The organism is Duffyella gerundensis, from assembly GCF_001517405.1.
Classification (GTDB): domain Bacteria; phylum Pseudomonadota; class Gammaproteobacteria; order Enterobacterales; family Enterobacteriaceae; genus Duffyella; species Duffyella gerundensis.
Map to the genome: position 1 here is coordinate 115344 of NZ_LN907827.1, position 57671 is coordinate 173014.

Sequence of the window (57671 nt, forward strand, 5' to 3'; positions counted from 1 at the left end):
GAGTGATGGCATGGGGAGAGTATCCCACCGCCACCACCGCCTGTTCTACTTTCTGTCGTGTTGCTGCGGATACTTTTTCCGGGCTCATCAACGCGCGCGATACGGTCGCGGTTGAAACGCCCGCGTTTTCTGCCACATCCTTCATGGTGGCCGCCGCCGGTGGGTGTTTCTGCTCCAACGCTTTTCTCCTCACGCCAGCAACGCTGACCTGACCAACTGGAAATCTTGTTTTGTGGGGCTGTCATGACCGTTGCCGGTTCAGCGATCTCTTATTAACAGATTGGTATAGCAAGCCGTTACTTAATTTGCATAAAAATTGTGACTTGTGCGGCTTTTTTAGATCCCTCTCGCATAACCTCAGCGCTTAACTTTCGGTGGGATCGACATCCAGCGTCCATTTCACTTTTCGCGCGGCGGGCAGGGTGGTAATCAGCGGCAGCGTGCTTTTTAGCAGGCGCTGCAACACCGCGCGAGAAGGGTGCTGCAACAGCAGCTGCCAGCGATAACGCCCGCTGCGTTTAGCCAGCAGCGCCGGCACCGGGCCCATTACCCACAGAGAAACATCGTTTAACGGGCAGGCTTCCAGCAGATTACGCAACTGCTGTAAAAAGGCACTGGCCTGTTGGTTGTCATTGTCTTCGGCGCGAAACAGCGCATGGCTGGTGAACGGCGGCAGAAAAACCGCTTTACGCTCCAGCAGAGTCTGCTGCGCCCAACTGCCATAGCCGTGCTGCAGCAGCGTCTGCAGCAGCGGATGATCGGGATGATGCGTTTGCAGCAGCACCTCGCCCTGTTTACCTGCACGGCCGGCGCGGCCTGCGACCTGAGTATAAAGCTGTGCAAATCGCTCCGCTGAACGAAAGTCAGCGGAGAACAGCGCGCCGTCGACATCAAGCAACGAGACCAGCGTGACATCAGGAAAGTGATGGCCTTTTGCCAGCATCTGCGTGCCAATGAGAATGCGGGCGCCGCCGCGATGTACATCGGCCAGATGCTGCTCCAGCGCCCCTTTGCGGCTGGTGGTATCGCGATCGATGCGCGACAGCGGCACATCGGGAAATAGCTGACTGAGGTTCTGCTCAAGCTGCTCGGTTCCCAGGCCAACCGGCACCAGATGCGTTGATCCACATTGCGGACATTGCCAGGGCAAAGGACGCTGGCTGTCGCAATGGTGGCAGCGCAGCTGACGATGCTGTTGATGCAGCGTGTAATAGTGATCGCAGCGCTGGCACTCGGCAATCCAGCCGCAGTCGTGGCACATCAGTGCCGGTGAGAAGCCGCGCCGGTTAAGAAACAGCAGCACCTGATTATTCGCATTAAGATGCTGGCGCATTTTAGCGATCAGCGCGGGAGAAAGGCCGCCCACTACTTTGACGCCTTTGAGATCGATCAGCTGCTGCAGCGCGGTGCTGGCGTTGCCGGCTCGTTTGTTCAGCATCAGCATGCGGTATTTTCCGCTCTGTGCGTTATGCAGCGTTTCCAGTGCGGGCGTGGCCGAACCCATAATAATGGGGATGTTCTCTTCGCGCGCGCGAAACACCGCCAGGTCACGGGCGTGATAACGCCAGCCTTCCTGCTGTTTATAAGAGCTGTCGTGCTCTTCGTCGATGATGATCACGCCGGGGCGCGCCAGCGGCGTAAAGAGCGCCGAACGCGTGCCAATCACAATCGCCGTTTCGCCCTGCCTGGCACGCAGCCAAACCGCCAGACGTTCGCCTTCATTCAGGCCAGAGTGCAGAACGTCGATCGGCACTGCAAAACGCTCGCGAAAGCGCGCAATAGTCTGCGGCGTCAGGCCAATTTCCGGCACCAGCACCAGCGCCTGACGGCCGCTTTCCAGCACGTTTTCCAGCACGCTTAAATAGACTTCCGTTTTACCCGAGCCGGTAATGCCGTTTAACAGCCAGGCGGAAAAGTGTGCATCTTCCGCTCTGATGGCGCCCACGGCCATCGCCTGCTCGGTATTCAGGCGCAGCCTTTCACCGTTGACGCGAAAGTCTGTGCGCCAGTCGTGCTGCGCGCGCGCATGTTCCTGCAACTCACACAGTCCTTTGGCCCGCAGCGTCTGCAGGATTTTGTCGGTGAGATCGAACTCGCTCACCTCATGACGATAGATCGGACGCTGACGCAGCATGGCCAGCGCCTGCTGTTGCTTGCGCGCATTTTTCAGGCTTTCTGGCGCGGTTTCCTTGCCTTGTTCGCTGATCACCCACTGCCACAACGGTGCGCTTTGTGCCGGTTTTCCCTGACGAATCAGCACCGGCAGCGCGTGAAACAGCACTTCACCCAGCGGGAAATGGTAATAGTCGGCGGCCCACTGCAGGATGCGCCACAGTGAAGGAGGAAACAGCGAGGCGTGGTCGATCACCTCAACAACCTGCTTGAGCTGCGCTTCCGGAAAATCACTCTGCTCGCTGAATCCCACCACGATCCCCACCATTTTGCGGTTACCGAACGGCACGCTCACGCGACCGCCTACCGCAGGCGTCAGCGTCGCGGGCAGCAGGTAATCAAATTTGCGGGCGAGAGGAACGGGAAGCACAACCTGTACAACGGGCATGTCATTATCCGGGTGAAAAAAATGGCCAGTTAGTGTACACTGGGTTGTCGGAAAAATGCTTATCTGATTGCAGTGAACATTCTTCTTCTGTATAGTTTGCCGCCTTTGATATTGCTATTCCGTATCGAAAGACACCTAACTTATTAATCCGCGTGTGGTGTCGTGCAGGATTGACCTGGCACGAAGAGCGACACGGCCTTCACAGAGGTTTTCCATGAAAAAAGGTATTCACCCAAAATACGAAGCAGTGACCATTACCTGTACCTGCGGTAACGTGATCAAAACCCATTCAACCATGGGTCACGATCTGAACCTGGACGTTTGTGGTCAGTGCCACCCGTTCTACACTGGTAAGCAGCGTGAAGTTGCTACCGGTGGCCGTGTTGACCGCTTTAACAAGCGCTTCAGCATCCCGGGCAGCAAATAAGATCCGGCGCCGACAGGTTGTCGGCGGCAAGAAAAAACCCAGCTTCGGCTGGGTTTTTTTATGTCTGCGTTTCAGTATTCCCAGGTATCGGGATCGACACCCATTTCACGCATAATCTTTTTCGCTTCTTCCGGGATCTCGTCATTACGCTCTTTGCGCAAATCGACATCGTCCGGCAGCGGCTGCCCGGTAAAAGCATGCAAAAACGCTTCGCATAACAGTTCGCTGTTGGTGGCATGCCGTAAATTGTTTACCTGACGGCGCGTGCGCTCATCGGTTAAAATTTTCAAAACTTTCAGAGGGATGGAAACGGTAATTTTTTTACCTGCTCACTCTTTTTACCGTGCTCAGCGTATGGGCTGATATATTCGCCATTCCATTCAGCCATGGGGTACCTTAATCATTAAACGTTATATTGCTGAAAATCAGCCAATTATGCCCGATTTTACCGCGCCTCACTAATACCGCTGAATCAAAGGCTCAGATTTTCTGGTGGATGCGCGATTTTTTTGACAGGCGATGACGCATAATCTTAACGGTTATTGCGACGTTGCTCAATCTATACGCAAAGACATTTAGATGTCCAGATGTATTGACGTCTATTATTGGAATGTTATCCTGTGAGCTCTTTTTTGTGGCCTTCAGGAACAGTAAGCACCATGACGCGTAAACAGGCAACCATCGCAGTCCGCAGCGGTTTGAATGATGACGAGCAATATGGCTGCGTTGTCCCACCGATTCATCTCTCCAGCACCTATAACTTCACTGACTTCAACGAGCCGCGTGCCCATGACTATTCGCGTCGCGGTAATCCGACGCGCGATGTTGTACAGCGCGCGCTGGCCGAGCTGGAAGGCGGTGCCGGTGCGGTGATGACCAATACCGGCATGTCGGCAATTCATCTGGTGTGCACTCTGTTCCTGAAGCCGGGCGATTTACTGGTGGCGCCGCACGACTGTTATGGCGGCAGCTATCGGCTGTTTGACAGCCAGAGCAAGCGCGGTGCCTACCGTGTGAAATTCGTCGACCAAAATGATGCCGCAGCGCTGCAGGCAGCGCTGAGCGAAAAGCCTAAGCTGGTGCTGGTGGAAAGCCCCAGTAATCCGCTGCTGCGTGTGGTCGACATTACCGCCATTTGTCAGGCAGCCCGCGACGCAGGTGCCATCAGCGTGGTCGATAACACCTTCCTCAGCCCGGCACTGCAAAACCCGCTGGCGCTGGGTGCCGATTTAGTGATCCACTCCTGCACCAAATATCTTAATGGCCACTCCGATGTGGTTGCCGGTGCGGTGGTCGCAAAAGAAGCCGCGCACGCCACTGAGCTCGCCTGGTGGGCCAACAACATTGGCGTTACCGGTTCTGCGTTTGACAGTTATCTGTTGCTACGCGGCATGCGCACGCTGGGACCGCGCATGGCAGCGGCACAGCGAAATGCGCTGGCGATTGTGGACTATCTGCAGCAACAACCGCTGGTGAAAAAGCTCTATCATCCGTCGCTGCCGGAAAACGCGGGCCATGAATATGCGGTGCGTCAACAGCGCGGTTTCGGCGCCATGTTAAGTTTTGAACTGGATGGCGATGAGCAGCGGCTGCGCCGTTTTCTCAAGGCGCTGGAGCTGTTTACTCTGGCCGAATCACTGGGCGGCGTGGAGAGTCTGATTTCACATACCGCGACCATGACGCATGCCGGCATGTCAGCAGAAGCGCGCGCGGCGGCGGGCATCTCCGACACGCTGCTCAGGATCTCAGTCGGCATAGAAGATCATGAAGATTTAATCGCGGATCTGGATAATGCATTCCGGATCGCAGCCGAGAGGTAATAATGACAATTTCAGCAGCAGCAAGGACGCCAGTGACAAGACAGCTTCATAAATTTGGTGGCAGCAGCCTGGCGGACAGCCGGTGTTATCAGCGCGTGGCGGATATTATCGCCAGCTATAGCCAGCCAGGCGACATCATCGTGGTTTCTGCCGCTGGCAGCACCACCAATCAGCTGATCAGCTGGTTAAAGCTGAGCCACAGCGATCGCCTTTCTGCGCATCAGGTACAACAGGCGCTGCGCCGTTTTCAGACCGAATTAATGAGCAGCCTGTTGCCTGCTGATATTGCCGGCCCAATGATTGCCACCTTTATTCAGGATCTGGAAAAGCTGGCGGCGCTGCTTGATGGCCCGTCGTCAGAAGCGGTTTACGCAGAAGTGGTCGGCCACGGCGAGATCTGGTCTGCCCGCTTAATGGCGGCGGTGCTCAGCCAGCGCGATCTGGCCGCCAGCTGGCTCGATGCCCGCCTTTTCCTGCGCGCCGAGCGCGCCGCGCAGCCGCAGGTTGATGAAGGCAAATCCTGGCCGCTGCTGCAAACGCTGCTGGCGCAGCATCCTCATCAACGGCTGGTCGTCACCGGATTTATCAGCGGCAACGAGGCAGGTGAAACCGTGCTGCTGGGCCGTAACGGTTCCGACTATTCCGCCACGCAGATTGGTGCGCTGGCTGGCGTTCATCGTGTCACCATCTGGAGTGATGTCGCCGGTGTATACAGTGCCGATCCGCGCAAAGTCTCAGATGCCTGTCTGCTGCCCCTGCTGCGGCTCGATGAAGCGAGCGAGCTGGCTCGCCTGGCGGCACCGGTGCTGCATACACGTACCTTGCAGCCGGTTTCCGGCAGCGATATCGATTTGCAACTGCGCTGCAGCTATCAGCCTGAGCAGGGTTCAACGCGTATTGAACGCGTGCTCGCGTCCGGCACTGGTGCACGCATCGTCACCAGCCACGATGACGTCTGCCTGATTGAATTCGTCGCGCCGTCGCATCATGACTTCAGGCTGCTGCAAAAAGATATCGACGCGCTGCTGAAACGCGCGCAGCTGCGTCCGCTGGCGGTGGGTGTGCACAGCGATCGCCGTCTGTTGCAGCTCTGCTACACCTCCGAGGTGGTCAACAGCGCTTTCATTCTGTTACAGGAAGCGAACCTGCCGGGCCATCTGCAACTGCGCGAAGGGCTGGCGTTAGTGGCGTTGGTTGGCGCAGGTGTCAGCCGCAACCCGCTGCACAGCCACCGTTTCTGGCAGGAGATCAAAGATCAGCCAGTTGAATTTGTCTGGCAGTCGGAAGAGGGCATTAGCCTGGTTGCGGTGCTGCGCGTAGGCCCGACACAACACCTGATTCAGGGGCTACATCAGTCGCTGTTCCGTGCTGAAAAGCGTATCGGCCTGATGCTGTTTGGCAAAGGCAACATCGGTTCACGCTGGCTGGAGTTGTTTGCCCGCGATCGCGAGACGTTATCCGCGAGAACTGGCTTTGAGTTTGTGCTGGCTGGCGTGGTAGACAGCCGTCGCAGCCTGCTGGATGCCGAAGGTCTGGATGCCAGCCGGGCGCTGGCCTTTTTTGATGATGAAGCAACTGAGCGCGATGAAGAATCGCTGTTTCTTTGGATGCGATCTCACCCCTATGACGATCTCGTGGTGCTGGACGTCACCGCCAGCGCCTCGCTGGCCGACCAGTATCTCGATTTTGCCAGCCACGGTTTTCACGTCATCAGCGCCAATAAAGTGGCGGGCGGTTCAGACAGCCGCACCTGGCGCCAAATTCGCGATGCGTTTGCCAAAACTCGTCGCCACTGGCTTTATAACGCCACCGTGGGCGCAGGCCTGCCGGTAAACCATACGGTGCGCGATCTGCGTGAAAGTGGCGATACCATTCTGTCGATCAGCGGCATTTTTTCCGGCACGCTGTCGTGGCTGTTTTTGCAGTTTGACGGCACGGTGCCGTTCAGCGAACTGGTCGATCAGGCATGGCAGCAGGGTTTAACCGAGCCGGATCCGCGCGTTGATCTGTCGGGTCAGGATGTCATGCGCAAGCTGGTGATCCTGGCACGCGAAGCGGGCTATGACATCGAACCGGATCAGGTGCGGGTCGAGTCGCTGGTGCCCGCCGGCTGTGAAGGCGGCTCCATCGATAACTTTTTCGAGAATGCCGACGCGCTGAATGAACATATGCTGCAACGGCTGGAAGCGGCGCAGGAGATGGGGCTGCTGCTGCGCTATGTGGCACGTTTTGATGCACACGGCAAAGCGCGCGTGGGTGTTGAAGCGGTGCGGCCGGAACATCCGCTGGCTGCGCTGTTGCCGTGCGATAACGTGTTTGCGATTGAAAGCCGCTGGTATCGTGATAATCCTCTGGTGATCCGCGGTCCAGGTGCCGGTCGTGATGTCACCGCTGGCGCTATTCAGTCTGATATCAATCGTCTGGCGCAGTTGCTGTAACGCTTTGGCTGGCGCCATCCGCGCGCCAGCGTAATATCCTTTCCTTCAATTCATCCGGCAACATGAACGATGTTCATGTTGTATGAATATTTGTCACCCTTTGATGATCAATTACCTGTTGACGATGTAGCCAAAATCCGTCATTTTGAATGTCTGGACGTCTAAACGTATAGATGTGCAGTGGGGGTTTTCACCGCAGCGATTGATGAGGTAACGGGCTATGAGTTTCTTTCACGCCAACCAGCGCGAAGCATTAAACCAAAGTTTGGCAGAGCTGAACGGGCAAATTAATGTCTCCTTTGAGTTTTTTCCGCCGCGCACCAGTGAAATGGAACAGACCTTGTGGAGCTCCATCGATCGCCTCAGCAGCCTGAAACCCAAATTTGTCTCTGTTACTTACGGCGCCAACTCCGGTGAGCGCGACCGTACGCACAGCATTATTAAAGGCATCAAAGATCGTACCGGTCTGGAAGCCGCGCCGCACCTGACCTGCATCGACGCCAGCCGTGATGAGTTGCGGGCGATTGCGCAGGATTACTGGGATAACGGCATTCGCCATATTGTGGCACTGCGCGGTGATTTGCCGCCTGACAGCGGTAAACCGGCGATGTACGCAACCGATCTGGTCGGCCTGCTGAAAGAGGTCGGCGATTTTGACATCTCCGTTGCGGCCTATCCGGAAGTCCACCCGGAAGCCAAAAGCGCGCAGTCAGACCTGATTAACCTGAAGCGTAAAATCGATGCGGGCGCCAACCGCGCCATCACGCAGTTCTTTTTTGATGTGGAAAGCTATCTGCGATTCCGCGACCGCTGTGTGGCAACCGGCATTGATGTTGAAATCGTGCCGGGCATTTTGCCAGTGTCTAATTTCAAACAGCTGCAACGCTTCGCGGCGATGACCAACGTTCGCGTTCCGCACTGGATGACCGCGATGTTTGCAGGGCTGGATAACGATCCGGAAACGCGCAAAATGGTGGGCGCCAATGTGGCGATGGATATGGTAAAAATTCTCAGCCGCGAAGGCGTGAAAGATTTCCATTTCTATACGCTGAACCGCGCGGAGATGAGCTACGCCATTTGTCATACGCTTGGCGTACGTCCTGCATCGGCGCTCAGTGCGGTGTGAGCCTCGCCAAAAAAAGAAAAACCAGCCGATGGCTGGTTTTTTTATGTCTGCCGACGCCAGAACGTCGGCATCAACGTGTGCTTTAGCCGGTGTTGCGCATACCGGCAGCTACGCCAGCAATGGTTACCATCAGCGCTTGCTCAACCCGCGGATCCGGTTCGCCGCCCTGGCTTTCCTGCTCGCGTGAACGGTGCAGCAGTTCAGCCTGAAGCACGTTCAACGGATCGGTATAGACGTTGCGCAGCGCAATCGACTCGGCAATCCACGGCTGATCGGCCATTAAGTGGGCATCGTTAGCGATAGTCAGCACCGCGTTGATATCCGCTTCCAGCTGATCGCGCAGCTGTTTGCCCAGTGGCCATAGCGCTTTATCCACCAGACGATGATCGTAATATTCTGCCAGCCAGAGGTCGGCCTTGGAGAACACCATCTCCAGCATGCCAAGGCGCGTGGAGAAGAATGGCCAGTCGCGGCACATGGTTTCCAGCTGATCGCGATCGCCAGCATCCATCGCTTTTTGCAGTGCCGCGCCGGCACCCAGCCATGCTGGCAGCATGAGACGGTTCTGCGTCCAGGCGAAAATCCACGGAATGGCACGCAGGGATTCAACGCCGCCGGTAGGACGACGTTTAGCCGGACGCGAGCCGAGCGGCAGTTTGCCTAACTCCTGCTCCGGCGTTGCCGAGCGGAAGTAGGGAACAAAGTCCGGATTTTCACGCACGTAGCCGCGATACATTTCGCAGGAATCCGCAGACAGCTTATCCATAATGTCGCGCCACTCTTTTTTCGGCTCCGGCGGCGGCAGCAGGTTTGCTTCCAGAATTGCCCCGGTGTAAAGCGACAGGCTGGCGATGGTGACTTCCGGCAGGCCATATTTGAAGCGGATCATTTCACCCTGTTCGGTTACACGCAGGCCGCCTTTCAGGCTGCCCGGCGGCTGTGACAGCAATGCCGCATGCGCAGGCGCGCCGCCGCGACCGATGGTGCCGCCGCGTCCGTGGAACAGCGTCAGGGCAATGCCCGCTTTTTCGCAGGTTTTAATCAGTGCATCCTGCGCGTGATATTGCGCCCAGCTGGCAGCCATCACACCCGCGTCTTTCGCCGAGTCAGAATAGCCAATCATCACCATCTGTTTGCCCTGAATAAAGCCGCGATACCAGTCGATACTCAGCAGCTGATTCATCACATCGTTAGCGTTGTTCAGATCGTCAAGCGTTTCAAACAGCGGCGCTACCGGCATGGCGAAAGTGATGCCCGCTTCTTTTAACAGTAAATGTACCGCCAGCACGTCGGAAGGCTTCTTCGCCATCGAAATAACATAGGCGGCGATAGAACCCTGCGGTGCTTCCGCCGCAACCCGACAGGTTTCCAGCACTTCGCGCGTGTCGTCGCTCGGTTCCCACTGACGCGGCAACAGCGGGCGCTTGGAATTCAACTCGCGGATCAGAAACGCCTGCTTGTCCGCTTCTGACCAGCTTTCGTAGTCGCCAAGGCCAAGGTAACGCGTCACTTCAGCGATGGCATCGGTGTGGCGCGTGCTCTCCTGACGAATGTCGATGCGCACCAGCGGCACGCCAAAGCATTTCACGCGGCGCAGCGTGTCCAGCAGATGACCGTTGGCAATAATGCCCATGCCGCAGGCTTGCAGCGACTGATAGCAGGCATACAGCGGTTCCCACAGCTGATCGTTGGAGACCAGCAGATCCGCCGGGCGCGGCAGCCGCTCGCCTTTCAGACGGTGCTCAAGATAGGTTTGCGTAGTAAACAGCTGCGTGCGCAGCCGCTTCAGGATGACGCGGTAAGGTTCAAGTGCTTCCGGATCGCCACACAGTTCGCGTACCTGCTCGCTGCATTCTGACATGGAGAGTTCTGACACCAGCACGCCAATGTCACGCAGGAACAGATCGGCCGCTTTCCACCGGCTGAGCTGCATCACGTGGCGCGTAATCGGCGCGGTTACGTTGGGGTTGCCGTCGCGATCGCCGCCCATCCACGAGGTAAAGCGCACCGGCACAAAATCCACTGGCAATGAATAGCCAAACGTCTCTTCGACCTGTTCATTCAGTTCACGCAGAAAATGCGGCACGCCTTCCCACAGGCTGTTTTCCACCACCGCAAAACCCCATTTTGCTTCATCTACCGGCGAAGGACGGTGTTTGCGGATCTCATCGGTGTGCCATGCCTGCGCCACCAGCTGGCGTAAACGTCGCATAATCTGGTTGCGTTCGTAATCAGAAATATCGTTGTGATCGAGCTGCTTCAGGCAAGTGTTCACTTCCACCAGCTTATGGATCAGGGTACGGCGCGTAATTTCGGTTGGATGCGCCGTGAGTACCAGCTCCAGGGAGAGCGATTCAATCGCATCCCGGATCGCTGCCTCATTCAGATCCGGCTGCTGTTTCAGGCGGTCAAAGGTTTTCTTCAGCAGTTCCGGATGATTAGCGCCTTCGCTGGTATGCGAAATGGTTTGAAACTGTTCAGCCACGTTGGTGAGATTCAGGAACTGACTGAAAGCGCGTGCAACCGGTAAAAGTTCATCATTAGAGAGATTTTGCAGCGTGGTCAGCAATTCCTGGCGGTGGGCGTCATTTCCGGCACGTGATGATTTTGACAGCTTGCGGATGGTTTCCACCCGTTCAAGGATGTTCTCTCCCAGCGCTTCTTTAATCGTGTCGCCAAGCAGTTTGCCGAGCATACTGACATTACTTCGCATTGCGGAATATTGTTCGTTCATGTGACCCTGACACCCTTATCGAATTTGAACTATGCACCAACGTGGGCATAACATCGTCTTTTATCTAGCCATGTAACGAACCGTTCGTCAATTGCGTTAAACAGGCGGTAATGTGCCGCTAACTGTCAGTTATTTATGTGATTTAACAGAGCAGAAGCGCGATAAGTTATTCTTATCGCCAAAGACGGCATAAAGCAGGGGCAATTGACTGAAACCGCAGTGAATTGCCCCTTTTGTTATTTAATGATGACAGAAATGGTGCACAACCTGAGTAATCAGCTCGCGTGTCGGCTTAATGAATGCGGTATCAATAAATTCATCGGGTTGATGCGCCTGATTGATTGAGCCAGGACCCAGCACCAGCGTTGGACACAGGGTCTGGATAAACGGTGCCTCGGTGCAGTAATTCACTACTTCAGTGGGGACGCCGAGCAGCTTTTCCACCACGGCGACCAGTTCATGATTAGGGGGACATTCATACCCAGGAATCGGCGGATGCAGCTCGGCAACCGTAACCCGGCCCGGCCAGCGTGCGCTGACGGGTGCCAGCGCCTCATTCAGCAAACCATCCAGCTCGCTCAGCGTCAGGCCCGGTAAAGGACGTATATCCATATGCAGTTCACAGCAGGCGCAAATGCGGTTGGCCGCATCGCCGCCGTGAATATGGCCGAAGTTCATTGTGGGATAGGGAATGGCAAAGCCATCATGGTTGTAGCGGGTTTTCAGGGTATTACGCAGCGTCATTAAATGGCCGATGGCGCTGTGCATCAGTTCAATGGCGTTAATGCCGCGATCGGGATCGCTGGAGTGCCCTGATTGTCCTTCAATACGAATCACGTTGGAGAGATGGCCTTTATGTGCGCGCACCGGCTTCAGTGAGGTTGGCTCACCGATGATCGCGCAGTCGGGGCGCAGGCTGGTGGTCTCAGAAAAATACTTTGCGCCCGCCATGGTGGTCTCTTCGTCAGCGGTAGCGAGAATATAGAGCGGTTTTTTCAGCGTGGTTAAATCGACGTCACGTAGCGTATCAAGGATAAACGCGAAAAAGCCTTTCATGTCGGCGGTGCCCAGCCCGTAAAGCTTATTTTCATGCTCGGTAAGCACAAAGGGATCGCGCGTCCAGCGTCCATCATCAAAAGGGACCGTATCGGTATGACCGGCCAATAACAGTCCGCCTGCGCCGCTGCCGGTTTTTGCCAGCATGTTGAATTTATTGCGTGTGCCTGGCACCGCCTGGACTTCAACGCTGAAGCCCAGATCGCGGAACCAGCCAGCCATCAAACTGATTAAAGTTTCATTACTCTGATCCAGCGCGCTGTCGGTGGCGCTGATTGATGGTGTGGCGATCAACTGGCGGTATAGTTCGATAAAAGGCGGTAATTTTGTCTTCACTGTTGACGGTCCTTGAGTTAGGATGTATCAATATTCATGCATTAATAGTGAATAAAAATACATTAACCGGTGATGGATGCAAACCGTAATTTCTCGCTCCGCACCCCGTTGGTTATCGTGGGTCTGATGCAGCGCTGCTGCGGCCCGAAATGTTGACTGTAACAAGGGATACAGCCTGATGTTGAATACGTTAATAGTCGGTGCCAGTGGTTATGCTGGTGTGGAACTGGCGACTTATTTAAATCGCCACCCGCATATGACCATAACCGCTTTAGCGGTTTCAGCGCAAAGCCCGGACGCCGGAAAGTTACTTTCGGATCTGCATCCGCAGCTAAAAGGTGTTGTTGACCTGCCCTTACAACCGCTTAGCGACCCAGCCGAGTTTGCTGACAAGGTCGACGTGGTGTTTCTGGCCACTGCGCATGAAGTGAGTCACGATCTGGCTCCGGCGTTTTTGGCAGCGGGCTGCGTGGTGTTCGATCTCTCCGGTGCATTCCGCGTCAATGATGCCGATTTTTATACGCAATATTATGGTTTTACTCATCAGCATCAGGCGTGGCTCGATAAAGCCGTTTACGGGCTTGCCGAATGGCAGCGTGATGGCATTAAAGAGGCGCAGCTCATTGCAGTGCCGGGTTGCTATCCTACCGCTGCCCAGCTGTCACTTAAGCCGTTAATCGAAGCGGGTTTGCTTAACGATGCACAATGGCCGGTGATCAACGCCACCAGCGGCGTCAGCGGCGCCGGACGCAAAGCCACGATGAACAACAGCTTCTGCGAAGTCAGCCTGCACGCTTACGGTATCTTCCACCATCGCCATCATCCTGAAATTGTTGCTCATCTGGGTACGCCGGTGATTTTCACGCCGCACCTGGGGAGTTTCCCGCGCGGCATTCTTGCCACCACCACCTGCCGCCTCAAACCGGGCGTGACTCAGGATGACGTCGCGGCGGCGTTCAAAGCAGCCTATGACGACAAACCGCTGGTCCGTTTGTATGAAAAAGGCATGCCCGCGCTGAAATCTGTAGTTGGCTTGCCGTTCTGTGACATTGGCTTTGCGGTACAGGGTGAGCACATCATCGTGGTAGCGGTAGAAGATAATCTGCTGAAGGGCGCCTCATCGCAGGCCGTTCAGTGCTTAAACATTCGTTTCGGTTTCCCTGAAACAGAGTCTCTTATCTAACGGGCAAACAGGTTATGACCAATCCATTAATTATTAAACTGGGCGGCGTGCTGTTAGACAGCGAAGAAGCGCTGACGCGCCTGTTTGACGCCCTGGTCAGCTGGCGGCAGTCGCATCAGCGCCCGCTGTTAATCGTCCATGGCGGCGGTTATCTGGTTGATGAACTAATGAAAAAGCTGGCGCTGCCGGTGCAGAAGAAAAATGGTCTGCGCGTAACGCCCGCCGATCAGATTGACATTATTACCGGCGCGCTGGCGGGTACCGCCAACAAAACGCTGCTGGCGTGGGCCACTAAATATGGTCTCGACAGCGTGGGTCTTTGCCTCGGCGATGGCGGCAGCGTCAACGTTGAGCAGTTCGACGAAGAGCTTGGCCATGTGGGGCTGGCGACGCCAGGTTCACCACGATTGTTGAATACGTTGCTGGACGGCGGTTTTATCCCGGTGATCAGCTCTATCGGCATTACCAAAGCCGGTGCGCTGATGAACGTTAACGCCGATCAGGCTGCCACCGCGCTGGCAGCCACGCTGGGCGCCGACCTGATTCTGCTGTCGGATGTCAGCGGCATTCTGGATGGCAAAGGCCAGCGCATCGCCGAAATGACGGCGGCCTATGCGGACCAGTTGATTGAAGAAGGCATTATTACCGACGGCATGATTGTCAAAGTTAACGCCGCGCTGGATGCCGCCCGCACGCTGGGCCGTCCGGTGGATATTGCCAGCTGGCGCAGCGCCGAACAGCTGCCCGCTCTGTTTAACGGTGTGTCGATTGGCACCCGGATTCTCGCTTAACGCACATTTGTTCAAGGATTTTGAAATGCAAAACAAAGACATCAAAAAAATCGTTCTGGCTTACTCCGGCGGCCTCGACACATCAGCCATCATTCCATGGCTGAAAGAGAACTATGGCGGCTGTGAAGTGATCGCCTTTGTTGCGGATATCGGCCAGGAGCGTGGCGATCTGGAAGGCGTTGAGCAGAAAGCGCTGCAGTCCGGTGCGTCTGAATGTCATGTGGTTGACCTGCGTGAAGAATTTATCCGTGATTACGTTTATCCGGTGCTGCAAACCGGCGCGCTGTATGAAGGTACGTACCTACTTGGCACCTCGATGGCCCGTCCTATCATTGCTAAAGCGCAGGTTGAGCTGGCATTAAAAGTGGGCGCCGATGCGCTGTGCCACGGCGCTACCGGTAAAGGCAACGATCAGGTTCGTTTCGAAACCACCTATACCGCGCTCGCACCACAGCTGAAAGTGGTGGCACCGTGGCGTGAATGGGATTTACGGTCCCGTGAAGCGCTGCTCGATTATCTGAAGGCGCGTAACATTCCAACCACCGCTTCGCTGGAAAAAATTTACAGCCGTGACGAAAATGCCTGGCACATCTCCACCGAAGGCGGCGTGCTGGAAAGCCCATGGAATGCACCGAACAAAGATTGCTGGGTATGGACAGTGGATCCGCAGGATGCGCCGGATCAGCCTGAACAGGTCACTATCACCGTGGAAAAAGGCAACGTGGTTGCCGTCAATGGCGAAGCGTTGACGCCGTTCCAGTGCCTGGAAAAACTCAACGTGATCGGTGCGAAGCACGGCATTGGCCGCATCGATATCGTGGAAAACCGTCTGGTCGGCATCAAATCACGTGGCTGCTACGAAACCCCTGGCGGCACCATTATGGTCAATGCGTTGCGAGCGATTGAGCAGCTGGTGTTGGATCGGGACAGCTTTAAATGGCGTGAGCAGTTAGGCCTGGAAATGTCTTACGTGGTGTATGACGGTCGCTGGTTTGCGCCGTTACGTAAATCGCTGCAGGCTTCAGCTGAAGCGCTGGCGCAGGATGTGAATGGTGAAGTGGTACTGCAACTCTATAAAGGCCAGGTGACGGCAACGCAGAAAAAATCTGCCAACAGCCTTTACTCGGAAGAGTTTGCTACCTTTGGCGAAGATGAAGTGTACGACCATCGTCATGCGGGCGGTTTTATCCGTCTTTTCTCACTGTCTTCACGTATCCGTGCGTTGAACGAGAAAAAGTAAGCAAGCGGGCTTGATGCCCCCTGACAATGAATTCAAGGGGCGGCTCACGGGCCGCCTTTTTTACAGAATAAGGAAGCATAGCTATGGCACTTTGGGGCGGACGTTTCACACAGGCAGCCGATCAACGTTTTAAACTGTTCAATGATTCGCTGCGGTTTGATTATCGCCTGGCGGAGCAGGACATTACCGGCTCCGTTGCCTGGTCAAAGGCGCTGGTTACCGTGAATGTGCTGACGCAGGACGAGCAGCAGCAGCTGGAATCAGCGCTGGGTGTGCTGCTGGAAGAGGTGCGGGCTAATCCACAGCAAATCCTTGAGAGCGATGCGGAAGATATTCATAGCTGGGTTGAAGGCCGTTTGATCGAGAAAGTGGGCGCGCTGGGTAAAAAACTGCACACCGGCCGTAGCCGTAACGATCAGGTTGCTACCGATCTGAAACTCTGGTGCAAAGTGCAGGTTCAGTATCTGCTGGATGCCACTCGTCAGCTGCAGCAGGCGCTGGTCAGTACCGCCGAAGCCAATCAGGATGCAGTGATGCCGGGCTATACCCATTTACAGCGCGCGCAGCCGGTGACGTTTGCGCACTGGTGTTTGGCCTACGTTGAAATGCTTGCCCGCGATGAGAGCCGCCTGCAGGATACGCTGAAGCGCCTTGATGTCAGCCCGCTCGGCTGCGGTGCACTGGCGGGTACCGCCTATGAAATCGACCGTCAGCAGCTGGCCGATTGGCTGGGTTTTACGTCGGCCACGCGTAACAGCCTGGATACCGTTTCCGATCGCGATCATGTGCTGGAACTGCTGTCCGACGCCTCGATCGGCATGATCCACCTGTCACGTTTTGCAGAAGATCTGATCTTCTTTAATACCGGTGAAGCGGGATTTGTTGAGCTTTCCGATCGCGTCACCTCGGGCTCCTCATTGATGCCGCAGAAAAAGAACCCCGATGCGCTGGAGCTGATTCGTGGCAAGTGTGGTCGTGTGCAGGGTGCGCTTACCGCCATGAGCATGACGCTGAAAGGCCTGCCGTTGGCTTACAACAAAGATATGCAGGAAGATAAAGAAGGGCTGTTTGACGCGCTGGATACCTGGCTGGATTGCCTGCAGATGGCAGAACTGGTGTTGGATGGTATTCAGGTGAAGCGGCCACGTTGCCAGGAAGCGGCGGAACAGGGTTACGCTAACTCAACCGAACTGGCGGATTATCTGGTTGCTAAAGGCGTGCCGTTCCGCGAAGCACATCATATCGTGGGTGAAGTGGTGGTAGCAGCGATGGGCCAGGGCGTGGCGCTGGAAGCGATGACGCTGGAGACGTTGCAGTCGTTCAGCAGCGTTATCGGTGACGATGTTTACCCGATTCTGGCTCTGCAATCCTGCCTGGATAAACGTAATGCGCAGGGTGGCGTTTCTCCGCATCAGGTTTCTGTTGCCATTTCCGACGCGAAACAGCGGCTGAAACAGGGCGCTTCCTGAGATAAAAAAAGCGGGCAGAGTATGCCCGCTAACCTCTAACTTAGGAATTAATCATAATTATTAGGCACATCATCAAACGACCGGACATCCTGCCCGGTATATTGATTCTTAAGCGGGCATCAGGAACTGTTCTAAATCGTCACTGCCACCGATGTGGCGACCGCCGATAAAGACCTGAGGAACCGTCGCACGACCGGTCACAGCACGCAGACTCACCGTCGTAGCATCCTGACCCAGCACAATCTCTTCATATTGCATGCCGCGATCGATCAGCAGCTGTTTTGCTTTGGTGCAGAATGGGCAGCCTGGTTTGGTAAACAGAGAAACCGACTCCTGCACCTTAAATTCTGGTGCCAGATAACGCAGCATAGTGTCGGCATCTGAAACTTCAAACGGGTCGCCCGGCTTGTTTGGCTCGACAAACATTTTTTCTACCACGCCATCGCGTACCAGCATGGAGTAACGCCATGAGCGCGGGCCGAAGCCCAGATCCGCTTTCTCAACCAGCATTTCCATACCGCGGGTGAATTCACCGTTGCCGTCTGGAATAAAAGTGATGTTGTTAGCGTGCTGATCGGCTTTCCAGGCGTTCATCACAAAGGTATCGTTAACCGATACGCAGACGATGCTGTCAACGCCGTGCTGAGCGAATACGCTCGCCAGCTCGTTGTAGCGCGGCAGATGGCTGGAAGAACAGGTTGGGGTAAATGCCCCGGGCAAAGAGAACAGAATGACCGTTTTGTTTTTAAACAGTTCGTCGGTAGTGATATCAACCCATTTGTCACCCTGACGCGTATGGAAAGTAACTTGAGGAACGGTCTTTCCTTCCTGACTTGCAAACATGCATAACCTCTCAGCGTGAACAAAAGTGTGATGTGAATCTTAATGCGGCCATTATTGGTATCTTTGCTTGATAGGGCTAATCGTTGATTGCTATCCTATCTATCGCCGTGAACTATCATGGTGAGGAGAGATAAATGAACATTCGTGATCTGGAATATCTGGTTTCCCTGGCGGAACATCGCCATTTTCGCCGTGCAGCCGATGCCTGCCACGTCAGCCAGCCAACGCTGAGCGGGCAAATTCGCAAGCTGGAAGATGAGCTGGGCGTAATGCTGCTCGAACGCACCAGCCGCAAAGTGCTGTTCACCCAGGCGGGTCTGCTGCTGGTGGATCAGGCACGTACAATACTACGTGAAGTGAAAGTGCTGAAAGAGATGGCCAGCCAGCAGGGCGAAGCGATGTCCGGCCCGCTGCATATCGGTCTGATTCCTACCACCGGCCCGTATCTGCTACCGCAAATTATTCCTATGCTGCATCAGACCTTTCCTAAGCTGGAAATGTATCTGCATGAAGCACAGACGCAGCAGCTGCTGGCGCAGCTTGACAGTGGCAAGCTCGACTGCGCGATTCTGGCGCTGGTAAAAGAGAGCGAAGCGTTTATTGAAGTGCCGCTGTTTGACGAACCGATGAAGCTGGCGGTTTATGCCGATCATCCGTGGCACGACCGCGATCGTGTGCCGATGTCCGATCTGGCCGGTGAGAAATTGCTGATGCTGGAAGACGGACACTGCCTGCGCGATCAGGCGCTGGGTTTCTGTTTTCAGGCCGGAGCGGATGAAGACACGCATTTTCGCGCCACCAGTCTGGAAACGCTGCGCAATATGGTTGCTGCCGGAAGCGGCATTACGCTGCTGCCTGCGCTGGCGGTACCGCACGAGCGCGTGCGTGATGGCGTCTGTTATTTGCCGTGTTATAAGCCGGTGCCGCAGCGTACCATCGCGCTGGTTTATCGCCCAGGCTCACCCCTGCGCAGCCGCTATGAGCAGCTGGCAGAGGCGATCCGCACGCACATGCAAAACCATTTTGACAGCCGGTTAAAACAGGCGGTTTAAACCGTTCAGCGCGGCCACGCGATAGGCTTCGGCCATCGTGGGATAGTTGAAGGTGGTATTCACAAAATACTCAATGGTGTTGCCACCGTTCTTCTGTTCCATGATCGCCTGGCCGATATGAATAATCTCTGCCGCTCGCTCGCCAAAGCAGTGAATACCCAGAATTTCTTTGGTTTCGCGGTGGAACAGGATTTTCAAGCTGCCAACGTTCATGCCGACAATCTGTGCTCTCGCCAGATGCTTAAACTGCGCACGACCCACTTCGTAAGGCACTTTCATCGCTGTGAGCTGCTGTTCGGTTTTGCCCACGGAGCTGATCTCAGGAATGGTATAAATACCGGTAGGAATATCCTCAATCAGATGAGCAGTCGCTTCGCCCTTAATGATCGCCTGCGCGGCAATGCGCCCCTGATCGTAGGCGGCAGAAGCCAGGCTTGGGTAACCAATGACATCACCCACCGCGTAAATATGCGGCTGTGCCGTTTGGTACATGCTGTTCACTTTCAACAGGCCGCGCCCGTCCGCTTCCAGACCGATATTTTGCAGCGATAGCGAATCGGTATTCCCGGTACGTCCGTTAGCGTAGAGCAGGCAATCCGCTTTCACTTTTTTGCCAGATTTCAGGTGCACAATGACGCCATCGCTGACGCCTTCAATTTTCTCAAACTCTTCGTTGTGACGAATCACCACGCCACTGTTCCAGAAATGGTAGGAGAGTGAATCGGACATCTCCTGATCGAGAAACGCCAGCAGACGATCGCGGGTGTTAATCAGGTCAACTTTGACATTCAGACCACGAAAGATCGACGCGTATTCACAACCGATAACCCCTGCGCCATAGATAATGACGTGGCTCGGTTCATGATGCAGATTCAGGATGGAATCGGAATCGTAGATGCGCGGGTGAGTAAAATCGACGTCGGCTGGCTGATAAGGGCGTGAGCCGCAGGCGATAACAAACTTCTCTGCGGTGAATTTTTCCGCGGTACCGTCGGGATAAACCACTTCGATGGTGTGTTCATCGACAAAGCGCGCATCGCCCTGATAAAGCTGGCAATGGTTGCGCTCGTAAAAGCCCTGACGCATGCGCGTCTGTTGGCTGATAACATTTTCCGTGTGATTAAGAATGTCAGCAAACGAGGAGCGGAGTAAACGTGTGTGATCGCTGTACAACGGATTCTGGTTGAACTCAATCGTACGGCTAACTGCATGACGTAGCGCTTTTGATGGAATGGTTCCCCAGTGTGTACAACCGCCTCCGATGTTATGGTAGCGTTCGATCACCGCAATTCGCGCTCCCTGCTTTACCAGTCCCATAGCTGCGCCTTCACCGCCGGGACCTGAGCCAATCACAATGGCGTCGTAATCGTAAGACTTTTGCATACCAATACGTCCTATGTTTCTATACATTTTTACAACGAGATTCTAACATCTCCCCGCCGACATCCCAATTCTAACCGCAAAAACAGACACTATTTGCCAAAATGAAACGTTAACAGACGTTCACAAACTTTGCGGATCTGTACGCTGAAAATTTTGTTATAGTGCCCCCCTGGCAGGCTAAAAGGCAGATACAATGGGCGTCCGGGCGCAGCAAAAAGAACGTACACGTCGTTCACTAATCGAAGCGGCATTTAGTCAGTTAAGTGCTGAACGCAGTTTTGCCAGCCTCAGCCTGCGCGAGGTTTCCCGGGAAGCGGGCATCGCGCCTACGTCGTTTTATCGTCATTTTCGTGATGTTGATGAACTCGGCCTGACCATGGTCGACGAAAGCGGTTTGATGTTGCGTCAGCTTATGCGTCAGGCGCGGCAGCGCATCGCCAAAGGCGGCAGCGTGATTAAGACCTCGGTATCGACATTTATGGAGTTTATTGGGAACAATCCCAATGCATTTCGTTTGTTATTGCGCGAGCGTTCAGGAACCTCTGCGGCCTTCCGTGCCGCGGTGGCGCGCGAAATCCAGCACTTCATTGCTGAGCTGGCGGATTATCTGGAAGTTGAAAACCGGATGCCGCGCAGCTTCACGGAGGCACAGGCCGAAGCGATGGTTATCATCGTATTTAACGCGGGTGCAGAAGCGCTGGATATTGATATTGAGCAACGTCCGCGACTGGAAGAGCGTCTGGTTCTGCAACTGCGGATGATCTCAAAGGGCGCGTATTATTGGTATCGCCGTGAGCAGGATAAGCTTTCGGTGACGCTGGAAAGTGATGATTGAGCGAATAAGGATAATGAAATGATAAGCAAGTATCCGCGCGATAAAGGCACGCTGGTGTTGGCTTTTATCACCGGTCTTTCAATAAACGGATCGTTTTCCGTGTTATTTAGCAGCTTTGTGCCTTTTTCTATTTTTCCGTTGATTGCTCTGGCGCTGGCTGCCTGGTGTTTGCATCAGCGTTATCTCAACCGTGCGATGCCTGACGGCATGCCGTCGATTGCCGCTGCATTTTTCCTGCTCGGTATTCTGGTTTACAGCGCGCTGGTGCGGGCGGAATATCCCGATATGGGCTCCAACTTTGTCCCGACCATTCTGATGGTGGCGCTGGTCTTCTGGATTGGTTATCGCCTCAAGCGGCACAAAGAACAGTAAGCCTGAATCAATAAAGAGAACCGGGGAATATCCCCGGTTTTTTTATGCCTTGCGGGTTAGCAGAACGCCGCATTCCATATGATGGGTATAAGGGAACTGATCAAACAGCGCCAGACGGGAAACTTCATGGGTTTGCGCTAACACTGCCAGATTGTCACGCAGCGTCTCCGGATTGCAGGAGATATAGAGAATGCGCGGATAGGCCTGCACCATTTTTACCGTTTCATCATCCAGCCCGCTGCGCGGCGGATCGACAAAAATTGTCTCACAGTCGTAATCCTGCAGATCGATACCTTGCAGACGATTAAAGGTGCGTACACCGGTCATTGCCTGGGTGAACTCTTCTGCCGCCATACGAATGATCTGCACATTCTCAATCTGGTTGGCGGCAATATTGTATTGCGCCGACGCTACCGACGGCTTGGCAATTTCGGTGGCCAGCACGCGACGGAAGTTGCGCGCCAGCGCCAGCGAGAAATTGCCGTTGCCGCAATAGAGTTCCAGCAGATCGCCCTGTGAATCCTGAGTAACATCCAGCGCCCATTCCAGCATTTGAATGTTCATCGCCGCGTTGGGCTGAGTAAAACTGTTTTCCACCTGACGGTAAATCATGTCACGCCCCGCCACCGGCAGACGTTCATCGACATAATCGCGATCGAGGCAAATTTTCGTTTTTGTTGCGCGGCCAATGATTTGTATATCAAACCCTTCTGTCCGCAGCGCATCGCGCAGGGCGCTGGCGGCCAGCTGCCATTCGTCGGTGAGTTTACGATGATAAAGCAGGGAGACCACAACCTGCTGGCTTAGGGTGGAGAGGTAATCGATCTGAAACAGCTTATGACGTAGCACGCGATTGTCCCGGATCGCCTCGATCATTTTGGGCATCAGCTGGTTGATCAGTTCGCTGGCTGCCGGAAATTGATCCACCCGGATACGATCACGCGTCTGCTGATCAAAGATGATGTGATACAGATCGTCGCCATCGTGCCAGACGCGGAATTCGGCCCGCATACGATAGTGGCGCACAGGCGACCGAAACACTTCTGCATCCGGGGCAGCAAAAGGCTGCATGATAGCGTGCAGGCGGCTAACTTTTTCTGCCAGTTGGGCATCGTACTGCTCGGTCGGTAAGTGTTCGGGCGTCATGATAGATCCTGATTGGTAGCTGACTTGCCGGGCGATTGTAGGCATTCAACTCGCGATGTCCAGTGTTGTCATGTGGCAGGCTGGAATTCTGTTAGCCTTGGCCGTAGACTGCCAGCGCCGGCCTTTTAACGAGTTAAAAGGGAATCCAGTGTGAATCTGGAGCTGACGCGCAGCGGTAAGGAATGTCATGACAATCGCGTATGCAGACACTGTCCGCCTGGATGGGAAGTCTTTGTCATTATAACGATTCCAAGTCCGAAGACCTGCCGGCGTAACGTCGCATTTCATACGATCATCGCGTGCTATCGATTGTATGCCTGCGGCATCCTGCCCGATCTTTTGGATGCTTGTATAAAATGATAAAAACAAAAGCGTCGCTGTTAGCCTTTGGGGCAACGGCGATTTCTCTCTGGGCGCAGCATAGCCTCGCGCAGGGGAATAATGATGATACGCAAATTGTTACCGCCAACCGTTTCGCCCAGCCTGTTTCCTCGGTGCTGGCCTCCACAACCGTCGTCACGCGTGAAGAGATCGATCGCTGGCAGTCGAAGAACCTGGTTGAAATTATGCGTCGTTTACCCGGTGTGGATATCGCGCAGAGTGGTGGAATTGGCCAAAACGCGTCTATGTATGTTCGGGGTTCCGAAGCACGTCATACGCTGGTGCTGATTGATGGGGTGCCAATGGCTAAGCCGGGGGTGACCGGTGTGGCTGATTTCAACCAGATACCTGTTTCAATCATTCAGCGCATTGAGTTTATCCGTGGGCCGCGCTCTGCTGTTTATGGCGCAGATGCCATTGGCGGCGTGATCAATGTCATTACTCAGGATAATGAAAATAACAATAACCTCACCGTCGGTGCTGGCTCAAAAGGCTATCAGGAGTATAGCGGTGCGATTAATCAAAATATCAGCGACGCTACGCGCGTAACGGTAGCCGGTGCCTATCAAGCCACCAATGGTTTCAATGTTCAACCAGACTCAAGTTACAGCCTTGATAGCGATCGGGATGGCTGGCGCAATAAATCGTTTTGGGCAGGCGTTGAACATCAATTCGACGATACCCTCTCCGGCTTCTTCCGTGGTTACGGCTATTCAGCCAATGCAGATTATGACTCCGGCTATGCATCGGGATCTGACGAGCAGCAAATTTATAACCATACCTATGATACCGGGCTTCGCTACAGTAAAGACGACTTTGCTTCGCAACTTGTTGCCAGCTATCAAAAGTATAAGGTTTTTAACTATGCCAGCACGGAAGGGCGTTACGATGCTGCAACCAGCAGCCTGGATGATATGGAACAACGCAACCTGCAATGGGGCAATACGTTACGTGTAGGTCAGGGCATGGTGAGCGCAGGTCTTGACTGGAAGCAGCAGAAACTCACGTCAGCCGGCACAAGCTTCTCCACTGCACAGCGTGAAAGCAATGATTATAAGCAGGATAACACCGGCGCCTATGTAACGGCGCAGCAGCAGATTGGTACTGTTACGATGGAGGGCGCAGTTCGCGGCGATGATACGGATGATTTTGGCCGTCATGGCACCTGGCAAACGGCCATCGGTTGGGAATTTGTGCCTGATTACAGAGCGACACTTTCTTATGGCACGGCCTTTCAGGCACCGACACTGGGCCAGCTATATGGACAAAAGCGTTTAGATATCGCCTCTAATCCCGATCTCAGGCCAGAAAAATCGAAGCAGTGGGAAGCAGGTCTTGAAGGATTAACAGGGCCCGTTAACTGGCGCGTAACGGCTTATCATAACCAAATCGATAACCTTATTGATTACGCCACTGACAGCAACACGTTCGAAGGCGGCTATTACAATGTGAAAGCCGCGACATTAAAAGGTGTTGAGCTCAATGGCGAATTTGATACAGGAAGGGTACATCATCAAATAACGCTTGGTTATCTTGATGCACGCCGGGATGCGGATGATGAAGTTTTAGCTCGCCGCGCTAAACAGCAGGCTAAGTATCAGGTAGGTGTCAACGTGCACGATGTCGACGTAGATGTGATCTATCAATACTTCGGCAAACGTTATGACAATAATACCAGTGAGTACTTTGCTACCCAGCGACGCTTACCAGCCTATAGCACGGTGGATTTCGCAGTATCATATCCGGTCACATCGCATCTCACCGTTCGTGGTAGAATTGCCAACCTGTTCGATAAAGATTACGAGACAGCGTATGGCTATCAAACTCCAGGGCGAGAGTATTATCTCAACGGCAGCTACAACTTCTAAACGACGGCCTACCGTGCTGGTATTCGATTCCGGCGTCGGTGGGCTTTCTGTCTATGATGAGATTCGACAGTTGCTGCCGGATCTTCATTATCTCTACGTGTTCGATAATGTCGCGTTTCCCTATGGTGAAAAAAGCGAAGCCTTTATCGTGGAGCGCGTGCTCGACATTGTCACTGCCGCAGCCAGCCGATATCCGCTGGCGCTGGTCGTGATCGCCTGCAATACCGCCAGCACCGTTTCATTGCCTGCGTTGCGAGAACGTTTTACCTTTCCGGTTGTTGGCGTTGTTCCAGCAATCAAGCCAGCCGCGCGTCTGACACGGAATGGCGTGGTTGGTCTCCTTGCGACGCGTGCGACAGTTAAACGTCCTTATACACATGAGCTGGTGGCACGCTTTGCCAGTGAATGCAGAATTGAGATGTTGGGTTCAGCAGAGCTGGTGGAGTTGGCGGAAGAGAAGCTACAGGGTAAGGATGTGTCACTGGATACGGTGCGCCATATCCTGCAACCCTGGTTAAAGATGAATGAGCCGCCAGATACTATCGTGTTGGGATGCACACACTTTCCTCTTTTAACCGACGAGTTGCAGCAGGTGCTGCCTTCCGGTACACGTTTAGTAGATTCAGGGGCGGCAATTGCAAGGCGAACCGTATGGTTACTGGAAAATGAGGCGCCTGCGATTGATACCCGTGAAGAAAATTGCGCTTTATGTACTGGCTTTTACTGAGGCAACTGAGCAATTAATACCCGTATTACAGCGTTATGGCTTCGGAAAGCTCGAAAAACTGTCAATTCCATAGTGGTTTGACTAAAAAAAAGGCAGTCAGATTTTTTTTTGAAATTAGCACTTGTCACCCGTCAGGAACTCCCTATAATGCGCCTCCACTGACACGGAACAACGGCTTACACAGCGGCGTGTCAGGAAGAGATAAGTGAGAAAATCCTTGACTCTTCAGCGGGAAAGCGTAGTATACGCAACCCGCGCTACTGAGAATGTAGCGCCGCTCTTTAACAATTTATCAGACAATCTGTGTGGGCACTCGCAGGATTGATATCAGCGTCTCCGGACGCAAAAAAAATATCAAGTCTTAAGAGTGAACACGTATTGAAATTCATTACGACGTTTTCCTTGAGCATCGCTTCACGAGTTGAAGCAAATCGAACTTTTAATTGAAGAGTTTGATCATGGCTCAGATTGAACGCTGGCGGCAGGCCTAACACATGCAAGTCGAACGGTAGCACAGAGGAGCTTGCTCCTCGGGTGACGAGTGGCGGACGGGTGAGTAATGTCTGGGGATCTGCCCGATGGAGGGGGATAACCACTGGAAACGGTGGCTAATACCGCATAACGTCGCAAGACCAAAGTGGGGGACCTTCGGGCCTCAYACCATCGGATGAACCCAGATGGGATTAGCTAGTAGGTGGGGTAACGGCTCACCTAGGCGACGATCCCTAGCTGGTCTGAGAGGATGACCAGCCACACTGGAACTGAGACACGGTCCAGACTCCTACGGGAGGCAGCAGTGGGGAATATTGCACAATGGGCGCAAGCCTGATGCAGCCATGCCGCGTGTATGAAGAAGGCCTTCGGGTTGTAAAGTACTTTCAGCGGGGAGGAAGGGGACGAGGTTAATAACCTCGTTCATTGACGTTACCCGCAGAAGAAGCACCGGCTAACTCCGTGCCAGCAGCCGCGGTAATACGGAGGGTGCAAGCGTTAATCGGAATTACTGGGCGTAAAGCGCACGCAGGCGGTCTGTTAAGTCAGATGTGAAATCCCCGGGCTTAACCTGGGAACTGCATTTGAAACTGGCAGGCTTGAGTCTTGTAGAGGGGGGTAGAATTCCAGGTGTAGCGGTGAAATGCGTAGAGATCTGGAGGAATACCGGTGGCGAAGGCGGCCCCCTGGACAAAGACTGACGCTCAGGTGCGAAAGCGTGGGGAGCAAACAGGATTAGATACCCTGGTAGTCCACGCCGTAAACGATGTCGACTTGGAGGCTGTGAGCATGACTCGTGGCTTCCGGAGCTAACGCGTTAAGTCGACCGCCTGGGGAGTACGGCCGCAAGGTTAAAACTCAAATGAATTGACGGGGGCCCGCACAAGCGGTGGAGCATGTGGTTTAATTCGATGCAACGCGAAGAACCTTACCTGCTCTTGACATCCACGGAATTCGGCAGAGATGCCTTAGTGCCTTCGGGAACCGTGAGACAGGTGCTGCATGGCTGTCGTCAGCTCGTGTTGTGAAATGTTGGGTTAAGTCCCGCAACGAGCGCAACCCTTATCCTTTGTTGCCAGCGATTCGGTCGGGAACTCAAAGGAGACTGCCGGTGATAAACCGGAGGAAGGTGGGGATGACGTCAAGTCATCATGGCCCTTACGAGCAGGGCTACACACGTGCTACAATGGCGCATACAAAGAGAAGCGACCTCGCGAGAGCAAGCGGACCTCACAAAGTGCGTCGTAGTCCGGATCGGAGTCTGCAACTCGACTCCGTGAAGTCGGAATCGCTAGTAATCGTGGATCAGAATGCCACGGTGAATACGTTCCCGGGCCTTGTACACACCGCCCGTCACACCATGGGAGTGGGTTGCAAAAGAAGTAGGTAGCTTAACCTTCGGGAGGGCGCTTACCACTTTGTGATTCATGACTGGGGTGAAGTCGTAACAAGGTAACCGTAGGGGAACCTGCGGTTGGATCACCTCCTTACCTGAAGATACCTTCCCGCGCAGTGTCCACACAGATTGTCTGATAGAAAGTAACGAGCAGAAAACCTCTACAGGCTTGTAGCTCAGGTGGTTAGAGCGCACCCCTGATAAGGGTGAGGTCGGTGGTTCAAGTCCACTCAGGCCTACCATGCTTTTCTCCTTGCGGAGCAAAGCGGCATCCTTGCCTGAGGATGCACTCGGTTGAGTGGTAGTAAAGGTCTCTGCAAGACTGTATGGGGCTATAGCTCAGCTGGGAGAGCGCCTGCCTTGCACGCAGGAGGTCAGCGGTTCGATCCCGCTTAGCTCCACCATATGGTTTTCAACAATACTTCAGAGCGCGCCGGCAACGGCGGGCTGCGAAGTATTATGCTCTTTCACAATCCGGACCCAAGCTGAAAATTGAAACGACACGTCGTCGCGTCCCTCCGTAATAAGGGGCGCAGAGAGCGGCGTGTTCGCGTCACGCTTATGACCGCAGCGTCTCACGAGACGCCTGTGGGTTGTGAGGTTAAGTGACGAAGCGTACACGGTGGATGCCCAGGCAGTCAGAGGCGATGAAGGGCGTGCTAATCTGCGATAAGCGTCGGTAAGGTGATATGAACCGCAACAGCCGACGATACCCGAATGGGGAAACCCGGTGCACCCAGGTGCATCATYGCAGCATGAATACATAGTGCTGCAAGGCGAACCGGGGGAACTGAAACATCTAAGTACCCCGAGGAAAAGAAATCAACCGAGATTCCCCCAGTAGCGGCGAGCGAACGGGGAGGAGCCCGGAACCATCATCAGCTTGTGCATTAGTGGAAGCGTCTGGAAAGTCGCACGGTACAGGGTGACAGTCCCGTACACAAAAATGCACCTGCTGTGAGTTCGAAGAGTAGGGCGGGACACGTGGTATCCTGTCTGAATATGGGGGGACCATCCTCCAAGGCTAAATACTCCTGACTGACCGATAGTGAACCAGTACCGTGAGGGAAAGGCGAAAAGAACCCCGGCGAGGGGAGTGAAACAGAACCTGAAACCGTGTACGTACAAGCAGTGGGAGCACCTTCGTGGTGTGACTGCGTACCTTTTGTATAATGGGTCAGCGACTTATATTCTGTAGCAAGGTTAACCGTATAGGGGAGCCGCAGGGAAACCGAGTCTTAACTGGGCGTTAAGTTGCAGGGTATAGACCCGAAACCCGGTGATCTAGCCATGGGCAGGTTGAAGGTTGGGTAACACTAACTGGAGGACCGAACCGACTAATGTTGAAAAATTAGCGGATGACCTGTGGCTGGGGGTGAAAGGCCAATCAAACCGGGAGATAGCTGGTTCTCCCCGAAAGCTATTTAGGTAGCGCCTCGTGAACTCATCTTCGGGGGTAGAGCACTGTTTCGGCTAGGGGGCCATCCCGGCTTACCAACCCGATGCAAACTGCGAATACCGAAGAATGTTATCACGGGAGACACACGGCGGGTGCTAACGTCCGTCGTGAAGAGGGAAACAACCCAGACCGCCAGCTAAGGTCCCAAAGTCATGGTTAAGTGGGAAACGATGTGGGAAGGCCCAGACAGCCAGGATGTTGGCTTAGAAGCAGCCATCATTTAAAGAAAGCGTAATAGCTCACTGGTCGAGTCGGCCTGCGCGGAAGATGTAACGGGGCTAAACCATGCACCGAAGCTGCGGCAGCGGCGCGCAAGCGTTGTTGGGTAGGGGAGCGTTCTGTAAGCCGTCGAAGGTGGACTGTGAGGTCTGCTGGAGGTATCAGAAGTGCGAATGCTGACATAAGTAACGATAAAGCGGGTGAAAAGCCCGCTCGCCGGAAGACCAAGGGTTCCTGTTCAACGTTAATCGGAGCAGGGTGAGTCGACCCCTAAGGCGAGGCCGAAAGGCGTAGTCGATGGGAAACAGGTTAATATTCCTGTACTCGGTGTTGCTGCGAAGGGGGGACGGAGAAGGTTAGGTTGGCCGGGCGACGGTTGTCCCGGTTTAAGCGTGTAGGTGTGTGTTCCAGGCAAATCCGGTTCACTTTAACACTGAGGCGTGACGACGAGGCACTACGGTGCTGAAGCAACTGATACCCTGCTTCCAGGAAAAGCCTCTAAGCATCAGGCAGCATCAAATCGTACCCCAAACCGACACAGGTGGTCAGGTAGAGAATACCAAGGCGCTTGAGAGAACTCGGGTGAAGGAACTAGGCAAAATGGTGCCGTAACTTCGGGAGAAGGCACGCTGGCGCGTAGGTGGAGGGACTTGCTCCCCGAGCCGAAGCCAGTCGAAGATACCAGCTGGCTGCAACTGTTTATTAAAAACACAGCACTGTGCAAACACGAAAGTGGACGTATACGGTGTGACGCCTGCCCGGTGCCGGAAGGTTAATTGATGGGGTTATCGCAAGAGAAGCTCCTGATCGAAGCCCCGGTAAACGGCGGCCGTAACTATAACGGTCCTAAGGTAGCGAAATTCCTTGTCGGGTAAGTTCCGACCTGCACGAATGGCGTAATGATGGCCAGGCTGTCTCCACCCGAGACTCAGTGAAATTGAACTCGCTGTGAAGATGCAGTGTACCCGCGGCAAGACGGAAAGACCCCGTGAACCTTTACTACAGCTTGACACTGAACATTGAGCCTTGATGTGTAGGATAGGTGGGAGGCTTTGAAGCGCGGACGCCAGTCCGCGTGGAGCCAACCTTGAAATACCACCCTTTAACGTTTGATGTTCTAACGTGGCCCCGTGATCCGGGGTGCGGACAGTGTCTGGTGGGTAGTTTGACTGGGGCGGTCTCCTCCCAAAGCGTAACGGAGGAGCACGAAGGTCAGCTAATCACGGTCGGACATCGTGAGGTTAGTGCAATGGCATAAGCTGGCTTGACTGCGAGAGTGACGGCTCGAGCAGGTGCGAAAGCAGGTCATAGTGATCCGGTGGTTCTGAATGGAAGGGCCATCGCTCAACGGATAAAAGGTACTCCGGGGATAACAGGCTGATACCGCCCAAGAGTTCATATCGACGGCGGTGTTTGGCACCTCGATGTCGGCTCATCACATCCTGGGGCTGAAGTAGGTCCCAAGGGTACGGCTGTTCGCCGTTTAAAGTGGTACGCGAGCTGGGTTTAGAACGTCGTGAGACAGTTCGGTCCCTATCTGCCGTGGGCGCTGGAGAACTGAGGGGGGCTGCTCCTAGTACGAGAGGACCGGAGTGGACGCATCACTGGTGTTCGGGTTGTCATGCCAATGGCACTGCCCGGTAGCTAAATGCGGAAAAGATAAGCGCTGAAAGCATCTAAGCGCGAAACTTGCCCCGAGATGAGTTCTCCCTGAGACTATAAGTCTCCTGAAGGGACGTTGAAGACTACGACGTTGATAGGCCGGGTGTGTAAGCGCAGCGATGCGTTGAGCTAACCGGTACTAATGACCCGTGAGGCTTAACCTTACAACGCCACAGGCGTTTTGCAGTGACGCGGTTTCAATTTTCAGCACGTACCGGATTATCGGGCCCGCCTTTTTTGGGGGGGTCCGGAACAGAATTTGCCTGGCGGCACTAGCGCGGTGGTCCCACCTGACCCCATGCCGAACTCAGAAGTGAAACGCCGTAGCGCCGATGGTAGTGTGGGGTCTCCCCATGCGAGAGTAGGGAACTGCCAGGCATCAAATTAGGCCAGTAATGGCCATGACCCGACCGGTGACGCGGCGGGGCGATATACCTGAGTCAGCACGGACGTGCGGACGCAGTACAGAATCGGTGGAGCGGTAGTTCAGTTGGTTAGAATACCTGCCTGTCACGCAGGGGGTCGCGGGTTCGAGCCCCGTCCGTTCCGCCACCCTATTTAGGGGCGTAGTTCAATTGGTAGAGCACCGGTCTCCAAAACCGGGTGTTGGGGGTTCGAGTCCCTCCGCCCCTGCCAGAAAATGATCCTTTGCTTAGGCAAAGGATTTTTTTTGCCTAAATTTCGTCTTCATTAACGATTTCTTTATATCCAAACAAAGCCAAGGCATTAAAAACGCCAGCTTCCTGTCTAATACTTTAGAATCCCTGAAAAACCCAGAACCCAGAACCCAGAACCCAGAACCCAGAATCATAGGCTACTCCCGAACAAAACTGCTGCTGATCACTTCAAATTAGCGATTGGAAACTTAAGCAACTGCTTAATATGCGTTTGTTGATCGCTATTTTGCAGCCAGACTGCATAAAGTGGACGTACAGCTACAGGTGTATCCTGGATAACAAGCAGATCGGCATAATCGTTGTGCCAGGTTTCTGGCAAAAATGCACATGCATTAGTGACGTGCAGGAGCTGGCGCGTCAGGTGAGCTGATGTCGTAGTAAGCACTGGTACATCGTCGCCGCCAGCTAAATAGCTTTCATGCTGATGGAAATCGGCCCCCCACTCCAGCTTGATATAGTCATATTTCTCCAGCTTCTCGCTTTGCCGGGAACGAAATAAGGCCAGAGAAATATGCCCAATTTGCTGGCTCGTCAGTTCATCCATTTTTGGCGCTTCGGTGGTGATCAGCAGGTCAAGTTGACGTTCGTGTAACTGTTTAACCAGCGAATGACGTTGAGCAACACGTGCTTCAAGATGCAAGCTCTCCCGATTCTCATAGAGCGTCTGTAGCCAGGGGGTGAGATAAGCCTCCCAGAGCGACGCACTGGCACCAATCGACAGCTCATGATGCTGTTGGGTATGGGAAACCTCTTTCTTTGCCATCAGCCATGTGTTCATCAAGCTTTCGGCATAGGGTAATAGACGTTCGCCTGCGGAAGTCAGGCGTATATTATTGCGATGCCGGGTAAACAGGTTGACACCGAGCTGAGTTTCCAGCTGTCTGATACGAAAGCTAACCGCAGACTGTGTCAGGTAAAGTGCCTCAGCAGCACGGCCAAAGTGGCGCGTTCGGCTCACTTCCAAAAAGGTTTTCAACAATTCCGTATCCACTGGCTTCCTCCAAAATTTGTTTGTCGTTATGATTTAAATCTTTTGTTTTACACTCTGTCAAGCCTATCTAATACTCCGCGCCATAAATAGCACGGCCATAGAAGAGTTAGGAGCGTGTAAAATGGCGGAAAGCTTCGCAACAACGAATCGTTTTTTTGATAACAAACACTATCCACGTGGATTCTCCCGCCATGGAGATTTCACTATTAAAGAAGCTCAGCTTCTTGAACGTCACGGTTATGCTTTTAACGAGCTTGATCTGGCAAAAAGAGAGCCAACTACAGAAGAGGAACGCCTCTTTGTAGAAGTGTGTCGCGGCATTCGCGAACCACAAACGGAAGCTGAACGTGTATGGTCAAAATATATGACCCGTATCAAGCGCCCTAAACGTTTTCACACCCTGTCAGGCGGTAAACCGCAGATGGAAGGCGTTGAAGACTACACGGAAAGCGATGATTAAAAGAGTGGAGCCGACAGGCTCCATTTTTTTATTCCAGGCTTTTATGCAAATGAATCAACAACCGATCAATGCCGCGATAACTTAACGCTTCCTGAAGATGCTCCCGATGTATACCTTCCTTACCTGCTAAATCGGCAATAGTACGCGAGACCTTTAGGATTCGCTGCCATGCTCTTACCGATAGCCCCAGCGTGTTTAATACATTTTCCAGCCACTGCGCACTTTCCATATCGATCTCGCACCACTGTTGAATCTCTTTGTTATTGAGCGCTGCATTGACCTTTCCCGCACGCGTCAGCTGTATTGTGCGCGCCGCCTGCACGCGCTGGCGAACCACGTCACTCGATTCATTAACACTTTCTCGCTGACTTAACGTGCCTGAGGGCAATAAAGGCACCTCCAGCGAAAGATCAAAGCGATCTAAAAATGGGCCTGACAGGCGACTGAGATAGCGCAGCGTCTGCTGTGGCGAACATCGGTTATGGTTGCCTTGATAATGCCCTGTTGGGCTTGGATTCATGGCTGCAATAAGTTGAAAGCGAGCCGGATATGTCACCTTCGCTCGCGCCCGTGATATAGCGATTTCACCGGACTCAATCGGTTCGCGTAAGGCATCCAGCACACGACGCTCAAACTCCGGGAGTTCATCAAGAAAGAGTACGCCATTATGCGCCAGTGAAATCTCGCCGGGTCGGGGCAAACTACCACCGCCAATGAGCGCAAATAGCGATGCGCTATGATGAGGCGCGCGAAAAGGGCGCTGTCGCCACTGTTTATGCAGGTTGCCGCTGTCAGACAAGCTGGCAATAGCGGCGCATTCCAGCGCCTCCTGTTCCGTCAATGGTGGCATCAGGCCCGACAAGCGTGTGGCCAGCATTGTTTTACCGGTACCGGGAGGACCAATCAGCAGCAGGTTGTGTCCGCCCGCCGCGGTAATCTCCAGCGCGCGCCGCGCCTGATGCTGACCGGTAACATCATTCAAATCTGCGCTGTGTACCGCTTCCTGATAAGGCTGAGCTTCCGCAGCAGCCAGCTCCTGTTTACCATGCAGAAAGGCACAGACATCCAGCAGATGTTCGCCGATTAACGACTGACCTTGTTGGATTAATCCAACATCCGCCTGATTATCCGCAGACAGGATTAGCTGCCGCGTCGCCGCCAGGGCAGCCATTGCCGCCGGGATTGCTCCCTGAACGCCCCTTAGCGTGCCTGTAAGCGCCAGCTCACCCAGAAACTCATACTGCGTCAGCTTATCTGCAGGAACCTGCTCTGAAGCGACCAGAACGGCAATAGCGATAGGCAGATCGTAACGTCCCCCTTCTTTAGGGAGATCTGCTGGCGCTAAATTTACCGTAATACGGCGAGCAGGAAAGCTGAAGCCGCTATTGATAATGGCGCTGCGTACTCGATCGCGTGCCTCTTTCACGGTGGTCTCCGGCAGGCCCACCAGAGAAAAGGCGGGCAATCCATTGCTGATGTGGACTTCAACCGTCACCAGAGGCGCGTTAACGCCCAGCAGTGCGCGTGTTAATACGATGGAAAGCGACATAACGGCTCCTTTTCCATCAGTGTGGCGAGCGGCAAAGGCGCTGGCGAATCTTTGATTCTCATTTTTGAAGCCGCGATGCAGCCTGAATACCCACGTTGCCGTCGTTTGCATTTTTATGGAACCGGCATCGATAACAAGCGAAAAACTCATTACGACGATGACGTTATGAATAAATTTCAGTTAAGAGCTTGTAACTGAAATTACTCATTTTTTTCACATCAGCAAAATCAGCGGTTGAAATTAACCCGCGAAAAAAGTTGTCATGATCACACTAACTATGATAACTCTGTAGGCATTACTTCGAACAAGCGATTAAAAGTATCTGACATGAAAGCCCTTCTACGAGTGATTAACCTGGTCGTGATTAGCGTGGTGGTGATTCTTATCACACCGTGCGGGGCTTCGCTCGGAGAAAGAAAGGCTTAAAAATCAAGTCTGAATTCAACGAAACCCCCCGCACCGAAAGGTCCGGGGGTTTTTTTTATCCAGACATTCAGTTAGTGACTTAAGGCGGAGCAAACAATGAACAGCAGCATAATATTCTGTGGTTCTCGCCGAAAGACAGGAGAATAGCGATGACAGGCGCACAATGGGTTGTTCAGGCGTTACGTGCACAGGGCATTAATACTGTGTTTGGCTATCCGGGTGGAGCGATCATGCCAGTTTACGATGCGCTCTATGATGGCGGCGTCGAACATCTATTGTGTCGCCATGAGCAGGGCGCAGCCATGGCCGCTATCGGCTATGCGCGTGCAACCGGCAAAACCGGTGTGTGTATCGCGACTTCAGGTCCGGGCGCGACCAACCTGATCACCGGCCTGGCGGATGCCATGATGGATTCCGTGCCGGTAGTGGCTATCACCGGTCAGGTATCATCAGCTTTTATCGGTACCGATGCCTTTCAGGAAATCGACGTGCTCGGCATGTCATTATCCTGCACCAAGCACAGTTTTTTGGTGGAATCGCTGGAAGCTCTGCCTTCAGTGCTGGCAGAAGCCTTTGCCATTGCGCAATCTGGTCGCCCTGGCCCGGTACTGGTCGATATCCCTAAAGATATTCAGCTGGCGAGCGGCGATCTGACGCCGCATCTGCTGCCGGTGGAAGAGGCGATCGCGCATCCTCATCAGCAGCTGGCGGAAGCCCGGACCTTACTGGCGCAAGCCAAAAAGCCAGTGCTGTACGTGGGTGGCGGTGTTGGTATGGCGCGTGCGGTGCCGGCACTGCGTGCCTTCGCGCAGGAAACCGGCATTCCAACCGTTGCCACGTTAAAAGGGCTGGGTGCCGCTGACGTTAAAGATGAATGTTATCTCGGCATGTTAGGTATGCATGGCACCAAAGCCGCTAACCTTGCCGTCCAGCAGTGCGACCTGTTGATTGCAGTTGGTGCGCGGTTTGACGATCGTGTTACCGGCAAGCTCGATACCTTCGCGCCGCACGCCAGCATCATTCATCTGGATATCGATCCAGCCGAGTTTCACAAGCTGCGCCGGGCACACGTGACCCTGCAGGGCGATTTCAATGCGCTGTTGCCCGCGCTCAGCCAGCCGATAGACGTTACTGAATGGCGTAACGACGTTATCGCGTTAAAAACCACACATGCATGGCGTTACGATCATCCTGGAGATGCCATTTTCGCGCCGTTGTTTTTGAAGCAGTTATCCGATCGCAAAGCGGCCAGCGCGGTGGTCACCACCGACGTTGGTCAGCATCAGATGTGGGCGGCTCAGCATATGAGCTACCACGAGCCGGAAAATTTCATCACCTCCAGCGGCCTGGGCACCATGGGTTTTGGTTTGCCCGCGGCGGTTGGCGCGCAGGTTGCCCGCCCTGATGATTGCGTTATCTGTATCTCCGGCGACGGCTCGTTCATGATGAATGTGCAGGAACTGGGCACCATCAAACGTAAGCAGTTACCAGTAAAAATTGTGCTGATGGACAACCAGCGTTTAGGCATGGTGCGTCAGTGGCAGCAGCTGTTCTTTGCCGAGCGCTACAGCGAAACCAACCTGTCTGATAATCCCGATTTCTTAATGCTGGCCGGCGCCTTCGGCATTCCTGGCCAGCGTATCACCCGTAAAGATCAGGTCGATGGCGCGTTAGATGCCCTGCTCAACAGCGAAGGGCCGTATCTGCTGCATGTCTCAATCGACGAATATGAAAATGTCTGGCCTCTGGTTCCACCAGGCGCCAGCAACGCGAATATGATGGAGAAAACGTCATGAATCAGCATCAACTGTCTATCGAAGCCCGTTTCCGACCTGAAATAGTCGAGCGCATTTTGCGCGTTGTTCGCCATCGCGGCTTTCAGCTTTGCGCGATGAACATGGCCTCCGGCATCAACGCAGAAAGCGTTAATATCGAAATGACCGTTGCCAGCCAGCGTTCAGTCGAATTATTGTCATCTCAGCTAAATAAATTAATGGATGTCGCGAGCGTCCAGATTCACCAACAAACAACACAACAGATCCGTGCATAGCCGCGAAAGGAATAAGAATATGAGCACCAAAAAAGCAGATTTCATTTGGTTTAACGGCGAGATGGTTAAGTGGGAAGAGGCAAAGGTCAGCGTGATGTCACACGCGCTGCATTACGGCACGTCGGTGTTTGAAGGCGTTCGCTGCTATGACTCTCACAAAGGCCCGGTGGTGTTTCGTCACCGCGAGCACATGCAGCGCCTGCATGACTCGGCCAAAATCTACCGTTTTCCAGTGAACTTCAGCGTAGATGAGCTGATGTCTGCTTGCCGTGACGTGCTGCGTAAAAACAACCTGAAAAGTGCCTACATCCGTCCGCTGGCTTTTGTGGGTGATGTGGGTCTGGGTGTAAATCCGCCAGATGGTTTTAGCACCGATGTGATCATCGCCGCGTTCCCTTGGGGTGCTTATCTGGGCGCCGAAGCGCTGGAGCAGGGGATCGACGCCATGGTTTCCTCCTGGAATCGCGTCGCACCAAACACCATTCCTACCGCAGCCAAAGCGGGCGGCAACTATCTCTCTTCCTTACTGGTAGGCAGCGAAGCGCGCCGCCATGGTTATCAGGAAGGCATCGCGCTGGACACCAACGGCTATATCTCTGAAGGCGCAGGCGAAAACCTGTTTGAAGTTAAAGACGGCATCCTGTTCACGCCGCCTTTCACCTCATCCGCGCTGCCGGGTATCACGCGTGATGCGATCATCAAGCTGGCAAAAGATATGGGCATCGAAGTACGTGAGCAGGTGCTGTCACGTGAGTCGCTCTATCTTGCCGATGAAGTCTTTATGTCCGGCACCGCCGCTGAAATCACGCCAGTCCGCAGCGTGGATGGCATCAAGGTTGGCGAAGGCAAGTGTGGCCCGGTAACCAAACGTATTCAGCAGGCGTTCTTCGGGCTGTTCACCGGCGAAACCGAAGATAAATGGGGTTGGTTGGATCAGGTTAACCCATAACAAGACTGTCTCCGCGGACGCAGTGGCGTTCGCGTTATTATCCAGACTGGAGTAAAGAGCATGCCTAAGTACCGTTCCGCGACAACCACCCACGGCCGTAATATGGCAGGTGCCCGAGCCTTATGGCGTGCCACCGGCATGACCGATGACGATTTCGGCAAGCCAATTATCGCCGTGGTCAACTCCTTCACACAGTTCGTGCCGGGCCACGTGCACCTGCGCGATCTTGGTAAACTGGTGGCAGAGCAGATCGAAGCCGCAGGCGGCGTCGCCAAAGAGTTCAACACCATTGCCGTTGATGATGGTATCGCGATGGGCCACGGCGGCATGCTCTATTCACTTCCCTCTCGCGAGCTGATCGCTGACTCAGTGGAATACATGGTCAACGCGCACTGCGCCGATGCCATGGTCTGCATCTCGAACTGCGATAAAATCACCCCTGGCATGCTGATGGCGTCATTGCGCCTCAACGTACCGGTGATCTTTGTTTCTGGCGGCCCGATGGAAGCCGGTAAAACCAAGCTCTCTGACAAAATCATCAAGCTCGATCTGGTCGATGCCATGATTCAGGGCGCCAACCCAAACGTCAGCGATGCCGACAGCGAGCAAATTGAACGCTCAGCTTGCCCAACCTGCGGCTCCTGTTCCGGTATGTTCACCGCCAACTCGATGAACTGCCTGACCGAAGCGCTGGGCCTGTCACAGCCGGGCAACGGCTCGCTGCTCGCTACCCACGCCGACCGCAAAGATCTGTTTATCAACGCGGGCAAGCGCATCGTCGGTCTGGCAAAACGTTATTACGAGCAGGATGATGAGAGCGTGCTGCCGCGCAACATCGCCAACAAAGCGGCTTTTGAAAACGCCATGACGCTGGATATCGCGATGGGCGGCTCAACCAATACCGTGCTGCATCTGTTAGCTGCCGCGCAGGAAGGCGAAATCGACTTCAATATTTCCGATATCGACCGTCTGTCGCGCCTGGTGCCTCACCTGTGTAAAGTTGCGCCAAGCACTCAGAAATACCATATGGAAGATGTGCATCGCGCTGGCGGCGTGGTCGGCATTCTTGGCGAGCTGGATCGTGCTGGCCTGCTGGATAACAGCGTGCGTAACGTGCTCGGTCTGAGCCTGAGCGAGACGCTGGAGCAATATGACATCACGCTGACAAAAGACGAGGCGGTGAAAACCATGTTCCGCGCCGGTCCTGCTGGCATTCGCACCACGCAGGCGTTCTCGCAGAACTGCCGCTGGGACACGCTGGATGACGATCGTCAGGAAGGCTGTATTCGTTCACGCGAATTTGCCTTTTCGCAGGATGGCGGCCTGGCCGTGCTGTATGGCAACCTGGCCACCGACGGCTGCATTGTCAAAACCGCGGGCGTGGATAACGACAACCTGACCTTCCGTGGTCCGGCCAAAGTTTATGAAAGCCAGGACGACGCAGTGTCGGCGATTCTCGGTGGAAAAGTGGTTGCGGGCGACGTCGTGGTCATTCGTTATGAAGGACCAAAAGGCGGACCGGGCATGCAGGAAATGCTCTATCCCACCACCTATCTGAAGTCGATGGGATTAGGCAAAAGCTGCGCGCTGATCACCGATGGCCGTTTCTCCGGCGGCACATCCGGCCTGTCCATTGGACACGCATCGCCGGAAGCCGCCAGCGGCGGTACTATTGCGCTGGTGAAAGATGGCGACATGATCGACATCGATATTCCTAACCGCGGCATTCAGCTTGACGTGCCCGACAACGAACTGCACGCCCGTCGCGAAGAGGAAGAGGCGCGCGGCGAAGCCGCCTGGACGCCACACGGCCGCGAGCGTCAGGTATCTTTTGCATTGCGTGCTTACGCGACACTGGCAACCAGTGCCGATAAAGGCGCGGTGCGTGACAAGAGCAAGCTGGGAGGCTAACCATGGCCGAGTCTCAACCGCTATCGGCTCAACCCTGCGGCGCGGAATATCTGCGCGCCATATTGCGTGCGCCCGTGTATGAAGTGGCACAGGTCACGCCGCTGCAAAAAATGGAAAAAATCTCCTCGCGCCTCAACAACACCATTCTGGTGAAGCGCGAAGATCGTCAGCCGGTGCACAGCTTTAAGGTGCGCGGCGCCTACGCCATGATTGCCGGGCTGAATGATGAGCAGAAAGCGCGCGGCGTGGTAACGGCATCGGCGGGTAACCATGCTCAGGGTGTAGCGCTGTCGGCGACCAAACTGGGCATCACCTCGCTGATCGTGATGCCGGTATCCACGGCGGATATCAAAGTCGATGCGGTGCGCGCTTTTGGCGGTGAGGCTTACCTGTTTGGCGCCAATTTCGATGAGGCGAAAGCCAAAGCGATCGAGCTGGCTGCCGAGCACGGTTATACCTTCGTGCCGCCGTTCGACCACCCGGCAGTGATTGCCGGTCAGGGCACGCTGGCGATGGAGCTGCTGCAACAGGATGCACATCTCGATCGCATCTTTGTGCCGGTGGGTGGCGGCGGGCTGGCGGCGGGCGTGGCGGTATTAATCAAGCAGCTGATGCCGCAGATCAAAGTGATTGCCGTTGAAGCGGAAGATTCTGCCTGTCTGAAAGCGGCGCTGGAGGCGGGCGAGCCGGTAGATTTACCGCGCGTCGGGCTGTTTGCCGAAGGCGTTGCGGTCAAGCGTATCGGCAGCGAAACCTTCCGACTCTGTCAGCAATATATTGATGACATCATCACCGTCGACAGCGATGCCATCTGCGCAGCCATGAAAGATCTGTTTGAGGATGTGCGCGCGGTAGCGGAGCCGTCGGGTGCGCTGGCGCTGGCGGGCATGAAAAAGTATATCCAGCAGCATCATATTCAGGGTGAGCGGCTGGCGCATGTTCTGTCCGGTGCCAACGTCAATTTCCACGGCCTGCGCTACGTTTCTGAACGCTGCGAGTTGGGCGAACAGCGCGAGGCACTGCTGGCGGTCACCATTCCCGAGCAGCAGGGTAGCTTCCTGAAGTTCTGCCAGGTGTTGGGCGGACGTGCGGTTACCGAGTTTAACTACCGTTATGCCGATGCCGCTAACGCCTGCATTTTTGTCGGCGTACGGCTGACGCGTGGTCTGGAAGAGCGTAAAGAGATCATCAGCCAGCTGGGAGCCGAAGGTTATCACGTTGTCGATCTCTCGGACGATGAGATGGCCAAGCTGCACGTGCGCTATATGGTAGGCGGTCGGCCGTCAAAACCGCTGCGTGAACGGCTGTTCAGCTTTGAGTTTCCCGAAGCGCCTGGTGCCCTACTGAAGTTTCTGCAAACGCTGGGCACGCATTCGAACATTTCGCTGTTCCACTATCGCAGTCATGGCACCGACTATGGCCGTGTACTGGCGGCATTTGAACTTGGCGATGACGAGCCTGGCTTTGGCGAACGGCTGGCCGATCTCGGCTACGATTTTCACGACGAAGCCAATAACCCGGCGTTCAAGTTTTTCCTCGCCGGGCAGTAATCTGTGCCGCTGCGGCGAAAAGCCCGGCGGCATGATCTATAGCTGTTGCCAGAACGCACTGATAAGCGGCTCATCGAGCCGCGTTTTTTTGTACGCAGACGCCGAGTTCAAACGGCTCCACCGATTCAACATTTTCCAGCACCAGAACGCGATTGCGCACCGGTTCCGGGCTGTTCTCCAGCACCACTGCGGGTAGCAGCGCAATGCCGCAGCCCAGCGCCACCATTGAAACAATCGCTTCATGGCCGGAAACCGTGGCGTAAATGAGCGGGGCGGTAATACGATGGCGACGAAACCAGAGATCGATACGCCGCCGCGCCGGGCCCTGTTCCGGCAAAATAAACGGGATTTCCGTCCACGGCGGATGCTCCTGCGTCGCCTGGGTTCTGACCGGGCACGGCAGCGCTGGGGCAATCAGCACCAGCGGGATCAGGCCAATCTGCGTAAAATCGATGCTGGCGGGCAGCGACTCCGGCCGCCCGGCAATCGCCACGTCTGCCTCATTCGACTGCACTTTTTCCATGGCATCGGCGGCATCGCCGGTGGTTAGCTTGATCTCCACCATGGGATGCTCGGCACGAAACCGATCGAGAATCGGCGGCAAATGGCTGTAAGCCGCGGTGACCGAGCAGAACATGCGCAGCTCGCCGCTGAGCGAAGGGCCGTTATGACCAATCGCATGGCGCAGCTGCTGATATTGCAGTAGCGTATGCTGGGCAAACTGGCGTGCCCGTTCTCCGGCGTCGGTCAGTGTCACCGTGCGGTTATCGCGCAGAAACAGCGTCTGGCCGATATCCTCTTCCAGCCGTTGAATCTGTCGGGAAAGCGTCGACGGGCTGACGTGCATTGCCCGCGCAGTACGGCCAAAATGGCGGCTGTCCGCCAGATGCAGAAACAGTTTTAAATCGCGCAGATCCATACGGGCGTCACCTCAGCGTCACGTTGCATTTATTGCAATGTCATATTGTTAATATATCAATTTCAGCAACGTATTTCCTGTCATATGATGGGGTCATTCTTAGCGGCTACACTGCTACCTTACAAAGCAAAAAAATAACCTCATAACGGAGTATCCCATGGCTAATTATTTCAACACGTTGAACCTGCGCAATCAGTTAGCGCAATTAGGTAAATGTCGTTTCATGTCACGCGACGAATTCGCAGATGAAGCCAGCTACCTGAAAGGCAAAAAAGTGGTCATCGTGGGCTGTGGTGCTCAGGGCCTGAACCAGGGTCTGAACATGCGTGACTCCGGTCTGGATATCGCCTATGCGCTGCGTGCTGAAGCGATCGCCGAAAAGCGTGCTTCCTGGCGCAAGGCAACCGAAAACGGCTTTAAGGTTGGCACCTATGAAGAACTGATCCCGGGTGCCGATCTGGTGGTTAACCTGACGCCGGACAAGCAGCACTCTGCTGTGGTTCAGGCGGTACAGCCACTGATGAAAGAGGGCGCCGCGCTGGGCTACTCGCACGGTTTTAACATTGTTGAAGTGGGTGAAACCATCCGCAAAGATATCACCGTGGTGATGGTAGCGCCGAAATGCCCGGGCACCGAAGTGCGTGAAGAGTACAAGCGCGGTTTCGGCGTGCCTACGCTGATCGCGGTTCACCCGGAAAACGATCCGAAAGGCGAAGGCATGGCGATTGCTAAAGCCTGGGCAGCAGCGACCGGCGGCCACCGTGCAGGCGTGCTGGAATCCTCTTTCGTGGCAGAAGTGAAATCGGATCTGATGGGCGAGCAAACCATTCTCTGCGGCATGCTGCAGGCGGGTTCACTGCTGTGCTTCGATAAGCTGGTGGCCGATGGCACCGAACCGGCTTACGCAGAAAAACTGATTCAGTTCGGCTGGGAAACCATCACCGAAGCGCTGAAGCAGGGCGGCATCACGCTGATGATGGATCGCCTGTCTAACCCGGCAAAAGTACGTGCCTGGGCGCTGTCTGAGCAGCTGAAAACCATCATGGCACCGCTGTTCCAGAAGCATATGGATGACATCATCTCCGGCGAATTCTCCTCCGGCATGATGGCTGACTGGGCGAATGACGACAAAAATCTGCTGACCTGGCGTGAAGAGACCGGCAAAACAGCGTTTGAAACTGCGCCGCAGTTTGAAGGCAAAATCAGCGAGCAGGAGTATTTCGATCAGGGTGTACTGATGATCGCTATGGTGAAAGCGGGCGTTGAGCTGGCGTTTGAAACCATGGTTGCCGCAGGCATCATCGAAGAGTCAGCCTATTATGAATCGCTGCATGAACTGCCGCTGATCGCTAACACTATTGCCCGTAAGCGTCTGTATGAGATGAACGTGGTGATCTCCGATACCGCAGAATATGGCAACTACCTGTTCTCGTACGCGGCGGTACCGCTGCTGAAAGAGTTCATGACGACGCTGCAGGCGGGCGATCTCGGTAAGCCCGCGGCGGGTGGTCAGGTGGATAACGCGCAGCTGCGTGATATCAACGAAGCGATTCGTGGCCATGAAATCGAAGCGATTGGCCGTAAGCTGCGTGGCTATATGACCGATATGAAGCGCATCGCCGTCGCGGGCTAATCCCCTCAGCGTTAACCTCTACTTATTAGCCCCGGCTCGCCGGGGCTTTTTCATGCCTGCGATTGCGCGACTGCCAACAGCGTCGCCAGACAACTGACCATAAAAAACCCGGCACGCTGGCCGGGTTGATATCAGTGATAGTGGATTTAACCTTCGTAAAGCGTCTGGTGCCGCGTCTCTTTACAGGCGATCAGCGCAATCAGCGTCAGCACCGCCATCGAGGCCAGATAGTAACCGACCGCATAGAGACCGTAATGCGCGGTCAGCCACGACGCAATGTAAGGCGCCACCGACGCGCCGAGAATCGACGAGAGGTTATAAGAGAAAGAGGCGCCGGTATAACGTACTTCCGTTGGGAACAGCTCTGGCAGCAGCGCGCCCATCGGGCCGAACGTCAGGCCCATAATGCTCAGGCCGAGCAGCAGGAACGCCATCACCAGCGGCTGACTGCCGGAGCCAAGCATTGACGGGAACAGCAGCGAGAAACCGATAATCATCAGCGTAATCACAATCATGGTTTTACGGCGACCAAAGCGGTCAGCCAGCAGGCCCGCTATCGGTACCATCACGCCGAAACCGATCACCGCCACCATCAGCATCCACAGGAAGCTGTTACGCGAGAAGCCAAGACCCACCGGTGCAGGCGCCGTGCCATAACTCATTGAGTAAACGGTCATGATGTAGAACAGCGTATAGGTCGCCAGCATGATAAAGGTGCCAAGCACCGTGGCCATCAAATGCTTGCTGAGCAGCGTGCCCATCGGCATGCGCACCTGTTTCTTATCCTTCTGCACCTTCGCGAATACCGGGCTTTCATGCAGCGAAACGCGCACATAAAGCCCGACAATTACCAGCACCGCGGAGAGGATAAACGGTACGCGCCAGCCCCACTGCATAAACTGATCGTCAGTCAGTAACCAGGAGAGCAGAAGAAAGGTGCCGTTGGCGAAGAAGAAGCCAATCGGTGCGCCAAGCTGTGGAAACGAACCGTAGAGCGCGCGTTTCTTCGCAGGCGCATTCTCCGTCGCCAGCAGCGCTGCGCCGCCCCATTCACCGCCCAGGCCCAGGCCCTGACCAAAACGCGCCAGCGCCAGCAGCAGCGGCGCAAATACGCCAATGGTGTCGTAGCCCGGCAGCAGGCCGATAACCACGGTCGAGACACCCATGGTCAGCAACGAGGCAACCAGCGTCGCCTTACGGCCAACGCGATCGCCAAAGTGGCCAAACACCGCGGAGCCGATCGGACGCGCGATAAAAGCGATGGCGAAGGTGGCCAGCGACTGTAGCGTGGCAACGGTTGCGTCGCCCTGCGGAAAAAAGATATGCGGAAAGACGATAACCGCTGCAGTGGCATAGATATAAAAATCGAAGAACTCAATGGCGGTTCCGACCAGCGAAGCGATAACCACTTTGCTGCGGGAATTTACGGGCGCATTGGGATCGGTTTTGTCAGGTGATTCAGCGATGGAAGCGTGCATAAAGTTTTCTTATTTGTAAATTTAGATAAAGAATCTTACGCACAGCCCTGGCGGCATTCAATGCTGAAAACCCGCCACAAATGGCGCCATTTCGCCGAAAAAGAGGATAATGTCTGACATCTTGTCGTCAGTGGCGGATGGCAGGGCGAAAGCGGAGTTTTCTGGCGTGATTCACTGAAAAAAGGGTAAAGAAAAGTGAGGAGTTAGCGGTTAATGCTGGCTTTTGTATGATTAGTAGTCGAAGCGTGGCATTTTACGCTGGCATTAGAAAAACAGGCCGACGGGCGTCGGCCTGAGGAATGTTACATTTTTTGGCGCGTTACCGTCGGCGTACCGGCGCCCACTTCTTTGTCATCGCGGTATTTCGCGGTGGCAATCCAGGCGGCGCAAAACAGCGTCAGGCGGGCAAAGAAATAGAAGAAGGCCATCAGGCCGAGCACCGAGCCAAAGGCGGCGCCCGAGGGTGAAGAGGCCAGCTTCGGCAGCGTCAGCGTCATGATGAATTTAATCACTTCAAAGCCGATGGCCGCCAGCAAGGTGCCGCGCAGCAATGCCCGGCGGCGGGTTTTATGGCGCGGCAGGATCCAGAAAATCCACAGGAACAACAAATAGTTGGCACACACTGAAATGGTCAGTGCGATGGCGGTTAACACCGGACGCAGCCATTCAATGCCATCCAGTCCCAGCGCGGTAACGATCGACGCCTGCGCCGAACCGGCCACCGACGTCAGCGACAGCGTAATCACCAGCGCCAGCACCAGGCCAATCAGCGAGATAAAATCGCGGGTGTATTTGAAATAGACCTTCTCTTTCTCATCCGCTTTGCGTTCCCAGACGTCGCGATACTGCGCGCGAATCGCCTCGCGCAGGTTGCCCATCCAGCTGATGCCGGAATAAAGCGCCACCGCCAGACCGGTCAAACCCACGGTGGTACGCTGCTGCACCGCGGTATTCACCGTGTTCTTCAGCGTGGTCGCCAGCACCGGATCGCTGATGTTATCGACCATCCGGTTGATAATTTCGGTGAGCAGATCGGGATGGGACGCCAGCATAAAACCCACGGCGGCAAACGACACCATCAGAATAGGGATCAGCGACAGAAACGAAAAGTAGGTGATTGCCGCGCCAAACTGGCTGCCCAGACGATCGTTAAAGCGTTCCGCCGCACGAATGAAGTGTGCCACGCTGTGATTGGCTTTAATGCGGTTAACCATTTTGTTGAAGCGCGTAACCTGCGTATCCACCGTGTTATTACCGGTTTTGATCGGGATTAGCGCGTCATCCTTCGCCTGGTTTTCTTTTTCGGCCGCAGCCCTGAGGTGCTCGTCAGTCTGTACCGGCGCTATCGGCTTGCTCGGCAGGGTATCGAGATGTTTATCGTGTTGTTCTTTGTCCGTCATGAAACCGGGCATCCTGTTTATTTACCTGAAAAAAAGAGTATAGACCGGCCAGCCGCAAGGTCATCGGGATGCGTCCCGAATTGCTGCGCCGCCTGCGCATTCAGCTGGCGTACGCTTTTACTACCTGGCCGAGCCACTCCATGAAAACGTGTACGCGGCGCGCCAGATTGCGCCGATGCGGATAAATCAACGAAACCGGCATCGGCTGTGCGGTAAAGCCGGGCAGCACCTCCACCAGCGTTTTCGCCTGCAACAGGCTGACCACACCGACTTTCGGCACCTGAATAATGCCCAATCCGGCAATGCACGCAGCGCGATAGGTTTCCGTGCTGTTCACCGTCATCACGCCACCGGTCTGAATCGTACGGCTCTGTTTGCCATCGTAAAACTCAAAGCCCGACGGCAGGCTGCCCAGCTGCTGGCTGTAATGAATCATCGCGTGCTGCGCCAGATCCTCCGGCGTCTGCGGCGTACCGAACCGTTTAAGATAGTCGGCGCTGGCACAGTTGACCATTCTGAGTTGCCCCAGCGTGCGGGCGATCAGGCCGGAATCGTGCAATGTGCCGACGCGCACCACGCAATCAAAGCCTTCGCGCACCACGTCAACCTGCCGATCGCTGCTGCTCAGCTCCAGCTCGATGCCGGGATATTGCTGCATAAAGGTCGCCAGCTGTGGAATTACCGCCAGCGTGGCCATCGCCACCGGCATATCCACGCGCAGTTTTCCGCTCAGCGTGGCCGGATCGCCCTGAAACAGCGCGTCGGTATCATCCAGCAGGCTCAATATTTCACGGCAGCGATCGTAATAGACCTGGCCATCCTGCGTCAGTTGCACCCGACGTGTGGTGCGATGCAGCATCCGCGTACCGAGCTGGTTTTCCAGCGCCTGCACCTGACGTGAGACGCTACCTTTAGGCAAGCCGAGGCTGGTCGCCGCGCGGGTAAAACTTTCCATTTCCGCCACGCGCACAAAAATCTGCATTGCCTGAATTTTATCCATTTGTGCACCGATTGTTGTTGAGAGTGAAACAGTGAAACGTATTTCGCCAGCTTTATCGCCGTAGCCGTTAGGAATATCGTTAATTTCACAAGTTCACAACAACAGGAAACAGAAAATGAGCACAAAAATCGCATTGATCACCGGTGGCAGCCGCGGTTTAGGGCGAAATGCCGCCCTGAAGCTGGCTAAAAAGCACCATGATGTCATTTTGACCTGGCACAGCCAGCAGCAGGAAGCCGAAGCGGTGGTGGCGGAAATTGAGCAGCGTGGTGGCCGCGCAGCCGCGCTGCGTCTGGATGTCAGTGACAGTAACAGCTTCAACGCCTTCGCTGCTGAGGTGAAAAATCTGCTCAATGAAAAATGGCAGCGTCAGCAGATTGATTATTTACTGAACAATGCTGGCGTCGGCATGCACAAGCCTTTTATCGACACTACCGCCGCGGATCTCGACAACCTGTATCAGGTGCATGTCAAAGGGCCGTTTTTGCTCACCCAGGCGCTATTGCCGCTGCTGGCCGACGGCGGTCATATTTTGAACGTCTCCAGCGGTTTGACGCGCATCATTCTGCCAGGTTGCAGTGCCTATGCGATGATGAAAAGTGCGATGGAAACCTTAACGCGTTATCAGGCGAAAGAGCTGGGCGCGCGGCGGATCCGCGTCAATATTCTCGCGCCGGGTGCCATTGAAACTGACTTCAACGGCGGTGGCGTGCGTGATAATCCCGAGATGAATCGTTGGGTCGCTTCGCAAACGGCGCTGGGCCGGGCGGGTCAGCCCGATGATATCGGTGACGCAATAGCCTTGTTGCTGAGCGATGAAGCGGGCTGGATCAATGCCCAACGCATTGAAGCGTCGGGCGGTCAGTCAATTTGAGCAGGGAATCAGAGCCGGATGGTGCCGTCGATCACCGTCACCGTCTGGCCGGCAATCCAGATCGTCTCGCCGTCGAAGCGCACCTGCAAGCGGCCACTGCGGCCCAGCCGCGTGCCCTGGCGCACCGCGTAATTCGTGGTATGGCCCTGCGAGGCGAGCCAGCGTGCCAGGCAGGCGTTGGCGCTGCCGGTGACTGGATCTTCCGTCAGTGAGCCGTTTTCCACCAGCAGACCGCGCACTTCAAACTGTTCTGCCGCATCGTGCAACGGGCCAAACGGCATCGCGCCGCTGACGCCCGCTTCCTGCAACAGCGCTGCCAGTTCGCTAACCTGCGGCTGCGCTGCCAGCACCGCCTCGGCCGATCGCATCGGAATCAGCAGCCAGCGAATGCCCATATCGACCACGCTCATGGCTAGCTGCTCATCGATATCCGCGCTGTTGAGCGCCGCACCAACCCGATCGCTGGCAAATGGCGTCATCACCGCGGCGGGCGCGGCAAAGGCCAGCGAACCGTCGGCCGCAATCGCCAGTTTCACCAGCCCAACGGCGCACTCCTGCACCAGTTCACCGGCGCGCTTTGGCTGCAAACCCGCCTCCAGCAGTGCATGTGCGGTGCCGAGCGTCGGATGTCCGGCAAACGGCAGTTCGCCATCGACGGTAAAAATACGCACGCGATAATCTGCCTGCGCATCTTCTGCGGGCAGCACAAAAGTGGTTTCTGAAAGGTTGGTCCAGCGGGCAATCTCCGCCATCTGCCGATCGGTTAACGACGCGGCATCCAGTATCACCGCCAGTGGGTTGCCATTGAAGGGCGCGGAAGTAAACACATCGACCTGCTTAAACGCGACACGCTGTGACATGGTTTTCTCGTATAGTGAAAGATGCACTATAACTACGTGGGCAGCGGGCCTGCGTCAATAAGCAGAAGGAAGGCTGACATGCTGAAAATTTTGGGCCGCGATTCATCAATCAACGTGCGCAAAGTACTGTGGCTGTGCGATGAGCTCTCCATTCCCTGGGAGCGCGAAGAGTGGGGCGATGGCTTCCGTTCCACGCGCGATCCGGCGTTTCTGGCGCTGAATCCCAACGCGCTGATTCCGGTGATCAAAGACCAGGATCTGGTGCTGTGGGAGTCCAACGCCATTTTGCGCTATCTGGCCAATGCCTGGCACGGCGAAGGGATTTACAGCCCGCAGCCACGCGAACGCGCGCCGATCGATCAGTGGATCGACTGGCAGGCCACCGAGCTGAATACCGCCTGGCGTTATGCTTTTATGTCGCTGGTGCGCCATTCGCCTGCCCATCAGGATCCACGGCTGCTGGCGGCAGCCTGTAAAGGCTGGACGCACAGCATGAGCATTCTTAATCAGCAGCTGGAAAAAACCGGACGTTACGTCGCGGGACGGCACTTCTCGCTGGCCGATATTCCCATTGGCCTGTCGGTAAACCGCTGGTATGAAACGCCGCTGGATCACGCAGATTTTCCGGCGGTGCGCACTTACTATGAGCGGCTGACCGAACGCAGCGGTTACGCCCGTTGGGGACGCAACGGCACGCCTTAGTTTTCTGGCGCGATGCCGCTCATTTCACAGGCGAGCGCGCCGGTACGGGCGATGGCATAACGGTAGCGTGCCTCAAACGGGTAGCAGCAGGAGAGGCGCAACGCATGGGCGCCACGATCGCTCAGCGTGTAGAGCGAGCCGGGCGTTACGCAAATCTTCTCCTGCAACAGCCGGTGAAACAGCGCGATGCTGTCGACATTGCCGGGCAGCTCCAGCCAGAAAACAAACCCACCCTGCGGCAGCGTCGCCCGCGTACCGGCAGGAAAATGGCGGGCGATCAGGCTGCGCGCTTCGTCGAGGTTGGCAGCGTAGCGGCGGCGCAGATGGCGCAGATGATGATCGTAACCGCCGCTGGCCAGAAATTCCGCCAGCGTTTCAGACAGCAGTGCCGATTCAGCCATCGACGACACCGCCTTCAGTCGCGCAATCTGCTCGCTGAAACGGCCCGCTGCCATCCAGCCAATGCGAAAGTCGGGCGCCACGGTTTTGGTATAGCTGGTGCAGTAAATCACCCAGCCCGCCTCATCAAAGGATTTCACCGTCGGCGACAGCGGCGCATGAAACTGCAGTTCGTCATACAAGCCATCTTCAATCAGCGGGATCTGCCAGGTATTCACCAGCTTCGCCAGCCGTTTTTTGCTCTCCAGCGGCATGCTGCAGCCCAGCGGATTTTGAATGCCCGGCATGGCGATCAGCGCGTTAATGCGTTTTTCGCGCAGCAGTAATTCCAGCGCATCCAGCGACAGCCCGTGCTGCGGATCGGTCGGAATCTCAATCGCTTTCAACCCCAGCGAATCGAGCAGGGTAAACAGAAAAAAGTAGGTAGGCGATTCCAGACCAACACAGTCGCCAGGTTTGGTCACCGTGCGCAACGCCAGTTGTAACGCTTCCATACAGCCATGAGTGACGGTGATCGCCTGTGGCGTCAGCGACATGCCAGCGTTAAGTGCGCGCCGGGCGATCTCCTCGCGCAGCCGTTCGCTGCCCGGCGGCAGCGCGTATTTGCCAATCATCAGCGGGTTACGGCGCAGCAGCGTGGTGGTAATGCGCGCCAGCCTGGCGGTGGGATAAAGCTCGCCATCCTGCGGGCAGGCCAGTGAAATATTGGTGTAATCAGGATGATTCTGCGCGGCGAATACCGCTTCAATCAGGTCGAGCTTGGCGCTGCTCACCGAGGCCACCTGCGCACGATGACGGCTTTTTTTCTCCACGCCGGGCAGTACCGCACGTACGTAGTAACCCGACTGCGGTCGCGCCTCAATCAAACCGCGATCCTCCAGCAGCTGCCAGGCGTTGATCACCGTATTGACGCTGACTGACTGCGTATCCGCCACGCGTCGAATCGCGGGCAGCCGTTTGCCAGGCTGTAAAGTGCCGCTGTGAATGGCGGCGGCGTAGTGATCGGCCAGCTGTTGATAGCGGGTGGATGGTTGCGGTTCGATAGCGGACACAGTTGCCTCCGGAAGCAATGGGTACAATTCATTTTTTACAAAATTGTACCCATTACAATAGCGGAATCGTGTGGCTGTTACCATTATCGGCTGCGGCTTATGATGATGGCTCTTACTCAGCCGCCGGAGATGGTTATGCTCGATCCCTCGTTTTTCAGCTATGTCACCGTGATGTCGATTACGCCAGGCCCGAACAATCTGCTGCTGGCCACTTCTGGTGTGAATTTTGGCCTGCGCCGCACGCTGCCAATGGCGTTCGGTATTATGTTGGGCTGCGGGATACAAACGGTGATTACCGGGCTGGCGCTGGAAGGATTGCTGCACTGGATGGGCGCGATTCGTCTGCCGTTAACGCTGGCAGGCTGTGCTTATCTGCTCTGGCTGAGCTGGAAAATCTTTCGTTCTTCGGCACCGGCCCTGCGCGAAAGCCCACGGCCAATGAGCGTGCTGAACGGTGCGCTGTTTCAGGCGGTGAATCCCAAAGCCTGGCTGATGGCCAGCAACGTGGCGCTGCTGTACGCCGCCGACAGTCCAGTCATGGTGATCATGCTGAGCTTTATGATGATGAATCTGCCGTGCATTCTGGTATGGGCGGCGTTGGGCGATCGCCTTGGTCAGCATTTGCAGGTCAACTGGAAGCGGCAGCTGTTCAACAGCGTGATGGCACTGTCGCTGGTGGTGACCACGCTGTGGATGCTGGTAGACGTATTACGCTAACGCTCTGGCGGCTTCCCTGCCGCCACTGCGCTTACTCCGGTGCGCCTTCACCGCGTTGTGAAGGCCATTTCCAGCCCTGCACCTCCGGCAAATCTTCCCCATATTCCCGTACGTAACGATGGTGTTCCGCCAGTTTCTCCGCCAGCGTATCCAGCACGTCGCCATGCTTCTCCGCCAAACCCGGCACGCGTAAAATCGCCTCCTGCGCCAGATGAAAACGATCCAGCTCGTTCAGCACCGTCATATCGAACGGCGTGGTGGTGGTGCCTTCCTCCATAAAACCACGCACGTGGAAATTGCGGTGATTATTGCGCTTGTAGGTCAGACGATGGATCAGCGACGGATAGCCGTGAAAGGCAAAAATCACCGGTTTATCGCGGGTAAATAACGCATCGAACTCCGCCTCTGCTTTGCCGTGCGGATGCTGCTGCTGCGTTTGCAGCGCCATTAAATCCACCACGTTAACCACGCGTACGCTGAGATCGGGCAGATACTGACGCAGCAGATCCACCGCCGCCAGCGTCTCCATAGTCGGCACATCACCGGCGCAGGCCATCACCACATCCGGCTCGCTGCCCGCGTGCTCATTGCCTGCCCATGGCCAGCTGCCCATGCCCGCCTCACAATGCTTCACCGCGGCATCCAGCGTCAGCCACTGCGGAGCAGGCTGTTTACCGGCGACGATCACGTTGATGCGATCCCAGGTTTTCAGACAGTGATCGCCGACCCACAACAGCGTATTAGCATCAGGCGGCAGATAAATGCGCACAATGTCCGCTTTCTTGTTAGCAACGTGATCGATAAAGCCAGGATCCTGATGGCTGTAGCCGTTGTGGTCCTGACGCCATACGTGCGAAGAGAGCAGGTAATTCAGTGAGGCTACCGGCGCGCGCCAGGGCAATGAGCGCGACACCTTGAGCCATTTCGCATGCTGGTTAAACATCGAGGCGACAATGTGAATAAACGCCTCATAACAGTTAAACAGGCCGTGACGTCCGGTCAATAAATAGCCCTCCAGCCAACCCTGACACTGATGCTCACTCAGGATCTCCATGACCCGGCCATCGCTGGCCAGCTGCTCATCGTAAGGTTTGATCGCCTCCATCCAGGTGCGATTGGTCACGTCAAACACCGGCGTCAGGCGATTAGAGGCGGTTTCATCCGGGCCGAAGAGGCGAAAATTATCCTGGTTCTGTGCAAACAGCGCGCTCAGATAGCGGCCAAGAATCTCGGTGGACTGCGCCTGGGTTTCGCCCGGCCTGGCCACCGCAATGGCATGATCTGCCAGCGCGGGCGTTACCAGCTCACGCCGCAAGCGACCGCCGTTAGCGAATGGGGTGGCGCCCATACGCTTGTCACCTTCAGGGGCAAGTGCACGCAGCTCGGGTTTAAGCCTGCCCTGTTCATCAAACAGCGTGTCCGGCTGATAGCTAAGCAGCCACTGTTCAAGGATCTCGCGGTGGCCTTCATCATCGCGGCAGTTGGCCACCGGCACCTGATGTGCGCGCCAGAAGTCCTCTACCTTTTTGCCATCCACGGTTTTGGGGCCGGTCCAGCCTTTAGGGCTGCGCAGGATAATCATCGGCCAGCGCGGCAGGGTGACCGCATCGCTGCCGTTGCGCGCCTGCTGCTGATACGCACGAATTCTATCCAGCGCACTGTCCAGCGCGGCGGCCATCAGCGGGTGCATTTTTTGCGGATCGTCGCCGCAAACAAACAGCGGCTCATAGCCGTAGCCGCTAAACAGCTGATGCAGATCGTCATCGCTGGCACGACCGAGCAGCGTGGGGTTAGCAATTTTATAGCCGTTGAGATGCAGGACAGGCAGCACTGCGCCATCGCGGCGTGGATTGAGGAACTTAATGCCATGCCAGCTGGAAGCCAGCGGCCCGGTTTCCGCTTCGCCATCACCAATGACACACGGCACCACTAAATCAGGATTATCGAAGGCGGCACCAAAGGCATGCGACAACGAATAGCCCAGCTCGCCGCCCTCATTAATCGAACCGGGCGTTTCTGGCGCTGCGTGGCTGGGAATGCCGCCAGGAAATGAGAACTGTTTGAACAGTCGCTGCATGCCTACGGCGTCGTCGCTGACCTGCGGATAAATCTCGCTGTAAGTGCCTTCCAGCCAGGTATTGGCCACCATGCCCGGACCGCCGTGGCCGGGACCGCACACGTAAATCATATCGAGATCGCGCTGGCGGATGGCGCGATTCAGGTGCGCATAAATGAAGTTAAGGCCCGGCGTGGTGCCCCAGTGGCCGAGCAGGCGCGGTTTGATATGTTCCGGTTTTAGCGGTTCACGCAGCAGCGGGTTATCCATCAGATAAATTTGGCCGACCGAAAGATAGTTCGCGGCGCGCCAGTAGCGATCGAGCAGGGTGAAGTCAGATTCAGCGTAAGCTGGCAGTGACTGAGACATGCAGATTCTCCTGTGAGTGGCATCACAGATGCGAGCAAGCCAGGCTTTACCGGCATCTGCTGAAACGGAATACTTCTTAACCCTGGACGAAGAAGTGGGGTTAAGCCACTTTCCGCAGCCTTTTAGGACATTCTGCCCGGAGCATAATCTGATGCATTTTCCGTCCGACCTGTGGCTAACCGGCATCGTGGTCGCCATGACCATTCTGCTGTGGGCCACCGCGCGCCTGCCTGAATTTATCACCGCACTGCTGTTTTTTGCCGCCGCGATGCTGCTGCATATCGCACCGGCGGCCACGGTATTCAGTGGTTTTGCCTCTTCAGCGTTCTGGCTGGTGCTGAGCGGATTTATCCTTGGCGTGGCGATTCGTCAGGTTGGCCTGGCCGACCGGCTTGCCAGCCTGCTGGTGATGCCGCTGAGCCGCTCCTGGCCGCGGATGATCGGCGGCGTCATTGTTCTCAGCTATCTGCTGGCGTATGTCATGCCGTCTAATATGGGGCGCATCGCGCTGTTGATGCCGGTGGTCGGGGCGCTGGCACGGCAGGCCAACATTGCTGAGGGTAGCCGCGGTTGGACAGGACTGGCGCTGGCGGTAGGCTTTGGCACCTTTCAGCTCTCCGCCAGCATTTTACCGGCCAACGTGCCGAATCTGGTGATGAGCGGTGCGGCAGAAAACGCGTTTCATCTGCATCTGGCATGGATGCCGTGGTGGTTCTTACATACGCCGGTGGTTGGCATCATGAAGGGCGTGCTGCTGATGCTTTGCCTCTGCTGGCTGTTTCCCGGTCGACCCAAACCGGTGATCGGCAGGCTTAAGCAGCCGCCCTTAAGCAACGATGAACGACGGCTAATGGTAATTCTTGCTCTGACGCTGCTGTTCTGGATGACCGACAGCCTGCACGGTATTTCGCCCGCCTGGATCGGCCTGGCCGCGGCCTGTGTCTGTTTGCTGCCGCGTATCGGGTTTGTCTCCGGCGATGCCTTTGCCAGCGGCGTCAATTTCCGCACCTGCTTGTATGTCGCGGCGATCCTCGGCGTGACCGCGGTGGTGGTGGAGTCGGGATTAGGTGCAGTGATTGCTCACGGCCTGCTGGCGATGACGCCGCTCAGCCCGCAACAGCCGTTCATCAGCTTTTTGTCGCTGAGCGCGCTCACCTCGGCGCTGAATTTTGTGGTCACCGCCAACGGCGTGCCGGCAATGTTCACGCCGATGGCGCAGCAGTTTGCCGGGGCATCAGGGTTTCCGTTGCTGACAGTAATCATGATCCAGGTGCTGGCCTACGCCACGCCGCTGCTGCCTTATCAGGCATCGCCCATTGTGGTGGCTATGGCGCTGGGGAAGGTCTCGCCGCGTGATGGTGTGCGCCTCTGTGTATGGCTGGCGGTGCTCAGTGCGCTGCTGCTGTTGCCGCTAAACTATCTCTGGTTTCGAGTGCTGGGCTACGTATAAAAACAAAAAAGGGCGAACCGAAGTTCGCCCTGATGATCGGTGTGGCCGATTATTTGCCCACCACCGCACCGGTTGATGAATCTTCATCGTTAGCCACCAGCGTAGCCAGCGTGTAGTCGAGCTGGAGAATACGGCTGGTGGTCGCCAGCACGTGCTCGGTTGCCGCCACGTTGCCGCTGAGCTTCTGACCGTAAGAAGGAATCAGCGTTTTCAGTTTCGCCTGCCACTCTGGCGAGGCCATCTGCGTTTTAAACACCTTGTTCATCAGCTCGATCATGATCGGTGCGGAGGTTGATGCGCCCGGAGACGCGCCCAGCAGCGCTGAAATAGTGCCATCGGCAGAGGCAACAACTTCGGTGCCCAGACGCAGCACGCCGCCTTTTTTCTCATCTTTTTTGATGATCTGCACGCGCTGTCCCGCTTTCACCAGATACCAGTCTTCTGGTCGCGCTTCCGGCAGGTATTCCTGCAGCGCCTGATGACGATGCTCGTCGGTTTGCAGCACCTGACCTACCAGATATTTGACCAGGTCAACGTTGTCGATGCCCACGCGTGCCATGGGCAGCAAGTTGGAGCCATTCATTGCGCCAAACATATCCAGCAGCGAACCGCTTTTCAGGAAGCGGGTAGAGAAGGTAGCGAACGGGCCAAACAACAACACCTGTTTGCCATCCAGCATACGCGTATCAAGATGCGGTACCGACATCGGCGGTGCGCCCACCGCGGCTTTACCATAAACCTTCGCCAGATGACGCTTCACCACTTCCTGATTTTCCGTCACCAGGAAAGAGCCGCCCACCGGGAAACCGGCATAGCCTTTTGCTTCCGGCACGCCCGCTTTTTGCAGCAGCGGCAGCGCGGCGCCACCGGCGCCAATAAAGATCTGTTTCGCCCGGATAACCTGCTGCGCGCCGCCGTTATTCAGATCCACCAGCGTGACCTGCCAGCGGCCGTCGGCCAGGCGCGTAATATCACGTACGTCGTGGCGCAGCTTCAGGGAAAATTGCGGATGCTTGCACAGCGCGGCGACCAACTGGCGGGTGATTTCGCCAAAGTTGACGTCGGTGCCCATTAAGGTGCGGGTTGCGGCAACCTTTTGTTTCGCATCACGGCCTTTCATTACCAGCGGCACCCAGCGGGCAATCTGCTGCGGGTCTTCTGAATATTCCATGCCGCGAAACAGC

40 protein-coding genes, 4 tRNA genes, 3 rRNA genes, 3 pseudogenes and 1 riboswitch (2 of these 51 cut by a window edge) are annotated in these 57671 nt (G+C 55.4%); of the genes and pseudogenes, 32 read left to right on the forward strand and 18 right to left on the reverse strand.

What is annotated here, in order from left to right; all coding sequences use genetic code 11:
- Both cytR and priA read right to left on the reverse strand, forming a co-directional pair.
- Positions 1-178, reverse strand: the 5' portion of a protein-coding gene (gene cytR / locus EM595_RS00545) for a DNA-binding transcriptional regulator CytR (RefSeq protein WP_067426739.1). 860 nt of this gene lie to the left of the window's left edge; the window shows 178 of its 1038 coding nt (coding positions 1-178); its start codon is at positions 176-178; the stop codon falls past the left edge of the window.
- Between the two features lie 186 nt (positions 179-364).
- Positions 365-2560, reverse strand: coding sequence for a primosomal protein N' (gene priA / locus EM595_RS00550; protein WP_067426741.1), 2196 nt, complete (start codon positions 2558-2560; stop codon positions 365-367).
- A 214-nt stretch (positions 2561-2774) separates the two neighbouring features.
- Here priA and rpmE point away from each other — a divergent pair, with 214 nt between their 5' ends.
- Positions 2775-2987, forward strand: a complete 213-nt coding sequence (rpmE, locus tag EM595_RS00555; protein WP_067426744.1) for a 50S ribosomal protein L31 — start codon at positions 2775-2777, stop codon at positions 2985-2987.
- 71 nt (positions 2988-3058) lie between these two features.
- Here the strand turns inward: rpmE and metJ are convergent.
- Positions 3059-3375, reverse strand: a pseudogene (gene metJ, locus EM595_RS00560) (met regulon transcriptional regulator MetJ).
- Between the two features lie 271 nt (positions 3376-3646).
- On the opposite strand from metJ, the gene metB reads away from it, so the two are divergent.
- From metB to metF, 3 genes are all read left to right on the forward strand, one after another.
- On the forward strand, positions 3647-4807 hold the full coding sequence (metB, locus tag EM595_RS00565; protein WP_067426747.1) for a cystathionine gamma-synthase: 1161 nt from the start codon (positions 3647-3649) through the stop codon (positions 4805-4807).
- Between the two features lie 2 nt (positions 4808-4809).
- A complete protein-coding gene (locus EM595_RS00570) occupies positions 4810-7245 on the forward strand; it encodes a bifunctional aspartate kinase/homoserine dehydrogenase II (protein ID WP_067426748.1) in 2436 nt (811 codons plus the stop codon).
- Between the two features lie 220 nt (positions 7246-7465).
- On the forward strand, positions 7466-8371 hold the full coding sequence (gene metF / locus EM595_RS00575) for a methylenetetrahydrofolate reductase (protein ID WP_067426750.1): 906 nt from the start codon (positions 7466-7468) through the stop codon (positions 8369-8371).
- Between the two features lie 82 nt (positions 8372-8453).
- Here metF and ppc read toward each other — a convergent pair whose 3' ends face one another.
- Together ppc and argE are read right to left on the reverse strand one after the other, a co-directional pair.
- Positions 8454-11105, reverse strand: a complete 2652-nt coding sequence (gene ppc / locus EM595_RS00580; RefSeq protein ID WP_067426753.1) for a phosphoenolpyruvate carboxylase — start codon at positions 11103-11105, stop codon at positions 8454-8456.
- A gap of 240 nt (positions 11106-11345) precedes the next feature.
- Complete coding sequence (argE, locus tag EM595_RS00585) at positions 11346-12497, reverse strand: acetylornithine deacetylase (protein ID WP_067426756.1); 1152 nt, start codon at positions 12495-12497, stop codon at positions 11346-11348.
- Positions 12498-12675: 178 nt separating this feature from the next.
- On the opposite strand from argE, the gene argC reads away from it, so the two are divergent.
- From argC to argH, 4 genes are all read left to right on the forward strand, one after another.
- Entirely contained in the window at positions 12676-13680 is a 1005-nt protein-coding gene (gene argC / locus EM595_RS00590) for an N-acetyl-gamma-glutamyl-phosphate reductase (protein ID WP_067426759.1), read from the forward strand.
- 14 nt (positions 13681-13694) lie between these two features.
- On the forward strand, positions 13695-14471 hold the full coding sequence (gene argB, locus EM595_RS00595; protein WP_067426761.1) for an acetylglutamate kinase: 777 nt from the start codon (positions 13695-13697) through the stop codon (positions 14469-14471).
- Between the two features lie 25 nt (positions 14472-14496).
- Positions 14497-15711: an argininosuccinate synthase gene (locus tag EM595_RS00600; protein WP_067426763.1), complete on the forward strand. Its 1215-nt coding sequence runs from the start codon at positions 14497-14499 to the stop codon at positions 15709-15711.
- 83 nt (positions 15712-15794) lie between these two features.
- Entirely contained in the window at positions 15795-17180 is a 1386-nt protein-coding gene (gene argH / locus EM595_RS00605; RefSeq protein WP_067426766.1) for an argininosuccinate lyase, read from the forward strand.
- A 108-nt stretch (positions 17181-17288) separates the two neighbouring features.
- Here the strand turns inward: argH and EM595_RS00610 are convergent, their stop codons facing one another.
- On the reverse strand, positions 17289-18023 hold the full coding sequence (locus EM595_RS00610) for a glutathione peroxidase (RefSeq protein ID WP_067426767.1): 735 nt from the start codon (positions 18021-18023) through the stop codon (positions 17289-17291).
- A 134-nt stretch (positions 18024-18157) separates the two neighbouring features.
- Here EM595_RS00610 and oxyR point away from each other — a divergent pair, with 134 nt between their 5' ends.
- Positions 18158-19075 (forward strand): DNA-binding transcriptional regulator OxyR, encoded by a 918-nt coding sequence (gene oxyR / locus EM595_RS00615; RefSeq protein ID WP_067426770.1) that lies wholly within the window; start codon positions 18158-18160, stop codon positions 19073-19075.
- Here the strand turns inward: oxyR and sthA are convergent.
- A complete protein-coding gene (gene sthA / locus EM595_RS00620; protein ID WP_067426773.1) occupies positions 19058-20458 on the reverse strand; it encodes a Si-specific NAD(P)(+) transhydrogenase in 1401 nt (466 codons plus the stop codon). The genes oxyR and sthA overlap by 18 nt on opposite strands.
- Before the next feature lie 193 nt (positions 20459-20651).
- On the opposite strand from sthA, the gene fabR reads away from it, so the two are divergent.
- Positions 20652-21293, forward strand: coding sequence for an HTH-type transcriptional repressor FabR (fabR, locus tag EM595_RS00625; protein WP_067426776.1), 642 nt, complete (start codon positions 20652-20654; stop codon positions 21291-21293).
- A gap of 18 nt (positions 21294-21311) precedes the next feature.
- The gene (locus tag EM595_RS00630; protein WP_067426779.1) at positions 21312-21665 is read left to right on the forward strand and encodes a YijD family membrane protein; all 354 of its coding nucleotides are present in this window, start codon (positions 21312-21314) and stop codon (positions 21663-21665) included.
- A gap of 42 nt (positions 21666-21707) precedes the next feature.
- Here EM595_RS00630 and trmA read toward each other — a convergent pair whose 3' ends face one another.
- A complete protein-coding gene (gene trmA, locus EM595_RS00635; protein WP_067426781.1) occupies positions 21708-22811 on the reverse strand; it encodes a tRNA (uridine(54)-C5)-methyltransferase TrmA in 1104 nt (367 codons plus the stop codon).
- Positions 22812-22912: 101 nt separating this feature from the next.
- A riboswitch (cobalamin riboswitch) is annotated at positions 22913-23096 on the forward strand.
- A gap of 71 nt (positions 23097-23167) precedes the next feature.
- Here trmA and btuB point away from each other — a divergent pair.
- The 9 genes and pseudogenes from btuB to EM595_RS00680 all read left to right on the forward strand — a co-directional run bounded on the left by btuB (position 23168) and on the right by EM595_RS00680 (position 31651).
- Entirely contained in the window at positions 23168-25060 is a 1893-nt protein-coding gene (gene btuB, locus EM595_RS00640) for a TonB-dependent vitamin B12 receptor BtuB (RefSeq protein WP_067426784.1), read from the forward strand.
- Positions 25005-25860, forward strand: a pseudogene (gene murI, locus EM595_RS00645) (glutamate racemase). The gene btuB and the pseudogene murI overlap by 56 nt, the downstream one beginning before the upstream one ends.
- Positions 25861-26227: 367 nt before the next feature.
- Positions 26228-27769: ribosomal RNA gene (locus EM595_RS00650) — 16S ribosomal RNA — on the forward strand.
- Between the two features lie 71 nt (positions 27770-27840).
- Positions 27841-27917 (forward strand) — tRNA-Ile (locus EM595_RS00655).
- Positions 27918-28003: 86 nt separating this feature from the next.
- Positions 28004-28079: transfer RNA gene (locus EM595_RS00660), tRNA-Ala, on the forward strand.
- A 195-nt stretch (positions 28080-28274) separates the two neighbouring features.
- A 23S ribosomal RNA gene (locus tag EM595_RS00665) occupies positions 28275-31179 on the forward strand.
- Positions 31180-31277: 98 nt separating this feature from the next.
- Positions 31278-31393: ribosomal RNA gene (gene rrf / locus EM595_RS00670) — 5S ribosomal RNA — on the forward strand.
- The 16S, 23S and 5S rRNA genes sit together here with 4 tRNA genes alongside, the layout of an rRNA operon.
- 97 nt (positions 31394-31490) lie before the next feature.
- Positions 31491-31567, forward strand: a tRNA-Asp gene (locus tag EM595_RS00675).
- A gap of 8 nt (positions 31568-31575) precedes the next feature.
- Positions 31576-31651 (forward strand) — tRNA-Trp (locus EM595_RS00680).
- Positions 31652-31855: 204 nt separating this feature from the next.
- Here the strand turns inward: EM595_RS00680 and hdfR are convergent.
- Positions 31856-32683, reverse strand: coding sequence for an HTH-type transcriptional regulator HdfR (hdfR, locus tag EM595_RS00685; protein WP_067426786.1), 828 nt, complete (start codon positions 32681-32683; stop codon positions 31856-31858).
- 121 nt (positions 32684-32804) lie between these two features.
- On the opposite strand from hdfR, the gene EM595_RS00690 reads away from it, so the two are divergent.
- A complete protein-coding gene (locus EM595_RS00690) occupies positions 32805-33143 on the forward strand; it encodes a MaoP family protein (RefSeq protein WP_067426789.1) in 339 nt (112 codons plus the stop codon).
- Positions 33144-33171: 28 nt separating this feature from the next.
- Here EM595_RS00690 and EM595_RS00695 read toward each other — a convergent pair whose 3' ends face one another.
- Positions 33172-34692, reverse strand: coding sequence for a YifB family Mg chelatase-like AAA ATPase (locus EM595_RS00695; protein ID WP_067426791.1), 1521 nt, complete (start codon positions 34690-34692; stop codon positions 33172-33174).
- A 327-nt stretch (positions 34693-35019) separates the two neighbouring features.
- Between EM595_RS00695 and ilvL the strand changes: the two genes are divergently transcribed.
- The 6 genes from ilvL (at position 35020) to ilvA (ending at position 41578) form a co-directional block, all read left to right on the forward strand.
- On the forward strand, positions 35020-35118 hold the full coding sequence (gene ilvL / locus EM595_RS20495) for an ilv operon leader peptide (RefSeq protein WP_071852464.1): 99 nt from the start codon (positions 35020-35022) through the stop codon (positions 35116-35118).
- Positions 35119-35267: 149 nt separating this feature from the next.
- The gene (gene ilvG / locus EM595_RS00700; RefSeq protein WP_067426794.1) at positions 35268-36914 is read left to right on the forward strand and encodes an acetolactate synthase 2 catalytic subunit; all 1647 of its coding nucleotides are present in this window, start codon (positions 35268-35270) and stop codon (positions 36912-36914) included.
- Positions 36911-37168: an acetolactate synthase 2 small subunit gene (gene ilvM / locus EM595_RS00705; RefSeq protein WP_067426797.1), complete on the forward strand. Its 258-nt coding sequence runs from the start codon at positions 36911-36913 to the stop codon at positions 37166-37168. Before ilvG ends, ilvM begins: the two co-directional genes overlap by 4 nt.
- A gap of 19 nt (positions 37169-37187) precedes the next feature.
- A complete protein-coding gene (gene ilvE / locus EM595_RS00710; RefSeq protein ID WP_067426799.1) occupies positions 37188-38117 on the forward strand; it encodes a branched-chain-amino-acid transaminase in 930 nt (309 codons plus the stop codon).
- A gap of 60 nt (positions 38118-38177) precedes the next feature.
- A complete protein-coding gene (gene ilvD / locus EM595_RS00715; RefSeq protein WP_067426801.1) occupies positions 38178-40028 on the forward strand; it encodes a dihydroxy-acid dehydratase in 1851 nt (616 codons plus the stop codon).
- A gap of 2 nt (positions 40029-40030) precedes the next feature.
- The gene (gene ilvA / locus EM595_RS00720) at positions 40031-41578 is read left to right on the forward strand and encodes a threonine ammonia-lyase, biosynthetic (RefSeq protein WP_067426802.1); all 1548 of its coding nucleotides are present in this window, start codon (positions 40031-40033) and stop codon (positions 41576-41578) included.
- Positions 41579-41614: 36 nt separating this feature from the next.
- On the opposite strand, the pseudogene ilvY reads toward ilvA, so the two are convergent.
- Positions 41615-42497 (reverse strand): annotated as a pseudogene (gene ilvY / locus EM595_RS00725) (HTH-type transcriptional activator IlvY).
- A gap of 157 nt (positions 42498-42654) precedes the next feature.
- Here ilvY and ilvC point away from each other — a divergent pair.
- Entirely contained in the window at positions 42655-44130 is a 1476-nt protein-coding gene (ilvC, locus tag EM595_RS00730; RefSeq protein ID WP_067426804.1) for a ketol-acid reductoisomerase, read from the forward strand.
- A 146-nt stretch (positions 44131-44276) separates the two neighbouring features.
- Here the strand turns inward: ilvC and EM595_RS00735 are convergent, their stop codons facing one another.
- The 3 genes from EM595_RS00735 to EM595_RS00745 form a co-directional block, all read right to left on the reverse strand.
- A complete protein-coding gene (locus EM595_RS00735; protein ID WP_067426807.1) occupies positions 44277-45608 on the reverse strand; it encodes an MFS transporter in 1332 nt (443 codons plus the stop codon).
- A gap of 302 nt (positions 45609-45910) precedes the next feature.
- Complete coding sequence (gene yhjD, locus EM595_RS00740; protein WP_082691632.1) at positions 45911-47008, reverse strand: inner membrane protein YhjD; 1098 nt, start codon at positions 47006-47008, stop codon at positions 45911-45913.
- 100 nt (positions 47009-47108) lie between these two features.
- Positions 47109-48008: a LysR family transcriptional regulator gene (locus EM595_RS00745; protein ID WP_067426810.1), complete on the reverse strand. Its 900-nt coding sequence runs from the start codon at positions 48006-48008 to the stop codon at positions 47109-47111.
- Positions 48009-48123: 115 nt separating this feature from the next.
- Here EM595_RS00745 and EM595_RS00750 point away from each other — a divergent pair, with 115 nt between their 5' ends.
- Positions 48124-48882 carry an SDR family NAD(P)-dependent oxidoreductase gene (locus EM595_RS00750; RefSeq protein WP_067426813.1) on the forward strand — a complete coding sequence of 253 codons (759 nt, stop codon included), beginning with the start codon at positions 48124-48126 and terminating at the stop codon, positions 48880-48882.
- An 8-nt stretch (positions 48883-48890) separates the two neighbouring features.
- Here the strand turns inward: EM595_RS00750 and EM595_RS00755 are convergent, their stop codons facing one another.
- The gene (locus EM595_RS00755; protein WP_067426816.1) at positions 48891-49742 is read right to left on the reverse strand and encodes a PhzF family protein; all 852 of its coding nucleotides are present in this window, start codon (positions 49740-49742) and stop codon (positions 48891-48893) included.
- Between the two features lie 78 nt (positions 49743-49820).
- Between EM595_RS00755 and EM595_RS00760 the strand changes: the two genes are divergently transcribed.
- On the forward strand, positions 49821-50444 hold the full coding sequence (locus tag EM595_RS00760) for a glutathione S-transferase family protein (RefSeq protein WP_067426822.1): 624 nt from the start codon (positions 49821-49823) through the stop codon (positions 50442-50444).
- On the opposite strand, the gene EM595_RS00765 is transcribed toward EM595_RS00760, so the two are convergent.
- Positions 50441-51895, reverse strand: a complete 1455-nt coding sequence (locus EM595_RS00765; protein ID WP_067426825.1) for an aminotransferase-like domain-containing protein — start codon at positions 51893-51895, stop codon at positions 50441-50443. The genes EM595_RS00760 and EM595_RS00765 overlap by 4 nt on opposite strands.
- Positions 51896-52030: 135 nt before the next feature.
- Between EM595_RS00765 and EM595_RS00770 the strand changes: the two genes are divergently transcribed.
- Positions 52031-52612, forward strand: coding sequence for a LysE family translocator (locus EM595_RS00770; RefSeq protein WP_067426829.1), 582 nt, complete (start codon positions 52031-52033; stop codon positions 52610-52612).
- 31 nt (positions 52613-52643) lie between these two features.
- Here the strand turns inward: EM595_RS00770 and EM595_RS00775 are convergent, their stop codons facing one another.
- Positions 52644-55037, reverse strand: a complete 2394-nt coding sequence (locus tag EM595_RS00775) for a phosphoketolase family protein (protein ID WP_067426831.1) — start codon at positions 55035-55037, stop codon at positions 52644-52646.
- A 28-nt stretch (positions 55038-55065) separates the two neighbouring features.
- Between EM595_RS00775 and EM595_RS00780 the strand changes: the two genes are divergently transcribed.
- A complete protein-coding gene (locus EM595_RS00780; RefSeq protein WP_082691634.1) occupies positions 55066-56487 on the forward strand; it encodes an SLC13 family permease in 1422 nt (473 codons plus the stop codon).
- A gap of 49 nt (positions 56488-56536) precedes the next feature.
- Here EM595_RS00780 and mqo read toward each other — a convergent pair whose 3' ends face one another.
- Positions 56537-57671, reverse strand: partial view of a malate dehydrogenase (quinone) gene (gene mqo / locus EM595_RS00785; protein ID WP_067426836.1) — the 3' portion only. It continues 482 nt past the right edge of the window; the window shows 1135 of its 1617 coding nt (coding positions 483-1617); the start codon falls outside the window, past its right edge; its stop codon occupies positions 56537-56539.

Excerpts from the sequence above, each read along its gene's own strand:
- priA (WP_067426741.1), bottom strand. The coding sequence starts at position 2,560 with ATGCCCGTTGTACAGGTTGTGCTTCCCGTTCCTCTCGCCCGCAAATTT.
- rpmE (WP_067426744.1), top strand. The coding sequence starts at position 2,775 with ATGAAAAAAGGTATTCACCCAAAATACGAAGCAGTGACCATTACCTGT.
- metB (WP_067426747.1), top strand. The coding sequence starts at position 3,647 with ATGACGCGTAAACAGGCAACCATCGCAGTCCGCAGCGGTTTGAATGAT.
- EM595_RS00570 (WP_067426748.1), top strand. The coding sequence starts at position 4,810 with ATGACAATTTCAGCAGCAGCAAGGACGCCAGTGACAAGACAGCTTCAT.
- metF (WP_067426750.1), top strand. The coding sequence starts at position 7,466 with ATGAGTTTCTTTCACGCCAACCAGCGCGAAGCATTAAACCAAAGTTTG.
- ppc (WP_067426753.1), bottom strand. The coding sequence starts at position 11,105 with ATGAACGAACAATATTCCGCAATGCGAAGTAATGTCAGTATGCTCGGC.
- argC (WP_067426759.1), top strand. The coding sequence starts at position 12,676 with ATGTTGAATACGTTAATAGTCGGTGCCAGTGGTTATGCTGGTGTGGAA.
- argB (WP_067426761.1), top strand. The coding sequence starts at position 13,695 with ATGACCAATCCATTAATTATTAAACTGGGCGGCGTGCTGTTAGACAGC.
- EM595_RS00600 (WP_067426763.1), top strand. The coding sequence starts at position 14,497 with ATGCAAAACAAAGACATCAAAAAAATCGTTCTGGCTTACTCCGGCGGC.
- argH (WP_067426766.1), top strand. The coding sequence starts at position 15,795 with ATGGCACTTTGGGGCGGACGTTTCACACAGGCAGCCGATCAACGTTTT.
- EM595_RS00610 (WP_067426767.1), bottom strand. The coding sequence starts at position 18,023 with ATGTTTGCAAGTCAGGAAGGAAAGACCGTTCCTCAAGTTACTTTCCAT.
- oxyR (WP_067426770.1), top strand. The coding sequence starts at position 18,158 with ATGAACATTCGTGATCTGGAATATCTGGTTTCCCTGGCGGAACATCGC.
- sthA (WP_067426773.1), bottom strand. The coding sequence starts at position 20,458 with ATGCAAAAGTCTTACGATTACGACGCCATTGTGATTGGCTCAGGTCCC.
- fabR (WP_067426776.1), top strand. The coding sequence starts at position 20,652 with ATGGGCGTCCGGGCGCAGCAAAAAGAACGTACACGTCGTTCACTAATC.
- EM595_RS00630 (WP_067426779.1), top strand. The coding sequence starts at position 21,312 with ATGATAAGCAAGTATCCGCGCGATAAAGGCACGCTGGTGTTGGCTTTT.
- trmA (WP_067426781.1), bottom strand. The coding sequence starts at position 22,811 with ATGACGCCCGAACACTTACCGACCGAGCAGTACGATGCCCAACTGGCA.
- btuB (WP_067426784.1), top strand. The coding sequence starts at position 23,168 with ATGATAAAAACAAAAGCGTCGCTGTTAGCCTTTGGGGCAACGGCGATT.
- EM595_RS00690 (WP_067426789.1), top strand. The coding sequence starts at position 32,805 with ATGGCGGAAAGCTTCGCAACAACGAATCGTTTTTTTGATAACAAACAC.
- EM595_RS00695 (WP_067426791.1), bottom strand. The coding sequence starts at position 34,692 with ATGTCGCTTTCCATCGTATTAACACGCGCACTGCTGGGCGTTAACGCG.
- ilvL (WP_071852464.1), top strand. The coding sequence starts at position 35,020 with ATGAAAGCCCTTCTACGAGTGATTAACCTGGTCGTGATTAGCGTGGTG.
- ilvG (WP_067426794.1), top strand. The coding sequence starts at position 35,268 with ATGACAGGCGCACAATGGGTTGTTCAGGCGTTACGTGCACAGGGCATT.
- ilvM (WP_067426797.1), top strand. The coding sequence starts at position 36,911 with ATGAATCAGCATCAACTGTCTATCGAAGCCCGTTTCCGACCTGAAATA.
- ilvE (WP_067426799.1), top strand. The coding sequence starts at position 37,188 with ATGAGCACCAAAAAAGCAGATTTCATTTGGTTTAACGGCGAGATGGTT.
- ilvD (WP_067426801.1), top strand. The coding sequence starts at position 38,178 with ATGCCTAAGTACCGTTCCGCGACAACCACCCACGGCCGTAATATGGCA.
- ilvA (WP_067426802.1), top strand. The coding sequence starts at position 40,031 with ATGGCCGAGTCTCAACCGCTATCGGCTCAACCCTGCGGCGCGGAATAT.
- ilvC (WP_067426804.1), top strand. The coding sequence starts at position 42,655 with ATGGCTAATTATTTCAACACGTTGAACCTGCGCAATCAGTTAGCGCAA.
- EM595_RS00735 (WP_067426807.1), bottom strand. The coding sequence starts at position 45,608 with ATGCACGCTTCCATCGCTGAATCACCTGACAAAACCGATCCCAATGCG.
- yhjD (WP_082691632.1), bottom strand. The coding sequence starts at position 47,008 with ATGACGGACAAAGAACAACACGATAAACATCTCGATACCCTGCCGAGC.
- EM595_RS00745 (WP_067426810.1), bottom strand. The coding sequence starts at position 48,008 with ATGGATAAAATTCAGGCAATGCAGATTTTTGTGCGCGTGGCGGAAATG.
- EM595_RS00750 (WP_067426813.1), top strand. The coding sequence starts at position 48,124 with ATGAGCACAAAAATCGCATTGATCACCGGTGGCAGCCGCGGTTTAGGG.
- EM595_RS00755 (WP_067426816.1), bottom strand. The coding sequence starts at position 49,742 with ATGTCACAGCGTGTCGCGTTTAAGCAGGTCGATGTGTTTACTTCCGCG.
- EM595_RS00760 (WP_067426822.1), top strand. The coding sequence starts at position 49,821 with ATGCTGAAAATTTTGGGCCGCGATTCATCAATCAACGTGCGCAAAGTA.
- EM595_RS00770 (WP_067426829.1), top strand. The coding sequence starts at position 52,031 with ATGCTCGATCCCTCGTTTTTCAGCTATGTCACCGTGATGTCGATTACG.
- EM595_RS00775 (WP_067426831.1), bottom strand. The coding sequence starts at position 55,037 with ATGTCTCAGTCACTGCCAGCTTACGCTGAATCTGACTTCACCCTGCTC.
- EM595_RS00780 (WP_082691634.1), top strand. The coding sequence starts at position 55,066 with ATGCGAGCAAGCCAGGCTTTACCGGCATCTGCTGAAACGGAATACTTC.